Here is a 57671-nt window from a genome sequence, read left to right as displayed (position 1 = left end):
TATAGGTTCATTTGTCGTAACTATCTGCAGTTGAATATAACGAAAGGTGCGCCAGCTTCGACTTGTAAACAATTGATGCTGCTCACCGGAAGCTATAATACTATCTTTTCTACCTAAAATAACTTTATTTGCAATTTCATTTCGGTTGCCTTTTTGCAGTGTGGGTTTACCATTCGCATCTTTCTCAAATAAAGCTTCAGCATAGGTTAAAGTAAGCGTAGCATTATTACCACTGGAAAATAAAACATGAACAAAGGCATTGGTAAGTTGTGCATTATCTAATAACAAAGTTGCGGAACTGTGTGCAGGAATTTGTATAGGAGAATTGCCCAATAAAAAATTATTATTGGCTACTACACCAATGGTACTGCGTATGTTTTTAATTCTTGTATCAGTTAATTCCATTGGGGGTAAGCTGCCGGGTACCAACATCCATTCATTAATATCGCCAACACCTTTTGGTTTAGCCCCTGACCAACCAATATTTACTGCAGAAGACCATGAATCATCATTAAAATCAATTTCTTTCCAATGTAAAGGCATATAGTGCATATTCACAATTTCACCAGGACCTGCAACATAATATCCTGCATACCCAATACCCGCAAGCGGTTGATAAGCTTTACAAATAAAACTTTTCCAACTGCTATTGGTATTAACAGCACTTTCAGCCGCTGAATTACCTTGCATTAGCCAACCTGTACGATGCGATATTTGTGCTTCAGGTCTGTAACTGCTTTCATTCCACACCTCAGCAGCAATAATATTAAAGCCCGTTTTTAAAAAAGGTTTTAAATCAATGGTTGTATAATTCCAATAGTTCAAGTCACTTCGTGCCGGACCTAAGCTTACTAATTGGCCATTTACATAAAGTTTGTAACGATTATCTGCCGATACATGAACCCAATATTGTTGTGGTAATTGAACAATGTTGATTTGTTTTCTAAAAAAATAAACACCATAATCATTGGGTGCGGTGTTGGGAGCTTGTATCCAATGAGCGGACCAGGGTTGGTTTTGTAATGCCACATTTATTGGTTGGGCAACAATGAAATTGCCAATCAGAACGCTTAAAAAAAAGCCTATTACCTTTCGCATAAACAAAACATTTTAAACCCACTCATTTAAATTTCGGGTTGCCAACCCGGCTCATATGTTCTTCCCCATAATGCCATAGCTTCAGCATCATCAATAATATGTCCGTTAGCTGGATTGCAATACAAGGTACGGCCTACCCTTTGTGCTATATTAGCTAAATGACAAAGTAGTACACTCTTGCTACCTTCTGTTACGGGAGAAGTAATTTTCGTTTCCCCTTTTACAGCATCAATAAAATTGCTGAAATGATAAAAATCTAAATTACCATTGGCACTTACAGGGTTAGAAGGATCAGCTAACACTTCGCTTTTTACTGCTTTAACTAAGTGATTGTCTTTATCGTATATAGCATAATCGCCACCACCCTTATTTACCAAGGTGCCTTTATCACCATAAATAATAAATCCTCTACCGGCACCCTCTAAAGGATAAATATTACAACTTCTACTTTCCCAGGTAATGGCTTTTTTATCACCGAATTCAAATCCGGCCACTTGCGTATCAGGTGTTTGCCAATCATCTTTAAATGCGTAACGACCACCGGTTGACGTAACTTTACTTGGATAATCAACATTTAAAAACCAGCGGCAGCAATCAATTTCGTGTGTACCATTGTTGCAAGCTTCGCCGGTTCCCCAATGCCAAAACCAATGCCAGTTATAATGTATTAAATTATCCTGATAAGGTTTTCGTGGTGCAGGACCTTGCCATAACTCGTAATTTAATGTAGCAGGTACCGGTACCACCTTGCCGTAGCCAATACTAGTTCTATTGTTGGCATACCAGCCTTTTGCAAAATAAGTATTACCAATAATGCCATTTTGCACTAAATTAACCGCTTCAATTAAACTGGGAAATGAACGACGCTGATTACCCATTTGAATTAACTTGCCATATCGCTGCATTGCGGTTACAATCATTTCGCCCTCATGCGGATTTTGGCCGCAGGGCTTTTCAACATAAACATGTTTTCCGTTTTGCACACCTAATATTGCAGCAGGTGTATGCCAATGATCAGGTGCGGCAATTACTAAAGCATCAAAATCTTTTTGGGTAACCAATTTCCGAATATCAGATACAACAATGGGTTTCCGTTGGGCATCTTTCAATGCATCTAAACCATTTTTTATGGCCCCCTGCTCAACATCGCAAATGTAAGCCACTTCAACATTCGGCAACTGCGAAAAACTTTTAGCCAAATAAGCCCCTCGACTATTTACACCCATTACCGCAACAATTACTTTATTACTGGGTGCTAATTTTCCAAAAATCGGAAAATTTAAAATGGTTACACCGGCTGTGGCCAATGTAGCTTGTTGCAAAAATTTTCTTCTTTGCATAAACTATTTTTTTGTACTTAACATTATTGCTACTATGTAGCTTTTCTTGCGTCGCACACTTGTACTTCTAATACACTATTCGGCTATTGTAACGTTTTAATTTTAATGCTTCTAAAACTCACTTCATTGCCATGATCTTGTAGCAAAATATGTCCTTGCTTTGCCTCACCAAAATTTTTCCAAATTTTAAATTTACTAATGGCAACTAAAGCCCTGAATGCATCAGAACCACGATTGTATTCTAATACTTTTATGCCATTCAAATAATGTTCAACATGATTATTCGGATAGACCACAATTCTTCCGGTATTCCAACTACCAATAGGGTGTACAAAGCGTGATTCTTTTTTGGCAGGTATTAAATCATATAACGATGCAAGCGTTCTATCCCCATCTCTTCCCAGTTTAGCATCAGGGTGTAGTGCATCATCTAAAACTTGATATTCCAATCCAATAGCAGAACCTTCATTATGTTCCGTTAAGGTTACAAAATATTTCACACCACTATTAGCGCCGGGTGTTAATTTAAACTCAAACGACAAATCAAAAGCGCTGTATCGTTTATCAGTTACAACATCACCGCCATTGCCACCTTCTTTTCCTTGCGATGCCAGCACCGTGATCATTTCATCTTTTATTTGCCAATCGGTTTTAGGAAAATGATCTTTATAAGCACCACGCCATCCATCACTATTTTTGCCATTAAACAATAATTGCCAGCCCCATAGTTTTTCATAGGGGCACAAATAATTGGGAATGTTATTAACTACGTATATGGCTTTATGAAAAGGACTTGATTGAATATTTTTAGTTTGTATGCGAATATTTTTAAAATACACTTTTTCACCGGCTAATGCACTGTTATTTCCTATGCTATGTACTTGTAAAGCAATAAAACCCTCTTTATCCATACTATCTACAACATACGCTGCAGGAACACCATTAATCCATGTTTTTATTTCATTTCCTATGCATTCTACTTTTATGTGATTGAATTTAGCAGGCATATAGGCTTTTTGTGCATCGGGATTTAATGAAAGTGGATACAACCAATCGCGCCGAGCTTCATCATATAAGCCACCTGTCCATTTGCGGGAAGATGGGTCTAATTCATATTGATAACCATATACTCTACCTGCTTCATTTACATGACTGCGCAATTGCACACCGGAATTAGAGGTACTATCCGGCAGCATAGCATCTAATTCTAAAACAAAATTTCCGTAAGTGTTTTTCGTTCTTAAAAAACTGTTGGGTGAACCAGCAACCGTTTCACCCACAATCATTCCATTTTGTACACTATATTTAGCCATTCCTGCAGCTTGTTCCCAACCCGTTAAATCTTTCCCATTGAATAAGGATATCCAGTTTTGAGCAAGTAAGTTATTACTAATGGTTGCGCTACATATTATTACAACCAGTGCAAATAAACGTTTCATGTGGCAGCAATTAAGGTATTGAAAAATTACAACCTTCGCTTAAAACCAACAATTAAATTATACTTATTACAGACCAGTGTTTCCTACCAATGTGTATGAAAGTTTTCATGTTGTTTCATAAATCGATAACGAGTCTCTTGCTATATCATTATAAGCAATACTTACACAGCAAGGCTTTTCAAAAAATTGTACATCCGAAAATAATAGGAATAGCATTCGTTTTCTATATCATTTTGATATTTATCAAAAAAATGTAATTGAGCTATGATGCTAAAATGTTTCCATTCATTCTAAAACATAACAGCGAAGCCATTCACACAAAAAATTTATAAACCAAAAGCCAAATTCAGGGCCTACTATAGTAGGACAACTTAGAACAAACAACTAACTTTAAACACCTAAAACCTAACGATATGCTGAAAAGAAGAGATTTTTTAAAAACAACCGGAATGGCTGCATTAAGCGGCTTAGCTGTTTCCAAAGCGGTTGCCTCAGGCAGTTTTTGGGAAACAATGCCGCCTGCCGGAGTTCAGTTGTATACCTTTTTTAATGTAATTGATGCAGATGTACCGGGCACTTTGCAAAAAATTGCTGACATAGGTTATAAAAACATTGAATCGGCTTTTAGCAAAAAAGGCGGTTATTATGGCATGACCCCCAAAGCATTTGCAGCGTTGGTAAAGGATAAAGGACTTTCCTGGAAATCGCACCATGTATTAGGTGCGCCTTTTCAATTGCCACCCGGTCGCAAAATGCCTAATGGCCCTGATGGGAAACCCATTGTTATTCCGCCTATGAAAAATTTACGCGACAATATGCAGGAGTTAGTTGATGAAGCTGCTGAAGGCGGTATTCCTTATTTGGTTTGTGCCAGCATTCCACTCAATACAACAGAAGAAATAAAATCGGCGATGAACACTTTGAACAAAACGGATGAGGCTTGTAAAAAGGCCGGTATTCAGTTTGCTTACCATAATCATTACACCGAGTTTAAGCCGGTTGATGGAGTTTTGCCTTATGATATTATTTTAAAAGAAACACCTGTTGCATTGGAATTAGATTTGGCATGGGTTACCAAAGCCGGCGTAAATCCGGTTACGTTATTTGAACAAAACCCGGGGCGCTACAAATTATGGCATGTAAAAGATATTGACAAGGATTTAAAACAACCACAGCCGGTAGGTACTGGTGTAGTAAATTTTAAAAATATTTTTGAACATGCTAAAACCTCAGGTATGCAATATTATTTTGTTGAGCATGATAATCCTGCTGACCCATTTGCCAGCATTACCACCAGTATGCAAAATCTGAAAAAAATTTGGGGCAGCATTGCTTAAAAGTTGTTTAAAACAAAAGTTGGCGTAAACTAATTGCTTAGCATTATTGTTTGAACAAAAAACACATAACATGAGCAGTACAAAAATAGCTTTAGTAACCGGTGGCAACAGGGGATTAGGAAAAGACATGGCTTTACAATTAGCACACAAAGGCCATAACGTTATTATTACTTATCACCAAAATCGCGAGTTGGCCATACAAACAGTTGCAGAATTAGAGCAATTAAAAGTTAAATCCGTTGCCTTACATTTAAACCTTTCGGATGTTAAAAGTATTCCGTCATTCATTGTAGCTTTGAAAGATGCATTACACAGCAATTTTAATGCTACACATTTTGATTATTTAATTAACAATGCCGGCATGGGCGCAACTGTTCCGTTTGAAGAGGTTACAGAGGCATTGTTTGATGAATTTTTGAACGTGCATTTTAAATCTGTATATTTTTTAACACAACACTGCATACCCATCTTGAATAACGGAGGTTGTGTTATCAACATTTCTAGTGGCACTACACGTTATTGCAATCCGGGTTATTCCGTTTATTCTTCTATGAAAGGCGCAGTAGAAGTATTTACGCGTTATGTAGCCAAAGAATTGGGCCACAAAGGTATTAGAGCCAATGTTGTGGCACCCGGCCCAGTTGAAACAGATTTCAACCATGCCGCTATTCGCAATAATCCTTTAATGAAAGAACGCTTGGCATCACTTTCGCCTTTAGGTCGGGTTGGCGTTGCTGAGGATATAGGTAGTGTTGTAGCTTTTTTATGCAGCGAAGAAGCGCGTTGGATTAATGGCCAACGTATTGAAGTGAGTGGAGGTATTAATATCTAAATTATACAACAAACGCCATACCATCCTACTATAGCGTTTCTTATTTTGGGTTTATGCAATACTATAAGTATAATGTGCCGGTTGCCAGCAATGCTGTTTTTTGTAAGGCATTTTTTTCATACGGCGAAGGCAATTGAGGTGTTTGTTGCATTGGTTGTAAGGTGGTTATTTTTACTTGAACGGGTTGTTGCTTTTGTTGACTAATCGTCCATACCTCAATTTTTGCTTTCCATTGATTTGCTTTTTCATTGGGTAAAATTTTAAATGTGATTGTATTATTCATTCCTTTCATTATAACGGAATAGCTGCCCCAATGTCCATCTTGCTGTTGTTTACTAAAATTAACTGATTGACCATTTTGTAAAATTTGAATAGTAGGAAATGGCTTTCCTATATACACACTATCCGGCTGCATCATAACTACCACACGGGTTTGTTGAATATTTTCATTTGTATTCAACTTTACATTCAGGTGGTTTGATGAAAATTGTACTTCACCCTTAATAGCCTCATTAGCTTTAGGTTCATGAATAATTAGCTGATTGATGTTCTGCAACTCATTATTAATGGTAACAGATTTTACCATTTCGGGATTCAGAAGTTGTACTTTACCTGTGGTTGCTAAAACTGCACAATTCAGGGCTTCATGATTCGTATTTGCTTCCTGCATAATGACATTTGTTAGCAAGGGTTTTACCGCTTTTTGTAAAGGATAAACCCGATAAACAGCCACTTCAAAACCTTGTAATTCAGGCAATACAATAGTTGTGCCTGCTGCATATAAATTTGGCGATACCCAATGTGTTGGATAAACCCTTTCCAATACAAGTGAAGCGGCCGTATCAGCTATTCCATATTGTGTAGAAAGTTTTACAGTAAGCTGTTCAGACTGAATTTTTGGATTACGAACTGCAATGATACCTTCATTGTTTTTGAAATGCGCAAAGCCGTAAGCGTTACCATTGGCTGGATTGCCACCCACCATAAAGGTTTTATCCATTAAGGAAAAATGTTGTTTAGCCCAATTCAAGGAAAGGCTTAATACTTTCCATTCATCATCATTTAATAAATCGGGCGAAAGATATAATTCATACATGGTAACACCTCTGCTAAAATAAAAAACCACATCATCGGCAAACTTTGCTAACGGATCATCATTGCCGCCAACAGAAGCTAAATTCCCTTTAATAATTCCATGCGTCATCATATTACTCAAAGGAAACCATACATCTTGTCGATTAAAATCATCGTACAATACAATATCTTTATAAGTCATGGCTGCATCTCGGTCGTTAATCACCGGGGTGTTAGCATAACCATAATCAGCCCCTTGCATCCAAATTTGATTGGCGTATTGTAACCACCATGGGCTTAACCATGTGCCTGAAGTAATATTCAAATATTCTTTAGGGTTAATAGCGCGAACAGCTTTGCATTTATCAATAACACTTTCAACTGCAGCTCTGCGAGAATGGTAACCAATGGCGTGGCCATTACCGGATTCACTGGAAGAAAACTGAATGCCATCCCATTTAAAATATCCAACACCTTGTTTAGTAAAATCCGTTACGCGTTGTTCAAACAATTTACTGTAATTGGGCCCGGCAATGTCTAACATGGCATCATTAGGTGTTTTACCAACGGTTTCATAGCCATGCGCTTTCATCCAATTAATACGTTTCATTCTAAACGAATAGCCGCCGGTAGGTCCTAACCAAATACCTAACGTGGTACCCATTGGCTTTAATGCATTTACAATAGGCTGTAATCCATTGGGAAAAGTTGTTTTATTCAACATCCAGTTACTTTCATACACATCCCATCCATCATCTAACACAAAGGCATTTAAATGAATGCCGTATTTTTCTGTCATGTTTTTCTTAAACAAATCAATAATGTGCAATATGTTTTTTTCATTCATTACATGAGCGGGGGCAACTTTTGGATAAGAAGGTGAACGCAAATCGTACCAGCTATTGTATAATGCATAAGGTTCATCGGGCATTACTTTTATTTCATTAACGTAATTATAAAACCAATCCTGCACTGCCTTATTAGGCGATAATCCTTGTACTACCCAACTACTCTCTATCCATTTATCTTTTACAATAACGCCCATCAATTCCTTACATTTTAATTGTAAATCATTTTCATTAATACGCGTAAGCAACGAATTAGCTGCAGGATATTCCACCCCAAAAAACACACCGCCTTGTTGTAACTGTGCGGCACAAGGCTGACCAAAGTCGCCCTTTTTTAAAATAGTAAACGATTCTGTTTGGTTGTGTTGTTGTAACGCCACATATTGAGCAGTAGTACTGCTTTCTTCACGCATACTGTAACCATCATACTTTTCATTATTAAAATACACTTTCCCTTTTCTGGCATTAAAAGCTTCAACCCATTGTTTTTGCAAAGTAGTATCAATCAATGCAATTTTTCGTTTTGCATAAAATGCATTTTCTAAAAGTAAATAGGTAATTCTAAGGCGTAATGTATTTTCTTTGTCAATAGGTTGAAAGTATAACTGCAATGCCTTGCCATTAGGCAAATTTGTCCATTCGTATTGCTGAAAAACAAAATCTTTTTTGGATAAAGTAACTTGTAAGTCGCCATTAAAATCTTTTCCCGGGGCACTCCAATCTGTCCACATCAATTCTACTGAAAAATCGGCATCGGTATAAACTGAATAAGGCTTTGAATTTTGATATTGTTCTAACCAATTCGCATTAGCCGAAAGTACATCACTTTGAATTTGCTGATGCTGTACAACAATTTGCTCGCTAACTTTTGAGTTTGATAAAATAAATATTTGCTTATCACCATTTTGTTCAACATGCGATGCTACTTGTGCGGAAGCATTTGTTAAACCAACTAAAGCAAAAAAAATGGATGCAAGAATAGCAGTTATTGGGTTATTGTGCATAACTAAAATATTTTGAAAGAAATATGGCAATACCTCTTTCAAATATAAGCTATTCCGAACGTTTAATTTTTACACAAACGTTTGTGAAACTGCATGGGTGTTTAAAATGTTGTTGTGAATGCGACTTTATTTCAGTTGCTGTATTACTTTTTTCAATTTATTACTTACTTCTTCCGCCAATTCACCCAGTAAAGGATTCTGGATGGCTTGCATGGAAGCAATGGGATCAACCGCAGCAACTTCAACTTTTCCCGGTGCAATTTCCTGCACCACCACATTACAGGGCAGCATTGTACCAATTTTTTCTTCAGCCTGTAATGCCCGATAGGCAAATGGTGGATTGCAGGCACCTAAAATTGTATAAGGGGGAATATCTACATCTAATTTCTTCTTCATGGTTGCCCGCATATCAATTTCGGTAAGTACACCAAACCCTTCCGTTTTCAATGCATCGGTTACTTTTTGAATGGCATTGGCAAAATTATCATGCACAATGGTTGAGAAATAATAAGACATAACCGTTAATTTAAGATGAAAGAATATGTAAAATTATTTCTCAAAATCCACATTCATTGTGACAAAAGTCATACCTACTTCGATTTTTGAACGGGTGGAATTTCCCGAAGAAAATTGGGAAATTTTTCGGGCTCATCATAGTATAATAATAATTGTTGACGAGCATTGTATAAGAACATTGAGGGATACTTCCTTGGCGTAAACCGCTGAATAAATTCATTGTTTACATCGCGTAATAAGGTTACATTGGGTTTACCAATTAAGTTAGGGGCAAAACGCGTTAAAAAATTTGCCATTGCTGCTTCAGAATCTAATGATACTAAATACATGCCAACATTTTTAAAGGAAGCATAATGTGCGTTGATTTGTTGAAAGGCATGTTGACAGTGATCACAAGTAACATCAAAAAACACAATGAACAATAATTTATCTTTGGCCAATTGGCTGCGACCAAAAGGCTTGCCATTGAATTGATAAAATTGAAACTCAGGAATTTTCTTGGCGGGTGCAGGTGGTTGTGCTTGCAAACTAAAACTTACAAACAACGAAACAAATAAATAAATGCCTATTTTAAAAAAATGCTTCATGCGTATATATGGCTGTTAAAAGGTTGACTGTATAAAAATACTAAATTGAAAGTCATTCTTGCTTATAAATTTCCTATCAATTCGTCTTCCGCAATTTTTGAATAGGAAGCTACGCATCAATCCAGTCAATATTAAAAACCTTATTGCATTAAGCTTAGTAAAAAAATGATAACCATTGCCGTTAAACCCATCCATAATGTGGCAACGGTGTAAACGCGTAACATTGGTTTCATTTCTAAAGAAGAGAATTTTGTAACCACCCAAAAATAAGAATCATTCGGGTGTGAAACAATCAATGAACCTGCCCCCATAGCCAGCACCGCAAATGCTGGACCGTTACCGATTGACAAACCCAATACATTTAAAAAAGGCAAAACAATAGAAGCAGCCGTAATTACAGCCACCGTGGTTGATCCTTGTGCCGTTTTTAAAAGGACTGCAATTAAAAATGGAAAAAAGATTCCCAGTTGTTGCATGGGTAAAATTGTAGCATATTGATGAATATTGGCAGCTGCTAAAATTGCTCCAAAAGCTCCACCTGCGGCTGTAATTAAAATAATACCTGCGGCTTTTTCTACGGCTGTTTGTAAAATGACAGATATATTTCCTTTATTATTTTGTAAAGCCGAATACAGCGCTAACAGAATACCCACAAACAAAGCAACTTCCGGCGGTCCCAACCAAATAATGAAAGTGGGCAATTGTATATTTTTCCCATACGTAAGTAATATAGACCTTCCTGCAATTAATAGAATAGGCACAATGATGGGCAAAAATGCCATAAACGCAGAAGGGTAGGATTGTTTCATTTCAGTAGATAATGTATCAGGTACTTGTTGCTTTAAAGCCACATCATTCCATTTTTTTGCTGCATAGCGTCCCCAAAAGTAGGCTACGAACATGGTTGGAATAGCCACTAATATACCCATCCACAATAAATTACCTAAATCAACTTTTAGTGCAACAGCAGCAGCAGTAATACCCGGATGTGGCGGCACCAAAGCATGTACAGCTAGCAAGCCGGTTGAAAGGCATACAGCCAATACCAACATGGGCATACCTGTTTTTCGCGCTAATGATTGATTGATTCCACTTAATACAATGTAACCCGAATCGCAGAAAATGGGTAAGCCAACTAAAAATCCTGTTAAACTCATAGCCAAAGGTGCTCTACGCTCTCCTACCCATTTTAAGATAACATTTGCCATAACGGTAGTAGCTTGACTATGTTCAAGCAATCCACCCAATATTGTTCCTAACACAATTAATAAGCCTATTGATTGTACTGTATTACCCAAACCCGTTTTAATGGTAACAATCATGGTTTCGATGGGCATTTGCATGCCAATACCTACCACTACAGCAGCTAAACACAATACAATAAAAGGTGGCCATCGGTATTGAACAGTTAACAATACCAACAAGGCAATGGCAACAATAAAAACAATCATTAATTGTATCATAACATTTGCCCCTTTTATACAAAAAGTTAGTGAATAAATACCATCACTATATCCATAACATTGGTTTGAGTGGGGCCGGTTTTAATTAGTCCATTCACCTGCTCAAAAAAGTGGTAGGCATCATTATTGTTTAAAAATAAATCCGGCTTTAAACCCATTTGTTTGGCTAATTGCATTTGTTCGTGATTTGTAAACGCCCCGGCAGCATCCGTAGGGCCATCCGTTCCATCGGTACCAATAGCTAATACAAATGCATTTAAATGAGAAGGCAGGGCTAAGCCGGCGGCCAAAACCAGTTCCTGATTACGGCCACCCAGTCCATTTCCTTTTATAGCAACAGTTGTTTCTCCGCCCCACAACAAACAGGCGGGTTTAAAGCCCGTGTAATTTTCTGCATATTTCACAATGTCTTTGGCTACCTCTTTCGCCTCACCTTGCAATTGAGAAGAAACAATTTTGGCATAAAATCCCATTTTTTCAGCAGCCTTTTTTGCCGACTGCAATGCCATTCCGTTATTGGCTAATATAGCGAATGAAGTTTTATTGAAACAATTTTCACTAATTTTTGGTGTATCGGTAATTTCTCCATTCAGTCCTTTTTGTAAATGTTCATATATATCTGAAGGAACTTTAGACAATAAATGATACCGTTGAAGAATACCCCATGCATCTGCATAAGTAGTAGCATCAGGAACCGTTAGTCCGGAACCAATTACCGAAGGATCATCATTCAAAACATCAGAAATAGCTAAAGTTAATACCGTAGCCGGCATCAATAATTTAGCCAAATTTCCCCCTTTTAACGTGCTAATGTGTTTACGAACGGTATTCATTTCATGAATAGCAGCACCACAGTTTAATAAAAGTTGAAAAGTTTTTTGTACATCGGAAAGCGTAATGTTGTTAGGCAAGTCAGCTACTAAAGCCGATGCCCCACCGGACAGTAACACCAAAACACAATCATTGGCTGTTACCGATTTTGCAAACTGTATAATAGCCTCAGCCGCTCGTACACTTTGTTCGTCGGGTACAGGGTGACCTGACTCAATCACAGTAAAATGCCGCAAAGGCAAAGCATGCCCGTACTTGGTAACCACTAATCCTGCAGCAATCATATTCCCCAATTGTTCCTCTACGGATAAAGCCATTGCAGCTGCAGCTTTCCCAACAGCTAGTACATAAATATTTTTACACAGTACTGGTTTTATTAAAGGATTGTCAATATACAGCATACCGTTACTACAGCGCAGCTTATTTTTCAATAACTCAGAAGGCTGAACTGACGCAATAGCTTGATTAAGCAGAAAAATTAAATTGCCCGTTTCAATCATTCGTGGATGCTTAACGTGGAATATAAAGATACAGGTAAGTTACTAAGTGCAAAAAGTAGGTAATATCGCTCAAAATCGGTACGTTTTAATTTTATTATATTAAACAAAAAATTTGTTAATTGAAAACGCTTTCTTACATTTAGAAGACTGATTTGAGGCGATTGGACAATCGCATACCACAAGCAAACGGTAATGAAAAAAATTCATCCCAACAAAATTGAATGGCAAAAGATTTGGACGCCAAAACAATTGCTTTTAATATTTTCAGGAGTTGGGCTTGCTGTTTTAGCTATGCGTGGATTTATGATTCCCAACAAATATTTAGATGGTGGCATTACAGGAATATCTATTTTATTACACGAAATTTTCAATATCAACATTAGCCTTCTTGTTATTGTTTTAAACCTACCTTTTATTTATTTAGGATATAAAAAAATTGGCAAAACCTTTGCGGTTCAAACAATTATGGCTGTTATTTTATTAGCCATTGGTTTATTTTTCATTCATATTAAACCCATTACCAGCGATAAATTATTAATTGCCATTTTTGGTGGAATACTGATTGGTTCGGGTGTTGGCTTAGTAATAAGAAGTGGCGGAGTAATTGATGGAGCAGAAGTAATTGCTGTATTTACCAGAAGAAGAACCGGCTTTTCAAATAGCGAAATCATTATGCTATTCAATACCATATTATTTGCTATAGCGGCATTTGCATTTGGAATTGAAACGGCCATGTATTCGCTCATTACCTATTTTACGGCTACACGTGCAACACATTATGTAGTGGATGGCATAGAAGAATACACTGCCATGAATATTGTTTCCACAAAAGAGGAAGAAGTAAAAAGTTTTTGGTAAACGAATTAAAGAAGGGAATTACAGTATATAAAGGCGAAAGAGGTTTTTTACCCGGAAGTTTTGATGTTAAAACTGATTGCGAAATAATTGTAACCATTGTTACAAGATTAGAAATTATGCAAATTCAGGATGCTATTATAAAAATTGATCCGAAGGCCTTCATTTAAATTCAAAGCATTAAAGAAGCTGCCGGAGGTATATTAAAAGAAAAATCGCATGCCCAATAATGAAAACATAAGAAACTTTATTGTGCAACTCCTGAATAAGCATATTCCGGAAACCTACTATTATCACAATTTATCGCACACTTTATATGTTGAACAACAATGTTTAGAAATTGGTAAACATGAACATTGCACAAAAGAAGAATTAAAGCTTTTAAGTATAGCAGCCCTTTGGCATGATACGGGTTATATAAATACCTACCAAAAACATGAAGAAGAAAGTTGCAAATTAGCACAACACTATTTACCAAATTTTGGAATTACACCTACAGAAATAGATATTATATGCGGCATGATAATGGCTACTAAAATCCCACAAAAACCTAAAACGAAACTGGAAGAAATAATTGCCGATGCCGACCTGGAATACTTAAGCACAGCAATGGCACCCACATTAGCTAAGCATTTGTTTAAAGAAATAAACACCCTTAATCCCAATATTACTCCCCAGCCATGGAATGAAACCGAAATTAAATTTATATCTGAACATCACTATTTCACTAAATATTGCCAGGAAAATAAAGAAGTACTTAAGCAAGGATATTTAAAAAGTTTAAGGGAACAAAGGTTTTAAACGCTGATCCGCTATTTTATAGAAAACCACTTCTGGAAGAAATACGCAAATTTTCTATAAAATAATCATATGTAATATATAAAATATATCTATACTGTTGTTACGAAAAAAAATGCCACAATACCACAGTATGTTGCTTATAATTTAAACTTCCATAAAAACAATTCAACCTTTTTTGCAAAACAAAATTAACATTTACCATATAGTAAAATCACATTAAGTATTTGAATAGTAATTAATATAACACTGGTTTTAACAAAAAGAACACTGGTACAAAAAAATAACAACTCAATGAATCAGGAGCTTTATAAATTCAGTATACACCTGAAGTTTCTATTGGCATAAATGGCGGTGAAATGATTTCGGGTAACATTGGCTCTGCTAGTTTATGAAGAATAGATTATACTGTTATTGGTGATTCTGTAAATATTGCACAACGTTTACAGTCTGTGGCCGGTCATGGTCAAATTATTATTAGTGAATATTCCTATGAAAAAATAAAAGAATCATTCAACTGCAAAAGAGTAGGGGAAGTTGTTTTGAAAAACAAATCAAAGCCTTTGGTTATATATGAAGTAATTGATTAGTTTTTAAAACTGTTTACACCACTTTACTCTATCTTAATTCTTCAAAGCCGCATATATCATGTCCTGAATTTTTTGGGTAATGTCGCCATGGCTATTAGGTGTTTGTTGGGTAAAAATAATACCCACCAAATGCGCCTTCGGATCTACCCAGTAAGTAGTTCCCCAAAATCCACCCCAAGCAAAACTTCCTTTATTGCGAGGCCCGTGTGCAGCCCCCATTTCACTTACTATTTCAAATCCTAAACCAAAATCATTTTCACCATTAAATTTAAAATTCAGTTGATTACTTATCATCATTTCAACACTACGCGGCGACAGCAAGGTATGCCCGTTATAAGTTCCTCCATTTAACAGCATTTGTAAAAAAGTGGCATAATCCATTGCTGTGGAAGTTAAATCGGCACCACCGGAAAAATAGGTTTTCTTTTCTATAGGATAATTGGGATCAACTCCCATCATGGTTTTTTTCCAAGGAATAATGTGGTGAAGCGAATCTTCGGTATAGGCAACCACCAAGCGGTTGGCTTCATTTGCGGGCACATTAAAAAAAGTATGCTGCATACCAATAGGTTCAAAAATATGTTTCTGAAAATAAGTGCTTAACGACTCACCGCTAATTACTTCTACCAAACAACCTAATAAATCATAATTTAATCCATAAGTCCATCTTTCGCCGGGCTGATGTGCTAATGGTAATTTAGCCAATGCATTCATGGCAGATAATAAAGTTTCACCTTGCTTTGCCAAACCAAATCCGGGAACAATACCCGCTTTAGCATATATGGCTTTCATGGAAGCACTTCCAATACCGGGATAATCTAATCCGGATGTGTGGGTTAATAAATCGCGAATAGTAATAGGGCGTTTTGCAGGCTCGGTAGTATAAGTGGTATCTTTTTCATTAAAAGATTTTAGTACCGTCATACTTTTATAAGCCGGAATAAAATCACTTACCGGTTCATCTAACAACAACTTACCTGCTTCATACAATTGCATAATGGCAACAGCAGTAACGGCTTTGGTTTGTGAAGCAATTCTAAACAAATCTGTACGCTGCATTAATTGCTTTGTTGCTTCATTAGCATAACCATAGGCTTTATATTGTACTACCTGATTATCTTTCACCACCAGTGTAACTGCACCATTCAGCCAATGTTGCTGAATATATTGTTGCACCAGTCCATCAATTTTAGCCATTCGATCCTCATTCACTGAAGCATTTTTCCCGCTTGTTTGAATGGTTTGCGCAAAAAGGGAAAAGGGGAGAACAAGTAAAAAAACGAAAGCGTATTTTATTAAATTTTGTAGTTGTTTCATAAACAAGTTATTTCAATTACCTTCAATTTACTTTTTTTATGGCAAGTTTTTGAGATTTTAAGCAATAATTTTTTGATTTCGAATTTTAAAAAAATAGTTGCGCATGTTTAATAAATTAATACTAACCGCATACAGGCTTTTGGGGATAATTGTATTGTGTTTGTATTTAAAGCCTGCAGTTTCGCAAACCATTCGCCATACTATAATGGTAGATGGAAGAGAAAGAAATTTTCTTGTGTACATTCCCGAACAATACGCTAATGCACAAAACTTAAAAGCAATTATTGCCTTACATGGAGGTGGGGGTACCGCCGAAAATACTGAGCAATTTTATCGATTAAATCCTGAAGCAGATAGATTTGGTTACATGGTTGTTTATCCCAATGCTATTAATAAAGCCTGGAATTTTCCGGGCACAGCCAGCAGAGTGAAAAAACTGGATACAATGGTGAATGATGTGCACTTTATGAACGTATTAATTGACACCTTAATAGCACGTTACCACATTAATAAAGAGCATGTGTTTTTTACCGGTATGTCGCGTGGCGCCATGTTTTCACTGTATTTAGCAGCTGCATTAAACCATAAAATTGCGGGCATTGCAGCTGTGTGTGGAAGTATATCCGAAGAAAATGCTGCCGATTATCACTTTGACAGACCTATTCCGGCCTTAATAATCAATGGTACAGCCGACCCATTAGTTCCTTACAATGGGGGATATGGTAAATGGAATAGAAATAATTTCAGTGAATCGGCCAATTTTATTGCCACTCCCAAACTCATTCAATTACTTCTACAACAAAACCATTGTGCAAATGAAAGTGGCGTAACTGTTCAAATACCCAATAAAGATCCATTAGATGGATGTACGGCCAATGAAACTAAATACAAATGTTCTTCTGCCCCTGTTGAAAGCATCACCATACAAAATGGTGGGCACACTTGGCCGGGCAGTTCACAATACTTACCAAAAATTTTAGTAGGAAGGGTATGTAAAGACTTTAAAGCCACAGAAAAAATTGTAACTTTTTTTAATGCAATACCTTAATAAAGGTTTTGAAATACACATTTCAAATATTTCTACTAAAATTATTGATGATTTGCAGATAACATTCCGGGAAATGATGTTGTACTGCAGCATCAATTAAAATTTTTAGATAGGCATTTGTTGGTAAAGCTTGCTTTGTTTTATTAACAACCGCATAAGTGAATGCTTCAAATGATTGAAATGTGCCCATCCATTCATCATTCCAATAGCTTTGCAGTAAAACAGAAACGTTTATTTTTTTATAAAAATTAGGAGCACCCTCAAAATTATCTAACGAACTTATATCAGTTTCGGTAAGGGTATATAGTATTCCCCATACTTCACTTTCTAACTTTTCAACCACATCTGCTACGGCTGATTGTCTTTTTTTAGAATATGCGGTAAATGCCAAAGCATAATTTTTTAATACCGCAACACCAATTGGTTTTGAAGATGGGCAACGTTGCAACATTTGCGTTTTATTCATATTTGAGCCGTAAGCAAAATAGTAATGCATTTTAGTTTTAAATTTTAAAGTCGAGTGCAGCTTTCCAACAAAATTTATTGTATAGGTGTAGCCTGTTTTACGTCAATAGTTTTTAGCCATTTTACATGGCGACGTCCTGTAATAAAATCAATGGGTGTAAGCACTAAAATTCCATCATTCATTTTTTGAAGTGATTCGGAATTTTTTGTTGTAATAATATATGTATGTTCTCCAACAGGACCGTTCAACAATTCATTCCAAGAATACACAACCGAATAACCATCTGCAGCTGTAAGTACATAATAAAATGTGCTAAATAATTTTGGATTGGCTTCGCTCAACTCAGCCTTTTTTAGAATATCTTTCAATAATATTCCCTTTAAATGAGTTAGCTTTCCACGTGCTTCGCCTAAATAATTGGTGATAACAACATCTGGTATATTTACTGTTGAATATTTTTCTAAATCGGTTAATGTAAAAATAATGGGTTGTTTAACCTTACCCTGAATTGTAAATTGCTGTGTAGGTGTAACAGCTTTTTGAGCAGATACTTGCAAAGAAGCCATTACTGTTAAGAATAATAATAGGTATTTCATACGTAAAGTTTTAACTCAAGCATTTATTGGTTGAAATTTTATAGAATCAGCAAAAATACACAAATGCAGTAACGTTATGGTGTAACATCATGTAAGCCCTTTCCGGCTAAAATGCAAGGAAGATATTTTTGAATACGCTTTAAACGTGTAGCAGATTGTTTTGCATGGGCAAAATACAACAAATATGCCCTTTGCCTGCCGGGTGTTAATGCATGAAATGCTTTTTTCAATTTATTATTTTGTTTCAAAATTTCATCAAATTCAACAGGAATAGCGAATGCATTAGTGGGTTTAGGTGCTAAAGTTAAACCAGCCTGCTCTACTTGAATAGCTTCTTTAATATGTTTGGTTATCTGTTTTTTCAGTTGAATTATTTCACTCAAATTGGTAAAACGAATCTGGCGTGATGCCTGCACATTAGGGGTTTGTTGAATCAATAATCCATCTGCATTATTTAAAAGTGCTCCTTTAAAAAATAATAATGCACAATAATGTTTAAAGCCATGCATTAACACCACATTTTTTTCATGCAGCATATAACAAGGCCAACCCCATTTTATAGTTTCTTGTAGTTGAAATGGTTGTAAAATATTTCGTAAGGCAACAAATTCATCATGCCATTTCTGTGGTTTCAAAAAAAATGAATCAGCATTTGTAATGATTGATTTCATGTAACCGAGAATTGATAAAGCAGTCAAATTAAACAATATTTTCAAATGCCCCAAACACTTAATTACTATTACCAAGTGCCACCCTTTGATTGTACCATTACAAATAATCCACGATCATTTATATATCCTTTTTGTAATTGTATTGTGCCATACCTATCTCGGCCAATTATGGCTTCGGCATAAGCCAATCCACTAACAGGATCAAAATCATCTATTTTATAAAAAGCAGGTAACACTACTGTTTTTGATTTGGTATTCACAAATCCAATTAACGAAATATTTTTAAACATTCCTTCTTTTCCAATTGGACCACTAATAAACAGCTTTGGATCATTTTCACCTTCAACACCTTCTAAACGACTATCAATTGGCCACATAGTTGGTGGAAGACCCATAGCAGCCATTAGCTCTTGGCTTTTCATTATTTGCAATTGGCTGTTTAATACATAATGACCGGAATATGCAAATCCAAATGTATTAAAATGCTGAAAGGTTCCATATTGTTGTTGCTGGGCATACGTTTGTTTGAATACTATTTCCCCTTGTTGATTAATGTATGCATATTCAAAATCTGATTTGTTTTTTGGAAATACTTTAGCATAACCCCCATTAAAATGTCCGGGCTTCAAAGTAAATTGCAGAGGTACAACCAACTTCCCTTCGGCATTTATGTATCCATATTTCATTTGTCCAAACGCATCAATTTTCCCCACCAATGCCATTCCGTTAGAAAAAGGCTCCACTTCATCAAAAGGTTCTTTATTAATTTGTTTCCCCTCTATTGTAATATAATGTCCAGAAGTAAGCGTAAAAACATCTTCACTTAACTGCTTAACTTCTGCATTAAATACATACTTTCTACCCTCATTATTCATATAAGTATATTGTTTAGTATATACTTCTGTTCCATTTGGTTGGCGTGTTCGCCATTGCTTTAAAAAATAAATCATTTGGCGATTGGGAGTATAAGTATATAGTTGTTCCGATGTTGAGGTAGCTAATAACTTGCCTTTTGAATTTAAAAAAGCACCAGGATTTTGCATATATGCTAAATACTGAAATATGCCATTATGAACAATTTGTTTTTTAAAATTAGGATGCTTTTCTGTCCCTGCTACAAAAGTGTATTTTCCAAATGGAACAATAAAATTAGCTGCTGTATCAATTAAAGCAGTTGCATTGCCTTTTCGTATCATAGCTGTTCCTTGATTAAAAGGAAGCAGCATATCAACATCTAGAAGTTTTGCATTCGATGCCATTTGTCCTGGCGTAACTGTATAATGAACATATTCACTCTTATTTGTTGGTCCATATCTGGTCTCAACAGTTTTAATACTATCTGTATTGGTTTTCTTTTGAAATAAATCCTGGAATACTTTTTTTGTTTCTTGCGCCGACTTTGAAAGTGTTGATTTTTTTTGTTGTGCGGTTGCATTTAAAAAGCCAAATGGCAATGCCCATACCAATAATGCACTAATTAATAATTGCATATGTTAGTTTTTAGGTGAATAAATAACATTCATGCATACGCTGTAAAGCGATGGTGCATAATGGTTTATTGGCATTTCAATGTAGGAAGGGGAAAAAAGTGCAGGTTTTTCTAAATGTTGTGATATCAGCGAAAGTACAATTTCAAAATTAAGGAAAAAACAATGCGTTAACTGTTAAATAAATGTCATCACCTTTTTATTCCTCTTTGCGTTTCACCAATAAGTACCAATTATTTTCAAGTGGCAAGTAACCATAATCGTAGCAAAAAAAATAAGTATCGCCCTTTTTATTGGTGTAGATATGTGTATGGTATGAAAATGAAAAACCCTTTTGCTCTAATTTACTTTGGGGTATTTTCAACATACCCAGCTCTGCAGGCAATAACTCTTCCAGTATTTTTCTATTTTTTATTAAAGCATTATTAATGTTGCGAACATAGCTGCTATAATGGCTTTTGGCCTTTAGTTCATTGTTGTAGGTATTACGACAGGCATCATCGCAAAATTTTTTGTCGGCACGGCCTTTCACAGGCTTACCACAACACAAACAGGTTTTTACGGGAGTGGATAATGACATCAGCAAAGGGTTTTAAGCTACAATATAGTAAATATTTATCTATGTGCAAACGTTTAAACACATTTATATACGATTAGAAATAATTAAAAACCGACTCCAGTTTTTGAGCCATTGCAATTTTGTGTTGTTGAAGCGGGAATGACGTCGGCCCGGCTTTAATTGAAATAAACAAAATTCATCACCGCTGTTCAAACCAATACAGCACAAATTGTAAAACTATGTACGCTTTAAAAAACAAAGTTCAGTTAATCGGAAACTTAGGTAATGCTCCAGAAATTAAAAATTTAGATGGTGGCAAAAAAATGGCTCGTTTTAGTGTAGCCACTAATGAAACTTACCGTAACCAAAAAGGCGAAAAAATTGCTGAAACGCAATGGCACAATATTGTTGCCTGGGGTAAGGTGGCCGAAATTGCCGAGAAATATTTACAAAAAGGGAGTGAGGTGGCATTGGAAGGCAAATTGGTTTCCCGTTCTTATAACGACAAAGCGGGTAATAAAAAATACATTACCGAAGTGCAGGTAAACGAAATATTAATGTTGGGGGAAAAGCAGGGGGTTAAGGCTTAATGCAAACATCGGGTATGCAATATAAGCAGGGAAGGGCGATAGAATTTACCTTCCCTGTTCTTGCCCGGTTAAACAACAGAGTATATGTTCAGCAAATCCTTACAACCATTGTTTTGTTTACTTTACGCTAATGGTTTGCTATGGTTAGTATAACATAATTCGGATTTTTATGCAATTAAACTAAAGCGGATTGCAAAGGAGGATAATTGCTTTTAATTGTGCAGTACTAAGTATTGTATGGTATTATTTTTAAAAAGTTTGGCCAAAAAAACAAACAAAAAAAATATTTTATGTAAATTTACTTACATGGTTTTACGCTAAGAAAGTATGAATTCCGGTTTAAAAATAACATATTGCTTCAGAATCAAAAACAAAAAATGGAAATTGATCGCTGGCCACATAGGGGGGTGGATACTATATGTACTTTTTGTTTTTGTTACATCTATCCTAGTCAGGCCTGAAATAAATCTATTGAGTGTACTTTTTCACATAACCCCTTTTGTCATTACATTTTATCTGAGTTTGTTTTTTCTTAACCTCTATAAACAAAAAGGGGCATGGTGGAGCATTGCTTCCTCCGTCATAGTATTTGTAATCATGGCGTCTGCCAGATATCTTTATGTATATACAATTTTACCGTCGTTTGGAATGGTATTTTACAAGTCGGAAGACTTCCATGTTTTTCTCGTGGAAGCCATAGTTGGCTTCGTGCGGATATTTTCTTTCGCTCTCATCTATTTCTACCTGAAACAACTCTTTGAAAAAGAATATACACTGAGAAAGCTACAGGAAGAGAAAGCTGCAAGAGAGCTGGAAAATGCTTATCTAAGGCAACAGGAACTGAAAGCTCAAAAGGAAAAGCTGCAATATGAACAAGCCCTACTTCGTGCCCAAATCAATCATCATTTTCTCCATAATACATTGAATACTTTATTCTCTCAGGCACTGGATTATAGCCCGGAACTCGCTGACAACATCCTGAAGCTTTCTGACCTCATTAGGTACTCCATCGAATCCCTTGATTTTGAAAGCCGAATGGTAAGGGTGCGGCGAGAAATAAGTCAACTACAAACATTTATAGAAATCCATAATCTTCGCTTTAAAAATAACAGAATAATCAATCTGGAAATCACTGGGGAAATGAACGGGCAAAGTGTGCCGCCGCTTTCTTTTATCACATTAGTTGAAAATGCCTTTAAGTATGGAGACATGAGCGACCCACAAAACCCTTTAATTATTAAAATTAATCTATTCGAAAATACTGTACACTTTTACTGTAAGAATAAGATCAGACAAGACAGTAGCTGTGCTACATCCTATAATATCGGTTTGAAAAACCTGAAAAGGCGTCTGGATATAACGTTCGAAGGATGCTACAATTTGTTTCTGTCGAAATGCGATGGATTTTTTATTTCACAACTTACTATTAAAACGCCTGTGAATGCTGAGATGCTTAGTTATTGACGATGAACAACCTGCCATTGATGTACTGGAGAAATATATCCATAAGGTAGGCGTACTGAACCTAGTTGGAAGCACAACCGACCCAGTAGATGGAATCAGAATGATTGCTGAAAAGTGCATTGAAGTAGCCTTTGTAGATATTGAGATGCCGGGGTTATCGGGTATACATGTGAAAAAGATGATTGACCCCAAAGTTCAGGTGATTTTTTGCACAGCTCATTCAGAGTTTGCAGTAGAAAGCTATGATCTGAATATTGTTGATTACCTGTTGAAACCTGTTTCGTTCGACAGGTTTGAAAAAGCTGTGAGCCGATTAGGTTTTTCAAGTAAAGCTGGCAGGGAAGTAAAGAACGACTACATATTTGTGGCAACGGATCATAAGCGAAAACTGGTGCGCATTAATATTGAGGATATTGATTTCATAGAAGCTAGGGGGAATTATGTTGCAATCTTTACGCTGAACCGTCCTTTGTTGGTATATTCATCTCTGAAAGACATGGAAGTTTACCTGTATGACTCAAATTTTATCCGGGTGCATAAATCTTATTTGGTTTCCGAATCTAAAATTCAAATCATTGAACCAGCTACAATTTTGCTAAATGGTTGTGATCGGAAAATTCCCATCGGTAAAGAATACAAGGAACAACTGTTAGAGAGGTTAAAAAAGAAAATGTTTTCTAAGTAGCTAAGTAACCTTTCGCATTTGCGTTTTTTAACTCCGGTCAATAGAGTTAAGGCTGAAAATAGAACTGTCCAAAATTGTTATTACAAAAATGGGATGGGTTGAAAATCCATTGTAACGGAACTGCTACCAAACTCCCCTCACAATAATCTTTTGGTAAAGAAAAATGATGTCAAAATAATATTTCACAACGGCAAATCGTCTGTTCATATAATTGATTTTTTTGCCGCATGCCAGTTATTAATTTTAAAAATAATGAAATCCAAAAACCTATATATCATTTATTTCTTGCATTACAGCGATGATTTATCCCACATCAGTTATTTTGTCGGGTTTGTTTAATTTTATATAATAAATTTTGGTATTGTATTTTTTTATTTTTTCAACATTAAAATTTTATATAATGAAAAAGCTATTTATTTTTAACCTAACTGGTCTAACCATGTTGGCTATTATTACCTTATCATCATTTACAAGTCCCCAGGAGTTGTCAAATAATACACTTCCTCAAAAGCAGGGTATCTCTGCACAAGAAGCAGGCAAATGTACTGAGTATTATAAAACTTGGAGTAGTTTTTCAGAGTGTTACAAGACAGTCGTTAAGGCACAACAAATATCAGATAGCCAATTGGCAGTACTAGAAAAGTTTTAAGTCTCATCCTTCCCTTCCTACAGGGGGGGAAGGATTTTTAAACGTTTGACTATGAAGTTTAAAAAAATACTATTTTTTTTTCATTTTAGTTTAGTTACCGTTATTGCTATTGGCGCAATGAGTCAAATTTTTCAAAATAAATTGTACAACTCCATCTCAAATATTTTGTATAAAGTAACTAACTTAGAACCTTTAAGGACTTACTCGTTTTTTAGCGGAATCAATACAGGTTACGGATTCTACGGCTACCAAGTTGCAACGCCGAAGTATTTTTCTGTTGTTATCAGACTGCCGAATGATAGTTTGATAGAATTATCTAACATGCATTTTTCATTTAGAGCTAACCAAGAGAGGGTGAATGGGCTTGCCCAGGCGATATCTAATAAAATCGCCGACCGTAAAGAAGAAAAGGATTCTTCTGTGTTTACACAGATGTTTATAAATAAGTATATGAAATATACCGGTAAATATTTAATAAAAATCAATAATATAAAAGATAGTGGAATTATATTTAAAACAAGAATAAACCAACTTATAACCCATGAAATCTGGAATAAAAAGGAAAGAAATGCTACCGGATTTATTGAGACGGAATACTATTTTGAATAAAGAGGCAGAAATAGAAATATTTTTCGTCAAAATTATTTCTTTCATAGCACTGTTAGACTTTACAATTCTAATTGCTGACTTCAAAGCATTTTGGGGAGAAAATTCTATTATCCCCTTTGAGTTAGGATTAGTGAATAGTTTAAGTTTCGCATATCTGCACTGGATTAGCTATTACTTTTCGGGTAACATGCTTACATATTTCTTTTATGGTGTTGGCTTCATTTATATCATATTGCTTTTCATCCAAATATTCCGCACAAAGCTTCTGCTTTCTTTCCCAATTATCTGTTTTCAATTGATTTTATATAGATCCATTGTGCATTTTAATTATGGGTATGATCAGTTTATAACAATATCATTTTTTTATGCATTTTGCCTTGGGTTGTGTCGTTTATTTAAAAATGACTCGAAACCACATACTTCAACTAGTATAACTTCACTTGCTCTGATACTTAGAATTCATCTTTGTATTGTGTATTTTTTTAGCGGTATTGCAAAAGCTGCAGGTGTTGGATGGTGGAATGGCAATTCTTTATACCGGGCCTTATCATCGTTCAAAACTGAATTAATTTTTCCTCCTTCCATTCTCGCCATAGCCGGGATAGGTATAATATTTTTAGAAACATTATATCCAATTCTTATTTATACTAAATTTAGGAAATGGACAGTACTTGCCATAATCTGCATGCATACATTAATTGGCATTTTTATGAAGCTACCATTTTTTGCGTTGATAATGATAACCTGGAATGTATTTGCCCATCCAGATCTATTTATATCTTATTTTAATAAGAAATATTTCTTTCTTCTTATGAAAGACAGAAAAAAACTGTCAGACAATACTGAGATGGTATATGAATAATATTCTAAACTTAACAAACCTTTTAAAATTTTGAACATGAAACATGTGCAATTATTTACATTGAGTCTACTGATTTTATTCACGAAACACGCTCAGGCTCAAAAATCTCCGATTCTCATAGCTGATTACACAATGACCCAGTATAGTTCCTTAAATAAAGATAGTATGCCGGGTGCTCCGCTTGAGTTGGTGGAAGGTTTCAGGAAATTTAGTAAAGAAACAGGAGGTCACTATCAATTGCTCTACAATACCGAAACAAAGACTTACATTTTCAAGTTAAAAGACAACTTCTTTTCCGATATGGATGGGGCCAATCTTCAGTTCAATGCCAGAAGCAATCTGAAATACAGTGTTTATTTCCAAAACAAAACTTACATAAAAGATGATATACTTAATTCAAATATCATTTACTCATCTGTTTCTCCAGATACCATGAAGAAATATTGGACAATTACGAATGAGCATAAAAGGATATCAGGCCTCGATTGTACAAAAGCTATTTTTAGATGTGCTGGGGATAGAGCCATCGCTTGGTTTGCTAATGACATACCAATAATGTTCTCTCCCGATTTGTATGTTGGGCTGCCCGGATTAGTTGTTCAGTTAGAAGATGCTGAAAGGACTTTCGTTTTAGATAAGTTGCAATATTCTGATGCAGTTAAGGAATTTCAATCTGAGTATTCAAAAGCAGTTGCTGAAATAAAAAAAGCTAAACCAGCATGGATAAAAAGTGCCAAGGCAATTTTTGAACAACGTAAAAAGTCTTTGAAAACTGAAAACTTATAATAAATAAAATTATTTTAATATAATACTTTATCCTGATGCATTACTTATTGCTTAGTTCTGTATTAATTCTTACGTCCATTTGTTACAGTTCTTATGGCCAAATAACCATTCGTGGAAAGGTAATAGACAGTACTTCAAGGTTGCCCATAAATGGTTGTATTGTTAGAATGGTTGTTGATTCTGTTAGTAATAACGAAAGTTATGATTTCACAGATACTTTGGGCAATTTTAAAGTTGAAGTAAATAGGCCGGTGCATCAAATTGTCGTAAGTTCGTTGGGATACCGGAAAAAGGTAATACAACTAAAAGGTAATTCGCACAATAATCTATTAATAGAACTTACTGTTGCACCCATAGAATTACGGGAAGTTGTCATAAACTCCTTCATTCCACAAGATACTGTCAAGCTCCGGTTCGACAGCAGTATTTATAATAAGAATGCCACGCTTTATGATATACTAAAGGACAATGACCAAGTGAGTGTAGATGAAAATGGATCCATCATTTATAGAGGAAGAAAAATAAACAAGATACTGGTAAATAAAAAAGAGGTTTTTGTAAATCAAAACTCAATAGCACTGCAAAACATTACTAACGAGATGATAAAAAAATTGGACATTATTACCAACTACCGCGATAAATATGACGTTAATTTCAACAATTTCAAAGAGGTAGTCATCAATGTTGATACCAAAGATCACTTTAAGGGTAAGGTGGTTAATTCCTTGCAAATTGGCGGTGGGTACAATAATAAATATGAACTATTACACAGGCTATTTTATTTCTCCCAGGGTTTAAATGTATTTGCAGTAAACTTTTCTAACAATATGGGACTTCGGCAACAGTTAGAAAATATTTTTTTTAATAAATATCAATATGGGGGGAGATCAGACTTTTTTACTGCTTATTTACAAAAAATACTTGCCACTAATAAAAACAGTACCAAAGATATTGCCCACTCTACTTTAGGGGGAATTAAAAAAGAAAATACAAAAACAAAATACAACCTTAATTATATTGCCCAATTATCTAAAGTAACTCGTCAATCAGAATTAAAAACTTATTTTTATCAAAAAGACACCACAGATCAACAGCAAGAAATAATAGGTTCAGGTATTTTTTTTTATATAACTCTTGATGCCACAACACTATTAAAAAATAATATATCCCTAACCAATGCACTTTCAGCTAATTTCAGTTTTTATTCTGATGATGAGGCTTACCAAAATCAAGGCTCCTTATTAAACTATCAGCTACGCAACAAGAATTCATTATTAGAGTATTCTAGTGAATTAAATTGGCGCGTAAGCAAGAAATATTTTTGGAGTACCCGACTATCTTTGCTTTCAGAAAGCAACAATGAAAAATATAATTGGAATCAAGTTGCCGGATTTTTTCCTTCTGTTAAAGACAAATTGTTAAACCAGACGTTATATGTAGAAAGTTTTATCAATCGGCGGTTTACAAATTTATTAAATTTAAAATTTCAAACAAATTTTCAGCTGAAAAAATATAATATTCCTGACTTAAATTATAATGCAGATTATGACTACCTTTCATTAGGGTTCTCTGGTAATGGCCAAAACCGTCGATTGAACTATTTTCTGACAGTTTTAGCAGATCGATATCAGGCTAAACAGGGTATATCAAAAATTAGTGCAAATATCCAAAGTGAGGCTCAATTTCTTATTGTTAGAAACACAACTTTATCATCCAATTTTAACTTTAAAAATTTACCAAACATATTTTCGCCCTATGTACAGAATTTTCAGTTTAATGCTAACTATTATGAAGTTCAAATTCCTTCAGTTTTTTCTTTTTATCAATTAACAGATGGCTCCATCCAAGCAAGTTATCAAAACATATTTAAAGGCATCTTTACCGGCGTTGGCTATTCACGATCTGAAAACAGAGATTATTTTTTAATACAGCCTCAATTTTTATCCAATCAATATTTTTTTACACCGGAAAAGCTCAATGCTTTCGGAAATTCAAAAGTTGATGCTTATTTTAAAAAAAGTTTTAAGGTCGGTAAAAATACGCTTTTAAAAACCGGTTTGTCTTATTCGCACAACAACTATAAAGCAGATTTTGTTAATCCGGGCTTAGGTAATCTTTTACAGATAGGCAACAATTTCGGCTTCAACATGTCTGAAGAAATAAAGCAGGGAGTAATTAAAAAAATTTCGCTTCAGTACATTATTTCACGAAGTAAGTATAATGTTACTGCTGGAACGAGTACTTCGAGCTCCGAATTTTTTTTATATCATAAGAATGGCATTATTTTTAACCTAAACGGAGCATATCAGCAGTTTGAGTTTTCAGCTTCCTATGCTTTAAATAAAGAAAAAACAAATCAATTAAATGTTACAAATACTAATCTTAGCATGGAGTTGTTTTACAATACAAAAAAGAAGTGGTCTGTTTATTTTAAAGCCAATAATGTAGTGAGTCTATTTAATGATAGAAATTATGTCTTAACAACTTATTATAATGCCAGTGGATTTATAGAGATGAAGGAATTCAGATTATTAGGATATGCGATTGTTGGCACTCAAGTAAGATTTTAAATAATTGAAAAAACTGATTCTTAAAATAAGGCACACAAATGCAATTAAGCGAAAAAGTAATTTTGTTTGATGGAAGTTGTAACCTGTGCAACAAAAGTGTTCAGTTTATTCTGAAAAAAGATACTAATAAAACATTTTTGTTTGCTTCATTACAGTCTGCATACGGGCAGTCAATTTTAAAAAAATTTAAGTTACCTGCAACCGAATTCAAGACATTCATTCTTTATCAAGACGGGAATATTTATCTCCGATCCGATGGGGCACTTAAAGTGTTCATTCAACTAAAGGGATACCTCTGGTTAAAAATTTTTTATATCATCCCAACATTTGTCAGAGATTTTTTTTATGATAGAATTGCAAATAATCGATATCGGTGGTTCGGAAAAAGTAATGAATGCCTTATTATGTCTTCTGAATTGCAAAACAGATTTTTAAGCTGAAAGTTTTGTTTAACGCAATCTCAAAATCATGTTTTTTTTGTTCATTGATAAACTGCCGGAAAAGATTTTGCAACCATCTGTTTTTGAAAACAAATTGTATCCAATTATCTTTATTACTTTATGGTAACAGATACTTCCAACAAAGCCTTTCAATTAGCAAGTGATTTTATTCAATATACCCAACGTTCTGTTTTTTTAACCGGGAAAGCAGGTACGGGTAAAACCACTTTTTTAAAATATATAAAAGAACAATCGCTTAAACAATTAGCCATTGTTGCACCCACGGGTGTTGCTGCCATAAATGCCGGCGGCGTTACCATCCATTCTTTTTTTCAATTGCCATTCAGTCCCTTTATCCCGGAAACCAATACAAAAAATTATTTTCAATTAAATGTCAAAAACGCATCGCCCGAAATGATGGACCGGCATTATTTATTGGGCCGAATAAAAATAAATACAGAAAGAAGAAGAATTTTTAATGAGCTGGAACTACTGATTATTGATGAGATTAGTATGGTTCGGGCTGATGTGCTGGATGCTATAGATACTGTGTTGCGCCATTTTAGAAAACGTCATTACGAGCCTTTTGGCGGTGTTCAGGTTTTGTTGATTGGTGATATGTATCAACTGCCGCCTGTTGCCAAACAGGAAGAGTGGCAAATTTTATCGGAATACTATGATAGCCCTTATTTTTTCAGCAGCCGGGTCATACAGGCAGCACCACCAGCTTATATTGAATTAGATAAAATATACCGGCAAAAAGATGCTGATTTTATTGAGATATTGAATCAAATTCGCAACAATTGCTTAAGCGATAACGGTTATAGCTTGTTGCACCAACATTATCGGCCCGATTTTCAGAGTGCAGATGCAGACGGGTACATCATGTTAACCACCCACAACGAAAAAGCAGACCATATTAATGCGCAACAATTAAAAAAGCTAATCAAACCCTTACATACCTTTCATGCCAGCATTGAACAGGATTTTCCGGAAAAAAATTATCCTGCCGATGTTGCATTGCAATTAAAGGCAGGGGCACAGGTAATGTTTATTAAAAACGATGCGGATAAAGCCAAACGTTATTTCAACGGTAAAATTGGGATAATTGATAAAATGGAAGAAGATAAAATATTTGTTCGTTGTGCCAACGAACCCGATTTAATTGAAGTGAAAAAATACCGTTGGGAACATGTTCGATATGCATACAATGCACAAAAACAACAAATTGAAGAAGAGGTAGTGGGCGCATTTACACAGTATCCGCTGCGTTTGGCCTGGGCCATCACTATTCATAAAAGTCAGGGCCTTACTTTTGAAAAAGCCATTATTGATGCCGGCGCTGCTTTCGCACCCGGACAGGTATATGTAGCACTAAGCCGATGTACCGGTTTGCAGGGAGTAGTACTTCATAGCAAGATTTCAGCACAGAGTTTACATACCGATCAACGCATTGTAAATTTTGCAGCAGGTTGCAAAACAGAAGCTTTGCCTTACACTTTACAGCAATCAAAAAAGTTATTTCAACAAAAAACAATTATTGCATTATTTAATTTTGAAACTGTTACTAACCTGTGTGCTGCTTTAAAAACACTTATTACAGAACAACAAACTGCCTTTAATGATACTGCAACAGACTTTGTACAAAAAATTTCAGAAAAAATTGATGCACTAATTGAAGTAGGAAAAAAATTTAATCCGCAATTAATTCAATTGTTTCAGGAAGATGAGCTGCCAGAGGCAATACCAGCCTTACAACTAAGAATACAGCAGGCCGCTCTTTATTTTGATAAAGAAATACAAACCCTGTTAGAATTTTTAAAAACCTCACCAGTAAGTACCGACAGTAAATTGCAGGCTTTACATTACAATGATTTAATCAAGGAATTGTATACACAATTAGCAAAACAACAATACCAATTGCAATTATGCAACAATGGTTTTTATGTGGATGCTTTTTTTCAGAAGAAAAAAGCGTATACAATGCCCTTCTTTTCCGTAAATGCATATGCAACCGCAATACAAACCACCAATAAACCGGTTCCGAATGCAGCATTGTTCAAATTATTAAAAGCACAACGCGATAGCCTTTGCGAAAGCAAAAATCTGCCCATTTATATGGTTGCAGGCAGCAATAGTTTGTATGAAATGGCGCAATACCTTCCACAAACATTGAACGATTTAAAAAAAATAAGCGGGTTTGGTACCGTTAAAACCGCTCAGTATGGCATGATTTTTTTAGATATTATTCAACGCTATTGCAATGAACATGATTTGCCTTCGTTGATGGATCAAATAAAAGTGAAAAAAGAAAGAAAAGAAAAATCAGACAAAGTAGTAAAGCCTGACACAAAACTCATCAGTTTCCAACTATACCAATCCGGCAAAAGTATAGCCGCCATTGCTGAAGAGCGGCAATTAACGGTACAAACCATCCAAAATCATTTATCGCACTATGTTGCAGAAGGAAAATTAAAGGTTACAGATTTTCTTCCCGAAAAAAAACTCAATTCCATATTGCCTCTGTTAACAAATGATACTATGGCAAAAGGCATAACATTCATAAAGCAGAATGTTGTTGCTGACATTAGTTATGCCGATATTAGAATGGCCTTTGCCTGGAAAACTTTTTTAGAAAAACAAAACACAACTATTACAAAATAATGCAACCGGGAAAATGTGTTCGGGTTCCTTCCGCTAATTTATTATATTACTTTCATTCGCTTTGCTGCGTAACATTTACCTTTCTTACCACTAAATAAGAAATACCAAAACTAAGTATGCCAATACCTGAAAGTGATGCATATCCCAAATAGTGTTGCAAAGGCGCACTTACAAAGCTTCCCAAAACAGAAGCAATGGCCAAAATTGCATTGAATAAGCCCATGGTAGCGCCTTTATTATAGGGAGAAAGTTTTACTACCAAATCAGTACCTGAAATACTAATGAGTGGCCAGGTTATTACCAACAAAATAAACCCGGGAATTGCCACACATTCTTTTCCAAAAGGAAGAAAAAAAGCGCCAAACAACATCATAAAACCTGCAAAACGCAATAACAAAGCTGCCTGGTAAACTTTATTGCTGCCCCATTTTGCAGAAAGCTTTCCGCCATAAGTATATAACACAATTGCTACTGCGGCAAACAAGCCATAAATAAAAGAGGTTAATGAAGGAGATACCGCATACGCATTTTTTAAGGTTACAGGCAAATAAGCAAAGAAGGAAGAAATACCGAAACACAATAAAAACCAGGAAACCATAAAGCGACCAAAGGGAGTGGTTGTTTTGCTTTTTATTGAGCCCACCGTTTCGTAAATTTTTATAAAAGAAAAATGCAACGTGTTGCTATACATTTCTATTCTGGCAAAAGATCCGAGAAAATGTATATCCGTTATTTTCAGTAATTTCTCTTTCAATCCAGTTAATGCAATATGCGGCATTTGTTGTTTTGGAATACTTTTTCTAACAATCAGCAATGCCGGTATTAATATGACGGCAGCAGCAATAAACCCAACCTGTATATTCACTACAAACGCACTGGCCATTAACAGGCCGGTTACCTGACCTATCCCATAAAATGTTTGCAACCAGGCAATACGCGGCTCCCATTCTTTCTGTGGATTAAACTCAACCACAAAAAGAGTAGCAACCGTAGTGGTGGCAGCAACAGAGGCGCCTGCCAAAAATGCCAACAGCATCCATATCCACAATGCATTAAAATAAGTAATACAAAAACCTACCAGCATTAACACCGCTATTCCCGAAAAAAACAGCAATCGGTGCATTTGATATTTATCGGCCAGTCGGCCCCAAATAAACGAACACAATAACCCCAAATTATAAGCACCCAAAACAATTCCCACCCAACTTAACTGATGCGATAAATCGGCCACCATTAATGGCAATAAAATAGGCATTAATCCGGCAGCTATAATTCCAACCAATGCATACCCATAATACCATTGCACAACCCATCGCCGTGGTTCCTGTAAATACATGAAAACACGCTCTATTCTTAATTCCAGCCTTTTCTTTATTAAAATTTCTTTATTCAAAAACATGCTTGCAACATTTAATACAATTCAACAAATGCTAACACAAGACAGTGATACAGCAATAAAATGTTATCGTAACGCGGGGTTTTTGGGCATGTTCACAATATAATAAAAAATGATGGGTTTTGCATGTTCTGAATAAACAAAAAGCTAAAAATCAGATGAAATTTCTGCAAAAATGCATGAGGGCGACAAAAGAAATGTTAGACTTGTTTACTTGTTTTGTACTATTTTGAATATTACCTCTTGTAAAGCATTGGGCGGCAGGGTTAAATGGTTGCGTTGCTGCGGCTGCACCCATATATCTGGCAAAACTCCCTTGCCATTTTTAGGCCTTGCACTATCTAATACTACCCGATACATGGGCAATGTAATGCGCAGTTTAGAATTGGGTAATTTGAGATGAGGTAAAAACAGTGCATTGTTGCCATAATAGGCGCCTCCCGAAGGTGTTCCAGCAATTTGTACATTCGGATGCCCCTTTAAACTGCCGGTAAACATAGCGGCTGCAGAAAATGTGTAACCATCTTGCAACAAAAAGATATGACCGTTAAAATGTTTTTTTAATTTAGGACGATAAATATGGGTTTCAATCCTTTTTGCATGAAACAACCTGTCTGCCCCTTTTACTGAACCCCATTGCATGGGAAACCAATACAACCACCAAGGAACGATGTACGATTTATCCCACATGGTTCTATGTACAGATGCAGCAGTGTCGGCTACTTTAAAGGGTTTCTGAATTAAATATTTGGTCAACAAAACTGATTTACTCACATTTCCACCCCCATTGCCTCTAACATCAATAATTAAATTGGGAATATTCATTTTATGCAGTTCCCTAAACGATCTTCGAAAAAAACCACGTAATCTTCCACCACTAAAACTACCTACATGCATATAAGCAAATCGACGTAAGGAGTCAATACTTAAGGAGCGTTTTTGCTGCAAAGCGCTTAGTTTTTTAGGGGGTAACGGATATGCCTTACTACTACGAATTATTTTTGCTTTTTGTTGTGTTGTATCTTCTTTAGGCGAGTAGTTTTTGATTCGAATACTCCGTTGAACACCCATCGTATCAATGTATTGAATTTGATACGCTGTATCTAATCCAAAAATCATTTTATACCAAGCAGGAAAATTATTGCTGATTACTTGCGCTTTAAACCAATGGTTATTGGCGTCTGCACTAATATATTGGTATAAAGAATCAATAATTTGTTGAGCAGAAATATTGTTGATTGCTGACACTTCTAATCCTCTGATTAAATTAGGGTCTTTTGAATGCATGTTTTTTAATACATACAAATGATTTTCCCAATTGTACAAATACAAGGGAAACATGGGGTATCGGTTTTCAATTAAATAACTAATATATTGCTTTGAAAACCGAACAGCAGTATGGCCACATTGAATAGTAGCCAACATTCGCGCAATGTTATTATGAAAACTCAATTGCGTAAGTGAGTCTTTTGCAGACTCTTCCAGAGCATTAAATGCATTATCAATACTTGCCTTAGTGGCATACCAATATAAGCCGGGATGATTTTGTTGTAAAGTTTTTTGTAGAACAGCTACATCATTTTGTAACTGTTTTGGTGGAATTTTTTGTTCAGGCGCATATTTACTAACGGCACAGCCTTGCAGTAGGGCTATTAAACAAAGCGTTGGTACAATAAGCCTACGAGCCGGTTGTTTCTGAGCTATATTTATATTATCCCTGAAATGCATTCCATCCCTGAGCTGTAATATCATATAAATTGCCGCCGCGGCTAATCATTTTTTTCCCTTCTTCTACATCGGTCATATAACCTACTACTGCAATTTCTTCATTTAAAGTTATGGCATCATAATCTTCTTGCTTCAAAGTAAACACCAATTCGTAATCTTCTCCACCATTTAAAGCACAAACAGTAGGGTCTAGTCCAAATTTAAAAGCAGCAGCTCTCGACCTTTCATGAATCGGTAATTTATCTTCATACAAGCGACAACCAAGATTACTTTGCTTGCACAAATGCAATACCTCACTACTTAAGCCATCACTAATATCCATCATGGCAGTAGGCATAATATTGTTTTGTTCAAAAAATGCTATGATATCTCGTCGAGCTTCAGGTTTTAATAAACGACCAACAATATAATCTTCGCCCTCTAAGTTGGGCTGTATATTAGGGTTTTCTAAAAAAATTCTTTTTTCGCGTTCCATTAAAGTAAGGCCTAAAAATGCACCACCAAGATCGCCGGTTACACAAATTAAATCGCCTTTTCGGGCAGTACTTCTTTTTACAAACTTATCCGGCGCAACTTCTCCAATAGCCGTAACTGAAATAACCATGCCTTTTTTTGAGGTAGAAGTATCACCACCAATTAAATCAACACCATACTTTTCGCAGGCAGCATAAATACCTTCATACAATTCGGATAATGCTTCTACACTAAATCTGTTACTAATTCCAATGCTAACCGTAACATGAGTGGGTTGCGCATTCATGGCATATACATCACTTAAATTGGCAATAATACTTTTATAGCCCAAATGCTTTAATGGGGTATACATTAAATCGAAATGAACGCCCTCTAACAACAAATCGGTAGTAATTACGGTTTGTTTGCCAAAATGGTCAATTACTGCAGCATCATCACCCACACTAACAATGGTTGAGGCATTTTGTATTTCAAAATTTTTGGTTAACTGTTCTATTAAACCAAATTCTCCTAGTGTAGCAATTTCAGTTCTATTTTCCATACTTTATTCTTTTAAAGTGTACCGCCATTTACAACCTGTAACAAACTATTGTGAATAATTCCATTGGTAGCTATAATGTGTGGTTGGTATGGGCTGTATGCATTTCCTGCAAAATCAGTAACCTTACCTCCGGCTTCATGTACCATTAAAAACCCGGCAGCGCTGTCCCAAGCATTTAATTTATGTTCATAAAACCCATCGAACCTGCCCGCTGCCACCCAGCATAAATCAATGGCAGCACTTCCTAATCTTCTAACGGGAACACCCTTGCGTATCAATTTATCAAACACCACTAGCGGGCCGTTTGGTGCATCAATATAACTATAAGGAAATCCGGTTACCAAGCAGCTATTCAATAAAACAGCCTTACTACTTACACCAATGGTTTTTCCATTTAACGTAGCCCCCTTTCCTTTCTCAGCTAAAAAAAACTCGTTCATAAACGGATTGAGTACTGCTCCTAAAACCATTTCCCCGTTTTTCTCAACAGCAATACTCACACAACAAATAGGAATGCCGTTGGTGTAATTAATGGTACCGTCAATTGGATCAATAATCCATTTATATTCTGAATCTTGTTTCAATTCACCTACTTCTTCGCTTAAAATGGCATGATGAGGAAATGCTTTTTTAATTACTTCAATAATTGCAGCTTCGCTTTTCGTATCTACTTCCGTTACCAAATTATTCATTCCCTCGTTTTTGAATGCAATGGAAAAATGCTGATCGAAGTAAGATTTCATAATATTGGCGCCAGCCTCTGTTGCCTGTATTAATGTTTCTTTTAACATGCAACAAAGATAGTTTTCCCTGCCTACATTTTTATGTTATATTCTGCCAATATGTATTGAAACCCTATTTTTACAACCTAAAATCATTATTGGCATTGGGTACTATGCAGCTTTCTGTTATTATAGTTAGTTATAATGTACAACATTTTTTAGCACAATGCCTGCTATCGGTACAAAATGCGCTGAAAGCAATGCCGGCTGAAATTATTGTGGTTGACAATGCATCTACCGATGAAACCGTTTCAACATTGCAGCCTTTGTTTCCTAACGTGCAATGGATTTGCAACACAACCAATGAAGGATTTTCAAAAGCCTGTAATCAGGCAGCAGCTTTAGCAAAAGGTGAATATTTTCTTTTTTTGAATCCAGATACATTAGTGCCCACTTCATTTTTTAACACTTTGCTAAATTTTGCAAATGAATGTACCAATTGTGGGGCTGTTGGTGTAAAAATGATAGATGGTGCCGGTTATTTTCTACCAGAAAGTAAACGTAGTTTCCCAACTCCATTAGCTGCCTTTTTTAAACTTTGTGGTTTAGCCGCATTATTTCCGCATTCTGCTTATTTCAATCAATACGCTTTAGGACAGTTACATGAAAATGCCATCCATACCGTTGCTGTGCTGAGTGGTGCATGCATGCTGGTTCCACAAAAAGTTTTTAAGTCCATTCAGGGTTTTGATGAAGCATTTTTTATGTATGGGGAAGATATTGACTTAAGCTACCGAATTCAACAAGCAGGTTATAACATTTATTATTTGGGCACATGTTGCCTTATTCATTTTAAAGGAGAAAGTAAGCCAACAGCACATTTGCAACATGTACAACAATTTTATGGAGCCATGCGCATTTTTGTGCAAAAACATTACAAAGGAACAAAAGCCTTTTTCATGCGTATTATACTACAATTCGCCATTTTTTTTGCTGCTGTAACCTCGTCGCTTTTAAAGCCTATTCGTAAACATTATTTAATGTTAATTGATGGTGTAGTTATAATAGTAGCCAATGTTTTTGCAATATTGGGTTGGAAGTATCTGGCACATAACGGCCTACCCTTTAACACTTATTTTGTTACGCCGGCTCCCATGGTGTATACCGGTATTTTCATTTTTGTTTTGTGGATGGGTGGACTTTACGATGGAAAATATAAACTTTCACAAACCATTATTTCAGGTTTATTGGCACTAATAATATTATTGGCTTTTTATGCACTATTACCAGAAAGTATTCGATTTTCTCGCGGAGTGGTAATTCTTTCCGGAATATTGGCTTTAGTCGGCATTGTATTGTTAAGAGCAATTTTTAAACCTTATCAAAATAGCTTGTCATTAATTGATAACAGTTCTCTTGTTATTGGCAATCAACAAGCGCAAGTTGCCCTGAAAAATTTATTGCCGCTAGCTAATGATGCTTCCAATATTATTCAAGAAATGAATACTAATGATTTTTTAAAAAACAGTAAATCCTTAGCATCATTACAGTTAGGACTACCTTTAATTTTTTGTTGGGATGAACAGGTAACATTAGATTGGATTATTGAGCAAATGCAAATTCACAAAAGCAAGTACGTTTATCGTTTTTTTAATAGCACAACCCAATCTATTATTAGCAGCAACAACAAATGGCAAAAAGGAAATGTTGTTTCCCCGCTCAATAAATATGCTATTGCCCGTCCAGAACAAAAAAGAATGAAACGTTTATTGGATGTAATATTTGCTTTGTTTTGGTTGGCAATGTTTGAAATAATAATTTGGCAAAAACAAGGACGTAAGCTTCTAAATAACGCCTTTTTAGTTTTGCTAGGCAAAAAAACATGGATTGGTTACGCAGGCAATAATCCCAATTTACCCAATTTGTTGCCCTGTATTTTAAATACTATTGGCAATAATAGTAGCCAACCCCTAACTTTGCCACCAACCCTTATACAAAAACAAGATGAATGGTATGCCCTGCAGTATGAATGGCCAAATGATATTATCTTTATGTATCAACACCTGAATGCACTTTTTAAAAATGTTTAATTTTCAGCATAGAATGCACTAATTACATCGGTATATGTAACTTTTTTTAATTCATTGAATTTAAAATACGCTCATCAATGGCTATCATTGAAATACACTTGCCAAAATCTGTTGCAAAAGCTTTACGATTGCCCGCCAATAATCCCGAACGACAACAAATTCGCGTATTAAAAAAATTATTGCGTAAAGCACGATTTACTGAATTTGGCCAACATTACCGTTTCGATGAAATTTTATTGTGTAAAAATCTGGCCAAAAAATTCAAAATGAATGTGCCCACTTTTAGTTACAGTTCTATTTACAAAGAATGGTGGCACAAAACTTTAGATGGTGTACCTGATGTATGCTGGCCCGGTAAAATTAAATATTATGCGCTTTCTTCCGGAACATCGGAAGCTGCCAGTAAATACATTCCTATTACCAACGATTTATTGGCAGGCAATAAAATGGTAATGATTAAACAATTACTTACCCTGCGCAATTACGAAAACATTCCCTACAGTTCTATTGGTAAAGGGTGGTTAACCTTGGGTGGAAGTACAGACTTACAAAAAAACCTGGGTTACTATGCCGGCGATTTAAGTGGTATAACCACTAAAAAAATGCCTTTATGGTTTCAACCTTTTTATAAACCGGGTAAAAAAATTGCTAAAGAACGTGACTGGAATAAAAAATTAGAAGAAATTGTTGAAAAAGCTCCGGAATGGGATATTGGTTTTGTAGTAGGTGTTCCTGCATGGATTCAAATGTGTATGGAAATGATTATTAAGAAATATAACTTAAATAACATACACGAAATGTGGCCCAATTTGGCGTTTTTTGTACATGGCGGTGTTAGCTTTGAGCCCTATAAAAAAGGATTTGAAAAACTATTAGGAAAACCTATTACTTATATTGAAACCTATTTAGCCAGTGAAGGCTTTATTGCTTATCAAGACCATCAAAACGCAAAGGGAATGCGGTTGGTAACCAACGAGCATATCTTTCTTGAGTTTGTCCCTTTTAATGATAACAACTTTGATAGCAATGGCGATATGATTGAAAACCCCGAAACCTTTATGGTGCATGAGGTTGAAGAAGGAAAAGAATATGCATTACTCATTAGTACCAATGCGGGTACCTGGCGTTATTTAATTGGAGACACGATTAAGTTTGTTGATAAAAGCCGTTGTGAAATTATTATTACCGGTCGCACCAAACATTTTTTAAGTTTAGTAGGTGAGCACCTAAGTGTTGACAACATGAACAAAGCCATTCAACTAACCAGTGAACAACTCAATATTTGTATTCCGGAATTTACTGTTGCCGGTATTCCTTACAACAACTTCTTTGCACACCATTGGTACATTGCTTGCAATGAACAAATTGACCCCGAATTGTTAAAACAACACATTGACGAAAACTTGAAAATTTTAAACGACGACTATGCCGTAGAACGTAAAAGTGCCTTAAAAGAAGTGTTTATTGATGTGTTGAGTGAACAACAATTCCTTGATTTTATGCAATTAAAAGGAAAATTGGGTGGTCAGCACAAATTTCCAAGGGTATTAAAAGGTAATATGTTAAAAGATTGGCAGGAATATTTGCACCAACAGCCTGCCCACAGCAAATAACATTTATCTTAGTAGCCTGTTTTTAGGCTATGATAGCACCATTTTTAAAAGGTTTGGCTTTGGGGGTAATGCTTGCCATTTCGGTTGGCCCTGTTATATTTTCCATTATTAAACAAAGTATCAATAATGGCCATAAAGGTGGCTTTACATTTGTTGCCGGCGTAAGTGCAAGCGATATAACATTGGTTGTTGTTAGCCAGCTATTTACCGAATTATTTCGCTACTTACTCGACTTTAAAAAGGAAATTGGCATTGGTGGCAGCATTTTATTAATTGGCATTGGCATTTTTGTTTTCTTTTTCAAAAAAGTAAAAATTAATGAAGACGGCAGCCAGGCTCTTGCCATGAGTACCGGCGATTACATTAAAACATTTTTCTCCGGCTATTTCATGAATACGCTGAACCCCGGAGTAATTGGTTTTTGGTTGGTTATTGCCACTTCGGTAGTTGAATTTTCGCGTAGTTACCGCATTGTTATGTTCAGCACCTGTCTACTTTTTGTTTTATGCACTGATGTTGCTAAAGTGCTATTAGCCGGAAAACTTAGACAAAAACTTACCCCACAAAACATTCATCGCATTAACAAAATTTCGGGATTAATACTTATTGGTTTTGGCCTTGCCTTAATTTGGGGCACTTTAGAGTTTAGCAGCCGCTTTTAACCTAATTTTAGTTGTATAACAATTATAGCTAACGTAACTTTCCCTTAATGAAATATATCTTACTGCTGCTGCTTTGCATCAATACACTACCGTTATTGGCTCAAAACGACTTCGTACTATTAAAAAAAAATGGTTACACCATCGATCGTTTTTTTAATGGTAAACCCATTACCGTTTATACAAAAGACAAGAACACCTATTCGGGGTTTGTGTTTTTTTGTCGCGATGACAGCATCATTATTCATTTAGGATATATGGGTTTAAAACCCACCGCTTTTGGTAGCACTATTGATAGTATTTTTATGGGTTTTGTAACCATTGCCGTAAAAGATATTGCCATTATTCCGGCCAAAAGAATGACCAGCGCCGACGTAGGTAACCTTCTATTTAAAGCCGGGGTAATTATTGGTGGTATTGCTATTGTCAATCAATTTAACTTAACCGTTCCCAGTATTTATTTAGCTCAATTTGGTTCGGCTGTAGCATTAAACTTCATTACCAACTACCTTCAGCCTTTTAAAAACAAACAACCGCCCGGTTATAAAATAGGAAAAAAATTTACGCTGGAATATATTCATCTGCCACCGGCAAAATAGTATATTGCCAACATGGCTGCCAATAATTTTTTTTCAAAATGCTGGAAATGGACCAAACGAGTGGTACTGTTTCTTTTTCTTTCTTCCTTATTGTATGTTATTGTTTGTAAATGGATAATGCCACCAATAACCCTTACCCAAATTAGCAACGCCTTCAGCTATGGTTTAAAGCGAGATTATGTTTCATGGAATAATATTTCCTACAATGCTAAGTTAGCTGCCATAGCCAGTGAAGACCAATCATTCCCTGATCATAATGGATTTGATTGGGATGCCATTCAAAAAAGTCTGCATCCCAAAAAAAACAAAAAAAGCCGTATTCCTTTGGGTGGTGCCGCCAGCACCATATCTCAACAAACAGCTAAAAATGTTTTTTTATGGCAGGGTAGTGGTCTCACAAAATACCTGCGCAAAGGGCTTGAGTTTTATTTTACTTTCTTAATTGAAAAAATTTGGGGTAAGCAACGCATTTTAGATGTGTATTTAAATACCATTGAAATGGGGCCCGGCATTTTTGGTATTGAAGCGGCAGCTCAGCAATATTTTCATAAACCGGCAAAAAATCTATCACGTGCTGAGGCCGCCATGATCATTGCCTGCTTGCCTAATCCCAAAAAGTTTACCGTAGTACCCATGAGCGGACGTGTTGCCTGGCGTTACCCGCAAATTGTACAACAAATGCGAAATATAGAAGATGATGAAGATATTCAGAAAATTATTGGCAATAACCACTAACGGTTAGTCAATTGTGTAAGTTTATTTTTTTAACAGCTCCTCTACTGCTTTAATGGCAATGGCTGTACGTTGGTCATAATTGCCCGATATCAATTGCCAGGGTGTAGTTTGATTAGCCAATACATCGGTATAAATAGCCATTAACTCTTTTCTGGGCGTTTCATCGGGATATTCTCTTAATGCATCTCTAACCCATTCCACATCAATATTGCATAACAAGTATAAGTCATACTTTCTTGCTACAATATTTTCCAAAATAAATTGACTGCACTTGCCAAATACATATTCACTCCACACTTTCATTACATACATATCTGTATCAATGAATAAACAACAAGGTTTCGGATTTAAATTTTCAACTTCCTGTGCAGTCTTATCTTCTAACGCCAATTGGCCGGCAGCAATTTTTTCCAAATCATCATAATTATATTTTGGCCCCTTTGTTTCTAAATACTCTCTGGCATATTCCGGTACCCATAAGGTATTAAAATGTTGCGCTAAGTTTTTACATAGGGTGGTTTTGCCTGTGCTTTCAGGACCTAAAACCACTATTTTTTTAATGTTTGTATGCTCCAAGCCGGTTTTGTTTTCAGAACTTTATTAAATATGTTACAATCTTTATCGTGTGCGCCAGGCAAATAGCCAATACTCATTAAAAACTCATTCACAATTTCTCCGCCGGTAAATTTAAAATGCTGCTTAAATAACAACACCCATGCTTGTTTTGTTTTGGGATGGTGTATATCGAGCCAATTTTTAAATGAGCCGTATTGTTTTTGTAACTGCATAATAACATTTGCATTGTGAATGGCAGCATTAACTTTTAAACGATTACGAATAATGCCGGCATCATTCAACAATCTATCAATATCTTTTTGTTGATAGGCAGCAACCTTTTGAATATTAAAATTGTGATAGGCATTTCTAAATGCCGCTTCTTTCTTCAAAATGGTTGTCCAACTTAAACCCGCCTGGTTAATTTCTAACACTAATCTTGCAAACAATTCATTATCATCAGTAATCGGAAACCCATACAGGTTATCATGATAATGCTTATGTAACGTATATCCGTTGGCGTTATTGTCTTCTTTAGCAATAAATGAGCAATAGGATAACATAATTTCAATTCATTTAGGCATGAGATTCTTTGGCTTTTTTCATCCAGCTAATTAAACCCATTATAGCTAAAATTAATAAAACCAAATACTGGAAACTGGTAAATACCAAACCTTTATAAAAATTAAGCGGTATTGAGGCAATATTGGTCAATATCCACCACCACCAGTTTTCTACTTTCTTTTTGTTCATTAAATACATTCCCGTAAATGCTGCAGCTGAAGTAAAGGCATCGGCTTGTGGTACGGTACTGTCTGTAAAATGATGCAACACTAAATAAAGAATTACCCAGCATACTGCAAAGAAACCAATACTTAGCCATTGTTGTGATTTTGTATTATAGCTGATATGCAATACTACTTCATGATTTTTCTTTCTGCTCCACATAATCCAGCCGATAATACTCATTACCGTGTAATAAAAATTAACCGAAGCATCGGCATACAAACCATGCACCACATATAAATAAATATAAATACTGGTGCTAACCATGCCCACCGGATACACCAAAATGTTTTCCCTTCGGGAGAAGAAAACGCTGGCAATACCACAAATGGTGCCAATAAATTCTAATAAAGAAGTTTCCTGAATACCCTGAATAAGTTGGTGCCAGATTTCCGATACATTCACGAAATAGGGAATTATTAATGGCATCAAAGATAGATGGTATTACATTTAGTAACTTGCTTACTCAAAAATTTACAAATATGATTAGAACAGCAACCGCCGTTTGGAATGGCTCCGGTAAAGAAGGCAATGGCCATCTAACCACTCAAAGCACAGTATTAAATCAACATCAGTATTCTTACCACTCACGTTTTGAAAATGGAGTAGGTACCAATCCGGAAGAATTAATTGCTGCTGCGCATGCCGGTTGTTTTACCATGAAGCTTAGCTTTGTTTTAGGTGCCATGGGCTTTACACCCGAAACCTTAGAAACACAATGTGCCATTACATTAGATAACGGCGTAATTTCTCAATCACATTTAACCGTAAAAGGTAAAGTGCCGGGTATTTCTAAAGAACAATTTGATGCAGCCGTAAAAGATGCAGAAACCAACTGTCCGGTTTCAAAAGCATTAAACATGGCCATTAGTTCCGAAGCTACTTTATTGTAATAAAGCATACACCGCAAAACTTGCCAACCAATGTTCGCCGCCATAACTGCCTGATGCAATATGCGGTAAACTTGCATTCATATGTGCTATTGCCGAGCGTTGCAACATTTTTTTGCGAGGATCGTTGTTGGGCAATAATTTGGCTATGCCTTGCATACACCAGCTTCGGCTCAATGCCAACCCGTCTAAATGCACAATGGTTAAATCATTTCTGTCCGATACTACCGGCAGTACGGTTAAATGTTGTAAACCGGCCGGAGTGTAAAATTGATTAAACCATTGTAAAAACTGTGTTTTATTTAAAACACGGCGCATTAAATCGGCTTCTTCTAATGAAGGCGATAAAAAGTCGGTGCCATCGGGCTCCCATAATGCCGGTATTTTTTTGTCGTTTAAAAATAATTTTTTAGCTGCATTAATAAGTGCTTGTTCAAATACGGTATTATGTGCTGCACGGGCATAATCTAATGCCAATACCATTCCAAATGCAGTATTGGGATGCACGCCGGTTCTATTAGGATAAGTTTGTTTGGGCAAAAAACGCATCCAAAGGTTTACCACCGTATCACACAATGGCTCAAGTGTTTTTCTCCAATGAATGGCATCAGGATTATTCCACCCTAATAATTCTTTTTGCAACTGCAATAACCAAGCCCACCCATAAGTTCGTTCAAAACTACTGTTCAATGGTGTATTGAAGTATGCCGCTTCACGAGCAATATTTTCGGGAGTAATGTTTTCATTTAATTTTCTACGAATGATTGTTGCTTCGGGTAAATGCGGAAATTTTTTTAATAATGCCACCAGCATCCAATGGCCATGAACTGTACTGTGCCAATCGAAACAACCGTAAAATGCCGGATGCAATTGTTTAGGCGTTAATAACTGACTACTGTCGCTAATGGCAACATGATTTACTTTGTTTGGATATTCCTGCTGAATACAACGCAAGGGCAATGCTGCCAAATATTTTGCTCCTGTATCGGTAAGTACAAATTGACTGCTATCGGAATTTAAATAGTAAAACTTATGTGCTTGTGCCAACAAGTTTTGTAGCCCTGTAATTCCCAATAATGCCATTAAAACAAACATTCTTTTCATGGTTTGTATTGAATTTGAATACAAGTTAAACGAAGTGGTTGAATTTGTAATTTTATGCAGAAAGGTAATGCTTAAATGGCTATAGTTGGCTTTGTTTATTATTTTTACGTTCATCAACAAATTTTTCCTATTGAAAACATCGCTTACATTTTTACAAAAACTGGCTTATGCATTAATCAGTGTTTGCCTCATTATTCTTTTGCTGTATTATGCACAATCGTTTTTTATTCCATTGGCATTTGCAGCATTGTTTACTTTACTACTGATTAGTGTAGCCAATGTTTTTGAGAAATGGGGTATTTCGCGGGGTATTAGTGCACTTATTGCCGTATTGCTGGCTATATTAGTGGTACTATTTGTATTTTATTTCATCTCATCTCAAATCATTAGTTTTCGCAATGATGTTCCCAAGGTTGCCCAACAGTTGTATATTGCTGTAACCGATTTGGAAAACTGGGCTCAACAGCGCTTTCACATCAGCGACCAACATTTAAAAAAGTTTATTGATTCCATTACTGCTCAATCTATGAGCAGTACATCGGCCATAGTGGGCAGCACCGTTTCAACCTTATCAAATGTTCTGGTGTATTTGGTGCTCATTCCCATTTATACATTTTTGTTTTTATTGTATCGACATATTATTATTGATTTCTTTGTAAAAAGCTTCGGCAATACCCATGCGTTAACCGTTATTAATGTTTTGCACCGTATTCGGTTAATGATTAAAGATTATATTTTTGGTTTATTAATTGAATTGTTAATCGTTGCCATTTTAAATTACATAGGCTTATTGATTGTTGGTGTTCAATATGCTATTTTACTGGCAGTAGTTGCCGCCATCTTAAATTTAATTCCTTATTTGGGTATATATACCGCCACGTTATTTGGCATGTTGGTTACTTACACCAACAATACTCCGTCAGCCGTACTAGGTGTAGCTATTGTAATGATTATTGTACATTTAATAGATAGTAATTTTTTATTACCTAAAGTTGTGGGCTCTAAAGTAAAAATAAATGCTTTGGCAACTATTTTAGGAGTTGTTGTTGGCAGTTTGCTTTGGGGTATTCCGGGCATGTTTTTGGCGTTGCCCATACTAGCGATTTTAAAAATTATATTCGACTCTGTGGAAAGCCTTGAACCTTGGGGCTATTTACTAGGCGATGATAGCGAAACAAAATCTACTAAGTCCGCTAAACGCAAAAATATTTTCAACAAGTTACTTAATAGAAAAAAATAATACAAAAAACAACTCCTCCATATTTTATTTTTCGGTTTTAAACGTTCCTCAGAAAAGCAGGTCTTTATAACAAAATTTATCAGTAACCCTTACAATATGCGGCATTTAAAAATTTTCGTTATTAGCATTGGTATGCTATTTACGTGGTTAACGCAACCCCTGTTTGCACAACAAAAATCAGATAGTACCCACACCCAATCGTATTTCAAAGCTTCATTAGATTACTTAAGCAATGCTGTATATAATGGCCGAAAAGACTCTACGGTGTTGCCTTATATAACACCCACTTTTGGTTATTACAACAAATCAGGTTGGTATGTTAGTGCCAGCGCAGCTTATGCTGCTGCCGCTAATGAAAATAGAATTGATTACTTTTCATTGGATGCCGGCTATAATTTTTCTATTAATAACTTCAGTGGCGATGTGCGAGCCAACAAAACCTTTTATAATGCTCAAAGTACCGCCATTAAAAGCGATATAAAAGGAGGTTTCGGTACGGACTTAAGCTATGACTTTAATTTTTTACAACTGGGAGCCAGTGCCGATGTTATTTTCGATAACAAAACCGACGTAGCTTTCAATACAAATATTGCGCATGCTTTTACCTGGGGACCCGACAAACAACAATGGAACTTAACACCAACCCTGGCGGCGAATTTCAGCAGTTTATATTTTTATGAGGGATACACCAACAGAAGAGTAGGAAAGGCCATTAAGAAAAATAATCCTAATGTAGTATCTGTGAAAGCTGCTACCATTGTTCCTAATCCGGGAGTAACATTATTAGACTATGAAGCATCCATGCCTTTAACTTATGATGCCAAAAAATGGGGCTTTGCCATTACACCCACTTATGCCATTCCCGTAAATAAAATTGAAACAACAACCACCGCAACTTATACTTTAAAAAACCGATCAACCATTACTACTACAAATAATACCACACCCGCATCAGAAAAGAACTTGTCAAACTCCTTTTATTTGGAATGTAGCGTTTACCTAAAGTTTTAAAACAAAAACCCTTCTTCAGTATCAGCCGAAGAAGGGAAAAACTATAAAAAATGAAAAACTATTCAGCTTCTGCTACTACTTCTTTTACTTCCGGAATCATGCGTTTCATCATACCTTCTATGCCCGCCTTTAAGGTAATCATTGAAGAGGGGCAACCACTGCAACTTCCTTGCAACATTAAATTAACCACCCCTTCTTTATAGCTGCGGAATTGAATGGCACCTCCATCCATTTCAACAGCAGGTTTCACATAATTCTCCAATAATTCTTTAATGCGTTTTACCACATCATCATCATCAGCCGCAACAACATTGCCGGCTTCTTGCTTAATTTGGGCAACTTCTTCCTCATTTACAATAGGACCCCCGTTTTCCAAATAATCTTTTAAAAATTGTTTTATGGTTGGAATTACGTCTTGCCAATCACCTGTTTCCGCTGTTTTGGTTAAGGTTACAAAATTGCTGGCAATAAATACACTTTTAATAAAAGGAAAACTAAACAACTCCTTCGCTAATGGCGAAGGGCCGGCACTGCGCTCGTCCTGAAAATCAATGCTTTTTCCGGGATATAATAATTTATTGGCCACAAACTTCATGGTTTCCGGATTGGGCGTCATTTCAGTATAAATACTAACAATGGTATTGCCGGTTTTTATCATAACACTTCAATTTATAAATTCAAGTACAAAATTACTAAAATATTGCGGATGCAGCATGCTAAAATAGAAATACCCCTGGTTTTTTCGGCTATCGAAAATGCTTAGATACTACTTTTCAAAAATTGAACTTACTTTTAATACACGGGATTGCTTTGTACCTAACGATTATGATTTTGAACAAGTTTTCTAAAGCATTTCAGGCAACCCATATTTCTATTTTGGCTGAGCCTAATGCATTTCTAACAAAATTTTTCCCTTTTGGTTGCCGCTTTCATAGGCTTGAATAGCTTCCATAAACTGCGTAAAAGGAAATTTTTCTGACACCGGCAATTGAAATCCGGGCTGCTGTAAGTTTTCTATTAAATAAGTTTGCATTTCCTTTTGCTCATTTTCCAATAAGGTTTGCAACCAGGCATCTACTCCAAAGCCCATGAGAGATAAATTTTTAAAAACAATGGTAGCATTATACAATTGCGCGGGCTGATTATCTAACAACCCATATATCAATACCTTACCAAATGGCGCAACAGTAGGTAATAATTGTGTTAGCAGGTTGCCGCCTACTGCATCGAACAATGCATTAACACCTTTATTTTGAGTGATGGATAAAATTGTATTGGTCAGCTGCGGATTTGTTGATAATACCACTTCTGTAGCACCTAATGCTTTTAATACTGCTATTTCTTCTTCTTTCCGAACTACCGCAATGGTTGAATATTTTTTTTGTGCAGCTAATTGAATGACAATTTTTGAAAGGGCTGAATTTGCAGCTGTTAACAACAACCAATTTCCCTGTTGTAAGCTCGCTTGCGATAATAGCCCGTATGCAGTAATTGGATTGAGGGAGAACTGGGCAGCTTTTTCTATCGGAAAACCGGGGGGCAATGGAATTACCTTTTTTTCTGGTACCACCACATATTCCGCCCAAACATTTTTATGACGAAAAGCCACTAATGTTTGAGTGGGTGTTAGGGTGTTTTTTCCTTGCTGCATTACTACACCCACACCCTCTAACCCGGCAATTTGCGGTAGGTTGGGCTGCATTCTGTATTTACCGGCAATGAATAATATGTCTGCAGGATTAATGGTAGATGCCAATACTTTAATTGACAACTCTCCTTCCAAAGGCTGCGGCTGAGGCACCTCATGCAATGTTAGTACCGATGTTGCTTTTCCGCTTTGTTCAAATACAATGGCTTTCATTTTCTATTTTTTACGAATTGTAAAAGCCCATTACTGCTGCACAATTCTAATTTTTGCATAATTCAACATAATCTTCTTTTCACCATTGTGCTGAAAGTGAATGGTAGCAATGGGATTATGGGCGCCACCTTCAATTTTTACAATTTTGCCAAAACCAAACTTTTGATGTTCAACAGTTTGACCGGCTTCCATATCGTGTGGATCACTGGGTTCAAAATTGGCAGAAGGTATATGCTCCACCACCTTGGGCGGAGGAGGTGAAGTCGGCATGTATGAGGGTTTGCTGCTTGCTTTTTTGGCAGGGGGTGGGCCGTATTTTTTTTCAGCAGCATCTGCATCGCTATAACCCATGCCCCTTTGCATACGAGCAAAGGCACTACCGTTATTAAAGCCGTTGCCTGCATTATTTCGAGCACCGCCACCCGCATAGGTTTTATCTAATAAACTTTCGGGCATTTCTTCCAAAAAGCGGCTGGGATCATTTTGCACCAAACTGCCAAATCGGTAGCGGGCATTGGCATAACTTAACCAAAGTTTTTCTTTAGCACGTGTTACGGCAACATAAAATAACCGACGTTCTTCTTCCAATTCTTCTCTTGAGTTTATACTCATAGCATTCGGAAATAAGGTTTCTTCAATGCCACCCACAAACACACATTTAAATTCCAACCCTTTGGCCGCATGTATGGTCATTAGTTTTACGGAATCCGCATCGGGATCATTGTCTTTATCTGCATCGGTTAATAAAGTAATTTGCTGCAAATAGCTGCCCAACGATTTATCAACCATTTCGCCATCTTCATTATCGGGCATTTCGGTCCATTCTTTAATACTATTCAGCAATTCCTGTACGTTTTCATAACGGGCCAGGCCTTCTGTGGTTTTATCGTTGAACAATTCTTTTACCAAATTGGTGTGTTTTCCCACCTGTACAGCAACATCGTATGCATTTTTGCTTGCCATAAGGGTTTGAAAATACCGAATCATGGTTACGAAGTTTTGCATGGCTTCTAAAGTTGCTCCTTTAAAACCATTGGCGGCAGCCAATTGCAATACTTCAAACAAAGTAGTATTTTGTTCATTGGCAATAATTACGGCTTTTTCGAGTGATGTTTTTCCAATGCCACGAACAGGGTAATTGATGATACGCTTTAAAGCTTCTTCATCTTTTGTGTTTACAATTAAACGCAAATAAGCAATGTAGTCTTTAATTTCCTTTCTTTGATAGAAGCTTAATCCGCCATAAATTTTATAGGGAATACCCATGCGTCGCAAGCTTTCTTCAAACGAACGGCTTTGAGCATTGGTACGGTACAAAACAGCAAAATCTTTGTTTTCATAATGATTGCGCAATTTCTGTTCCTGAATGGTGTCAGCCACAAATTTGCCTTCATCATTATCCGTCATAGTGCGTACCAGTTTAATTTTTTCACCGGTGGCATTTTCTGTCCATAACAGTTTAGGAATTTGCCCTTTATTATTTTTAATTACCTCATTGGCCACTTTAATAATGGTATCGGTGCTTCGGTAGTTTTGCTCCAGCTTCACCAATTTTACATCATCATAATCTTTTTGAAACTGTAAAATATTTTCAATGGTGGCGCCTCTAAAGCTATAAATACTTTGAGCATCATCGCCCACCACGCAAATATTTTCATGCATTGCGGCCAATAACTTGGTAATTTGATACTGAACAGGATTGGTATCCTGATACTCATCAATCAGTATATACTTAAACTTAGTTTGGTATTTATGTAGGGCATCATGATGCGTTTTTAATAATTCATACATTTTCAACAAAAGGTCATCAAAATCCATTGCCCCATTTTTAAAACAACGAGCCGCATATGCTGCATAAATTTGAGCAATAGCCGGCCTGTTGGCCCGCATATCTTCTTGTTGAATGTAATAATCTGTAGCATATTCAGCCGGGCCCACCAACGCATTTTTAGCGGATGAAATACGGTTGTGTACAATATTGGGCTTATAGTGTTTATCGTCTAAATTCAATTCATTGATCACAGTTTTTAATACAGAGCGACTATCATCCGTATCATAAATAGTGAAGTTAGCCGGGTAGCCTAATTTATGCGCTTCACCGCGTAAAATGCGGGCAAATACACTATGAAAAGTGCCTATGTACAAATTGCGGGCATCATTATTACCTAAAATTTTTTCAACCCGCTCCTTCATTTCTTGTGCCGCTTTATTGGTAAACGTTAAAGCCAAAATATTAAAAGCATCAACGCCATTGGCCATTAAATGGGCAATACGAGTGGTTAATACTTTTGTTTTTCCACTACCGGCACCGGCAATAATTAACAATGGTCCATTGAGGGTAGTAACCGCTTCGCGTTGAGGTTCGTTCAATCCTTTTAAATAATGTGGTTCTGTCATTTGGTTCGTGTTCGGCTTTTTGAAATTGAAGCTTGCAAAAATGGCTTATTGTGCAATTAAGTTTATTCACAAAAGAAGGGTATACTTTCTCCATTTCCGGGCTGCAATATAAAGGCAATGCCGCGTAAAAAGGTAGTATGTGCATATTCTTCTTTTAAAAAATTCAACAACTCATTGGCATTTTTAAAACTATGTTTGTTGTAACTTGCCGTTTATTATGAAACCCCAGTTATTTCTTCCGATTGCTTTTCAGCATTTAGCATCTGCCCCCGATAATATTATAGTTTTAGCCGGCGATATTGGTGGAACCAAAGCAAATATGGCTTTATTTAAAGTAAATGGCAATGGCTTTACTAGCCTAAAAGAACAACGATACTTTAGTAAACATTACCATTCATTTCAGGAGATTTTGAACGATTTTTTAGCCGGACAACCAACCCCTCAAAGGGTATGTTTATCGGTTGCCGGACCCATCATTGAAGGCTCGGTTAAGTTTACCAACTTAAGTTGGGAAATTAATGCAAGAGAAATCAGCAGTTTAATCAACAATTGCCCCGTAGCTATCTTGAACGATTTAGAAGCCACCGCTTACGGATTAGCAGCATTAAAACCGAACGAGGTGCATATTTTACACAAAGGAAAAGATGAAACTCCCGGTAACATTGGTATTTTAGCTGCAGGTACCGGACTGGGTGAGGCCGGAATGTACTTTGATGGGCATGCTTATCACCCTTTTGCAACTGAAGGCGGCCATTGCGACTTTGCGCCCAGAACGCTACAGGATATTGAACTCATGCATTTTTTGTTGGAAAAATATCCTAAACATGTAAGCTGGGAACGTTTATTAAGCGGTTTGGGCATTGAAAATATATGGGACTTTTTAATACAAAAAGAAAAGAAAAATTGTCCTGCTGAAGTAGAAGCAACCATTGTTTCAGCTACAGATAAAGCGGCTGCCATTAGCCATGCTGCAGCTCAGGGAACTTGCCCGGTTTGTATAGAAGCCTTGGCCTTATTCAATCGCTATCTTTCCATTGAAGCAGCCAATTTAATTTTAAAATTCAAGGCTACAGGCGGCTTATACCTGGCCGGTGGCATTGCCCCGAAAGTGCTTCCTTTATTGAAGCCCGAAGTTTGGGATGATACTTTTCAAAACAGTGGGCGTATGCGCCAACTATTAGCTGAGGTTAGCGTTTATATAGTGTTAAACCAACAAGCGCCTTTATTAGGGGCCGGTTATTATGCTTGGTTGGGCATGCAATAATGTATTGTATTTGATATGTTAATGAAAGGTTAATAAAATTACCTATTGGCACTACTTTTTCATGATTTGGATTAGTTTGCAGCCTACAAGAATTTAAAAAGTGCGGTTCGATGATGAAGTTTTGCAAACAATCTATCCAATTTATCCTATTTGCTGTAAACATGTTTACCCTATTCAGCTTTGCGCCGGGTAAAGCATATGGTCCTACTGCCCCTTCTAATAAAAGCAGCGTTACCAAAAGCTCATTCAGCATATACCAAAAATTGGATTTAGCCGCAAAAGGGCTTTCCTACCAAGCATTTGAAGTAGCCTATACCGGTATGCAAGCATTATATGAGGCAGGCAAAATTCAAAATAATCAACTGCTTACCATTGTTGATTTTAGTTTGCCCTCTACCCAAAAAAGATTATTTGTAATTGATGTAATAAAGGGTGCTTTATTGTTCAATACCTATGTAGCACATGGTAAAAATTCAGGTAAGTTAATGGCTACTCGGTTTTCAAATCGCCCCAATAGCTATGAAAGTAGTTTGGGCTTTTATGCAACAGCAAATACTTACAGAGGCAAACATGGTTTTGCGCTTCGATTAAACGGTTTAGAGCCTGACATTAATGATAATGCTTTGAACAGAGGCATTGTAATGCACGCAGCCAATTACGTTAACGAACAATTTATTCGCATGCAAGGCTATTTAGGAAGAAGTGAAGGATGCCCCGCTTTGCCCCCAAAAGTTACTTCAGCTATTATTAGCACAATAAAAGAGGGAAGCTGTTTGTTTATTTATAGTAGTAATCAACAGTATTTGGCACAATCAACCCTTGCACAACCATTGCCGGATAGCCTTGTTCAAAACCCGGAAGTGAATGATGCCAATAGCTTTTAAAGTAGGCGCTTACTCCACTTTTCTATTATCATAAGTACAGCGCATCATACCGCAGGCTTATTAAGGCCTATCGTAACTTAAAACAACTGCAATTCATTCCATACAAACATATTTTTCCACAATTTGTGCAATAAATTTATTCCCCTATTTTTGCCATCCTTATAAAAATTTCTTACTAACAATTATATATTATGTCTGTTATTCAACGCATACGCGACAAAGGTGCCTGGTTTATTTTCGGCATTATTGCATTAGCATTATTGGCGTTTATTTTACAAGATGGTTCTTTTCGCCGGGGCAATTTCTTTTCCAACACAACAGTTATTGGTAAAGTAAATGGCCAAAAAATTGAACGTGCCGATTTTGAAGAGAAGGTGAGCATGTATGGTGGTCGTGGTGCGAATCGCGAACAAGTGATTGCGCAACTTTGGAATAATGAGGTGGCCGGCATTATCATGGAGCAGCAATACAAAAAATTGGGATTAACCGTTACACCGAAAGAAGTGAGCGACATTTTATTTAATCCAGCAACCTCTCCTTTAAAACGTGAATTTACCGACCCAAAAACCGGTATGTTTATGGTGGATGAAGCCAAGGCCGCTTTCGATAGATTAAAAAAATCGAGAAATACTCAGGAGATGGCACAAGTTGAAGAAGCCTATATTAAACCTGCTATTCAACAAGCCTTGCAAGCTAAATACCAGGCTTTATTACAACAAGCCATGTACGTTCCTAAATGGTTAGTGAATAAAACGGAAGAAGATAATAACCTGCTATCGAATGTTTCATACGTTTATGCACCTTATAGCGCCATCCCAGATTCCAGCATCAAAGTGAGCGATGACGAAATCATGGCCTATGCCAACAAACATAAAGACGAATATAAACGCGATGAGGAAACCCGCAATATTGCATTCGTTACTTTTAATGCCGATCCTAGTGCTGCCGACTCTTTGGCTGCTTTCAATGCGGTTTTAGCTAAAAAAGCAGAATTAGCTTCCAATACCAATATCAATACTTTTTTTGCACAAAACACATCCGATTTACCTTACTACGACGGCTATATTTCTAAAAATCAAATACACCAAAAAAGTATTGATTCTATTGCAAAATTACCCGTTAATGGTGTGTTTGGTCCTTATTTAGATGGCAATGAATATGTAATAGCAAAACTAATTGCGGTTAAACAATTACCCGACTCAGCCAAAGTGCGCCATATTTTAGTGGCTACCCATCAGCAAGACCCGCAAACAGGTGTTTTACAGAGAGTAAGAGATGATAGCACAGCTCGTAAAATTATGGACACCGTTGAAATGCAATTAAAAGCCGGTGTACCTTTCGATTCAGTGGCAATGAAATATTCTGACGATGGCAATAAAAATGCCGGCGGTGTTTACGATTATTTTACTACCGGTAGAATGGTGCCTAGTTTTAACGATTTCAGCTTTTTAAACCCAGTTGGTACCAAAGGTGTTATTTCAACAGAGTATGGTTTACACTATGTTGAGGTATTGGGTCAAAAAGGTTCATCGCCTGCTTATAAAATAGCTTATTATGCTAAGCCCATCACCATTAGCAATGAAACCGACGCGGCTGCTGTAAATGCTGCAGCACAATTTGTTTCGCTTAGCAAAAACAAAAAAGATTTTGAAGCTACCGCTGCGAAAATGAATAAAACCATTGCAACAGCTGAAGATATTAAAGAAAACGATTACTCTATTCCTAATTTAGGCGATAGCCGTCAACTAGTTCGTTGGATATACGAGCATAATGTTGGTGACATAGATCAAGAGCCCGTTCGTATTGGTAACAATTATGTGGTTCCTTTAATTACTGCCGATATTAAACCCGGTTTGCCTCCGGCTTCAATTCTTAGACCAATGATTGAACCCATTGTTCGCAATGAAAAGAAAGCCAAAATGTTATTAGATACTAAGTTTAAATCCGGGAGCGACTTAAATGCTTATGCTTCTGCAACAGGCACTCAGGTTCAAAAAGCAGATAGCATTTCTTTCAGTGCACCGTTTATTACCGGCATAGGCAATGATGCTAAGTTTACCGGTGCATCATTTAATAAAGCCTATTTGAATAAAGTTACTCCTCCCATTGCTGGTACTAACGGTGTATTTGTCATTCAAATTAATGCCATTAGCAGCAAAACGGCTACCCCAGATGAGGCTCAGGGCGTTAAACAAACTTTATTGCAATCTCTGCGCATGGCTATTTATCGCGGTATGGATGCATTACGTAAAACTGCCGTTGTTAAAGATTACCGTAGTCAATTCTATTAATCGCTTCAACAAAATCATAGGCAAAGGCCTCCGGATGTATTCCAGAGGCCTTTTTTAACGTATATAGTAAAGCCCTACCGGCAGAATTGGGTATCTTTGCATCATGAATAGTTTGCATATGGACACAGCACCTATTATTAATAAAGTAGCAGAAAGTGGTTTAATTACCTTAGACCCGGCAGATTTTGCGCCGAAACAATCGGTATTGTCATTCGATTTAAAAGACTATTTATTCATGGGGCTTATTTTAAAAGAA

At 36.2% G+C, this 57671-nt stretch carries 54 protein-coding genes (1 of these 54 running past the window's edge); 29 read left to right on the top strand and 25 right to left on the bottom strand.

Features of this window, described 5'->3' with window-relative positions; all coding sequences use genetic code 11:
• The 3 genes from ACP5P5_RS11505 to ACP5P5_RS11495 form a co-directional block, all read right to left on the bottom strand.
• A protein-coding gene (locus ACP5P5_RS11505; RefSeq protein WP_428286257.1) for an alpha-L-rhamnosidase C-terminal domain-containing protein crosses the window boundary here: on the bottom strand, positions 1-1098 show its 5' end (the start). Its footprint begins 1293 nt before the window's first position; only the first 1098 of its 2391 coding nucleotides appear in the window; it begins with the start codon at positions 1096-1098; its stop codon lies off the left edge, out of view.
• Positions 1099-1124: 26 nt separating this feature from the next.
• Positions 1125-2438, bottom strand: coding sequence for a Gfo/Idh/MocA family protein (locus tag ACP5P5_RS11500; protein WP_428286256.1), 1314 nt, complete (start codon positions 2436-2438; stop codon positions 1125-1127).
• 83 nt (positions 2439-2521) lie between these two features.
• A complete protein-coding gene (locus tag ACP5P5_RS11495) occupies positions 2522-3877 on the bottom strand; it encodes a 3-keto-disaccharide hydrolase (RefSeq protein WP_428286255.1) in 1356 nt (451 codons plus the stop codon).
• A 413-nt stretch (positions 3878-4290) separates the two neighbouring features.
• Between ACP5P5_RS11495 and ACP5P5_RS11490 the strand changes: the two genes are divergently transcribed.
• A complete protein-coding gene (locus ACP5P5_RS11490) occupies positions 4291-5214 on the top strand; it encodes a sugar phosphate isomerase/epimerase family protein (RefSeq protein WP_428286254.1) in 924 nt (307 codons plus the stop codon).
• 70 nt (positions 5215-5284) lie between these two features.
• The gene (locus tag ACP5P5_RS11485; protein ID WP_428286253.1) at positions 5285-6046 is read left to right on the top strand and encodes an SDR family NAD(P)-dependent oxidoreductase; all 762 of its coding nucleotides are present in this window, start codon (positions 5285-5287) and stop codon (positions 6044-6046) included.
• 61 nt (positions 6047-6107) lie between these two features.
• On the opposite strand, the gene ACP5P5_RS11480 is transcribed toward ACP5P5_RS11485, so the two are convergent.
• The 5 genes from ACP5P5_RS11480 to ACP5P5_RS11460 all read right to left on the bottom strand — a co-directional run bounded on the left by ACP5P5_RS11480 (position 6108) and on the right by ACP5P5_RS11460 (position 12869).
• Positions 6108-8972, bottom strand: coding sequence for an alpha-galactosidase (locus ACP5P5_RS11480; protein WP_428286252.1), 2865 nt, complete (start codon positions 8970-8972; stop codon positions 6108-6110).
• A gap of 126 nt (positions 8973-9098) precedes the next feature.
• Complete coding sequence (locus tag ACP5P5_RS11475) at positions 9099-9488, bottom strand: DUF302 domain-containing protein (protein ID WP_111295048.1); 390 nt, start codon at positions 9486-9488, stop codon at positions 9099-9101.
• 74 nt (positions 9489-9562) lie between these two features.
• The gene (locus ACP5P5_RS11470) at positions 9563-10075 is read right to left on the bottom strand and encodes a peroxiredoxin family protein (RefSeq protein ID WP_428286251.1); all 513 of its coding nucleotides are present in this window, start codon (positions 10073-10075) and stop codon (positions 9563-9565) included.
• 140 nt (positions 10076-10215) lie between these two features.
• Positions 10216-11538 (bottom strand): GntP family permease, encoded by a 1323-nt coding sequence (locus ACP5P5_RS11465; RefSeq protein WP_428286250.1) that lies wholly within the window; start codon positions 11536-11538, stop codon positions 10216-10218.
• Positions 11539-11564: 26 nt separating this feature from the next.
• The gene (locus ACP5P5_RS11460) at positions 11565-12869 is read right to left on the bottom strand and encodes a glycerate kinase type-2 family protein (RefSeq protein WP_428286249.1); all 1305 of its coding nucleotides are present in this window, start codon (positions 12867-12869) and stop codon (positions 11565-11567) included.
• Positions 12870-13061: 192 nt separating this feature from the next.
• Between ACP5P5_RS11460 and ACP5P5_RS11455 the strand changes: the two genes are divergently transcribed.
• From ACP5P5_RS11455 to ACP5P5_RS11440, 4 genes are all read left to right on the top strand, one after another.
• On the top strand, positions 13062-13727 hold the full coding sequence (locus ACP5P5_RS11455; RefSeq protein ID WP_428286248.1) for a YitT family protein: 666 nt from the start codon (positions 13062-13064) through the stop codon (positions 13725-13727).
• Entirely contained in the window at positions 13721-13894 is a 174-nt protein-coding gene (locus ACP5P5_RS11450) for a DUF2179 domain-containing protein (RefSeq protein WP_428286247.1), read from the top strand. Before ACP5P5_RS11455 ends, ACP5P5_RS11450 begins: the two co-directional genes overlap by 7 nt.
• A 49-nt stretch (positions 13895-13943) precedes the next feature.
• Entirely contained in the window at positions 13944-14525 is a 582-nt protein-coding gene (locus ACP5P5_RS11445) for an HD domain-containing protein (RefSeq protein ID WP_428286246.1), read from the top strand.
• A 395-nt stretch (positions 14526-14920) separates the two neighbouring features.
• The gene (locus tag ACP5P5_RS11440) at positions 14921-15112 is read left to right on the top strand and encodes an adenylate/guanylate cyclase domain-containing protein (RefSeq protein ID WP_428286262.1); all 192 of its coding nucleotides are present in this window, start codon (positions 14921-14923) and stop codon (positions 15110-15112) included.
• A 33-nt stretch (positions 15113-15145) separates the two neighbouring features.
• Here the strand turns inward: ACP5P5_RS11440 and ACP5P5_RS11435 are convergent, their stop codons facing one another.
• Complete coding sequence (locus tag ACP5P5_RS11435; protein ID WP_428286245.1) at positions 15146-16429, bottom strand: serine hydrolase domain-containing protein; 1284 nt, start codon at positions 16427-16429, stop codon at positions 15146-15148.
• 103 nt (positions 16430-16532) lie between these two features.
• On the opposite strand from ACP5P5_RS11435, the gene ACP5P5_RS11430 reads away from it, so the two are divergent.
• Entirely contained in the window at positions 16533-17477 is a 945-nt protein-coding gene (locus tag ACP5P5_RS11430; protein WP_428286244.1) for an alpha/beta hydrolase family esterase, read from the top strand.
• 22 nt (positions 17478-17499) lie between these two features.
• Here ACP5P5_RS11430 and ACP5P5_RS11425 read toward each other — a convergent pair whose 3' ends face one another.
• From ACP5P5_RS11425 to ACP5P5_RS11405, 5 genes are all read right to left on the bottom strand, one after another.
• A complete protein-coding gene (locus ACP5P5_RS11425; protein ID WP_428286243.1) occupies positions 17500-17973 on the bottom strand; it encodes a gamma-glutamylcyclotransferase family protein in 474 nt (157 codons plus the stop codon).
• Positions 17974-18017: 44 nt separating this feature from the next.
• Positions 18018-18539, bottom strand: a complete 522-nt coding sequence (locus tag ACP5P5_RS11420; RefSeq protein WP_428286242.1) for a molybdopterin-dependent oxidoreductase — start codon at positions 18537-18539, stop codon at positions 18018-18020.
• 74 nt (positions 18540-18613) lie between these two features.
• On the bottom strand, positions 18614-19210 hold the full coding sequence (locus tag ACP5P5_RS11415) for a YdeI/OmpD-associated family protein (RefSeq protein WP_428286241.1): 597 nt from the start codon (positions 19208-19210) through the stop codon (positions 18614-18616).
• Between the two features lie 68 nt (positions 19211-19278).
• Entirely contained in the window at positions 19279-20700 is a 1422-nt protein-coding gene (locus ACP5P5_RS11410; RefSeq protein ID WP_428286240.1) for a WG repeat-containing protein, read from the bottom strand.
• 196 nt (positions 20701-20896) lie between these two features.
• Complete coding sequence (locus tag ACP5P5_RS11405) at positions 20897-21277, bottom strand: hypothetical protein (protein ID WP_428286239.1); 381 nt, start codon at positions 21275-21277, stop codon at positions 20897-20899.
• A 218-nt stretch (positions 21278-21495) separates the two neighbouring features.
• On the opposite strand from ACP5P5_RS11405, the gene ACP5P5_RS11400 reads away from it, so the two are divergent.
• The 10 genes from ACP5P5_RS11400 to ACP5P5_RS11355 all read left to right on the top strand — a co-directional run bounded on the left by ACP5P5_RS11400 (position 21496) and on the right by ACP5P5_RS11355 (position 32575).
• A complete protein-coding gene (locus ACP5P5_RS11400; RefSeq protein WP_428286238.1) occupies positions 21496-21846 on the top strand; it encodes a single-stranded DNA-binding protein in 351 nt (116 codons plus the stop codon).
• A 597-nt stretch (positions 21847-22443) separates the two neighbouring features.
• Positions 22444-23310, top strand: a complete 867-nt coding sequence (locus ACP5P5_RS11395) for a sensor histidine kinase (RefSeq protein ID WP_428286237.1) — start codon at positions 22444-22446, stop codon at positions 23308-23310.
• Positions 23288-23995, top strand: coding sequence for a LytR/AlgR family response regulator transcription factor (locus tag ACP5P5_RS11390; RefSeq protein WP_428286236.1), 708 nt, complete (start codon positions 23288-23290; stop codon positions 23993-23995). Before ACP5P5_RS11395 ends, ACP5P5_RS11390 begins: the two co-directional genes overlap by 23 nt.
• A gap of 400 nt (positions 23996-24395) precedes the next feature.
• Positions 24396-24644: a hypothetical protein gene (locus ACP5P5_RS11385; protein WP_428286235.1), complete on the top strand. Its 249-nt coding sequence runs from the start codon at positions 24396-24398 to the stop codon at positions 24642-24644.
• Between the two features lie 51 nt (positions 24645-24695).
• Positions 24696-25253 carry a hypothetical protein gene (locus ACP5P5_RS11380; RefSeq protein WP_428286234.1) on the top strand — a complete coding sequence of 186 codons (558 nt, stop codon included), beginning with the start codon at positions 24696-24698 and terminating at the stop codon, positions 25251-25253.
• Positions 25186-26115: a hypothetical protein gene (locus tag ACP5P5_RS11375; RefSeq protein ID WP_428286233.1), complete on the top strand. Its 930-nt coding sequence runs from the start codon at positions 25186-25188 to the stop codon at positions 26113-26115. Before ACP5P5_RS11380 ends, ACP5P5_RS11375 begins: the two co-directional genes overlap by 68 nt.
• A 36-nt stretch (positions 26116-26151) precedes the next feature.
• On the top strand, positions 26152-26901 hold the full coding sequence (locus ACP5P5_RS11370) for a GLPGLI family protein (RefSeq protein ID WP_428286232.1): 750 nt from the start codon (positions 26152-26154) through the stop codon (positions 26899-26901).
• A gap of 476 nt (positions 26902-27377) precedes the next feature.
• Positions 27378-29471 carry a hypothetical protein gene (locus tag ACP5P5_RS11365; RefSeq protein WP_428286231.1) on the top strand — a complete coding sequence of 698 codons (2094 nt, stop codon included), beginning with the start codon at positions 27378-27380 and terminating at the stop codon, positions 29469-29471.
• Between the two features lie 38 nt (positions 29472-29509).
• Positions 29510-29911 carry a thiol-disulfide oxidoreductase DCC family protein gene (locus ACP5P5_RS11360; protein ID WP_428286230.1) on the top strand — a complete coding sequence of 134 codons (402 nt, stop codon included), beginning with the start codon at positions 29510-29512 and terminating at the stop codon, positions 29909-29911.
• 120 nt (positions 29912-30031) lie between these two features.
• Entirely contained in the window at positions 30032-32575 is a 2544-nt protein-coding gene (locus ACP5P5_RS11355) for a helix-turn-helix domain-containing protein (protein ID WP_428286229.1), read from the top strand.
• Positions 32576-32627: 52 nt separating this feature from the next.
• On the opposite strand, the gene ACP5P5_RS11350 is transcribed toward ACP5P5_RS11355, so the two are convergent.
• The 4 genes from ACP5P5_RS11350 to ACP5P5_RS11335 all read right to left on the bottom strand — a co-directional run bounded on the left by ACP5P5_RS11350 (position 32628) and on the right by ACP5P5_RS11335 (position 37505).
• Complete coding sequence (locus ACP5P5_RS11350; protein WP_428286228.1) at positions 32628-33974, bottom strand: MFS transporter; 1347 nt, start codon at positions 33972-33974, stop codon at positions 32628-32630.
• Between the two features lie 207 nt (positions 33975-34181).
• A complete protein-coding gene (locus ACP5P5_RS11345) occupies positions 34182-35723 on the bottom strand; it encodes a S41 family peptidase (protein ID WP_428286227.1) in 1542 nt (513 codons plus the stop codon).
• Positions 35683-36714 (bottom strand): thiamine-phosphate kinase, encoded by a 1032-nt coding sequence (thiL, locus tag ACP5P5_RS11340; RefSeq protein WP_428286226.1) that lies wholly within the window; start codon positions 36712-36714, stop codon positions 35683-35685. Before thiL ends, ACP5P5_RS11345 begins: the two co-directional genes overlap by 41 nt.
• An 11-nt stretch (positions 36715-36725) precedes the next feature.
• Positions 36726-37505, bottom strand: coding sequence for an inositol monophosphatase family protein (locus tag ACP5P5_RS11335; RefSeq protein ID WP_428286225.1), 780 nt, complete (start codon positions 37503-37505; stop codon positions 36726-36728).
• Positions 37506-37561: 56 nt separating this feature from the next.
• Between ACP5P5_RS11335 and ACP5P5_RS11330 the strand changes: the two genes are divergently transcribed.
• The 5 genes from ACP5P5_RS11330 (at position 37562) to mtgA (ending at position 43132) form a co-directional block, all read left to right on the top strand.
• A complete protein-coding gene (locus ACP5P5_RS11330; protein ID WP_428286224.1) occupies positions 37562-39526 on the top strand; it encodes a glycosyltransferase family 2 protein in 1965 nt (654 codons plus the stop codon).
• 77 nt (positions 39527-39603) lie between these two features.
• The gene (locus ACP5P5_RS11325; RefSeq protein ID WP_428286223.1) at positions 39604-41139 is read left to right on the top strand and encodes a GH3 family domain-containing protein; all 1536 of its coding nucleotides are present in this window, start codon (positions 39604-39606) and stop codon (positions 41137-41139) included.
• A 29-nt stretch (positions 41140-41168) separates the two neighbouring features.
• The gene (locus ACP5P5_RS11320) at positions 41169-41801 is read left to right on the top strand and encodes a LysE family translocator (protein WP_428286222.1); all 633 of its coding nucleotides are present in this window, start codon (positions 41169-41171) and stop codon (positions 41799-41801) included.
• Positions 41802-41848: 47 nt separating this feature from the next.
• Positions 41849-42397 carry a hypothetical protein gene (locus ACP5P5_RS11315; RefSeq protein ID WP_428286221.1) on the top strand — a complete coding sequence of 183 codons (549 nt, stop codon included), beginning with the start codon at positions 41849-41851 and terminating at the stop codon, positions 42395-42397.
• Positions 42398-42409: 12 nt separating this feature from the next.
• The gene (gene mtgA, locus ACP5P5_RS11310) at positions 42410-43132 is read left to right on the top strand and encodes a monofunctional biosynthetic peptidoglycan transglycosylase (protein ID WP_428286220.1); all 723 of its coding nucleotides are present in this window, start codon (positions 42410-42412) and stop codon (positions 43130-43132) included.
• Positions 43133-43153: 21 nt separating this feature from the next.
• Here mtgA and ACP5P5_RS11305 read toward each other — a convergent pair whose 3' ends face one another.
• From ACP5P5_RS11305 to pnuC, 3 genes are read right to left on the bottom strand one after another with little or no spacing between them, the layout of a single operon-like run.
• Positions 43154-43708, bottom strand: a complete 555-nt coding sequence (locus ACP5P5_RS11305) for an AAA family ATPase (RefSeq protein WP_428286219.1) — start codon at positions 43706-43708, stop codon at positions 43154-43156.
• Positions 43681-44250 carry a DNA-3-methyladenine glycosylase I gene (locus ACP5P5_RS11300; RefSeq protein ID WP_428286218.1) on the bottom strand — a complete coding sequence of 190 codons (570 nt, stop codon included), beginning with the start codon at positions 44248-44250 and terminating at the stop codon, positions 43681-43683. The genes ACP5P5_RS11305 and ACP5P5_RS11300 overlap by 28 nt, the downstream gene beginning before the upstream one ends.
• 13 nt (positions 44251-44263) lie before the next feature.
• On the bottom strand, positions 44264-44878 hold the full coding sequence (pnuC, locus tag ACP5P5_RS11295) for a nicotinamide riboside transporter PnuC (protein ID WP_428286217.1): 615 nt from the start codon (positions 44876-44878) through the stop codon (positions 44264-44266).
• A gap of 77 nt (positions 44879-44955) precedes the next feature.
• Here pnuC and ACP5P5_RS11290 point away from each other — a divergent pair, with 77 nt between their 5' ends.
• A complete protein-coding gene (locus ACP5P5_RS11290; RefSeq protein ID WP_111295192.1) occupies positions 44956-45366 on the top strand; it encodes an OsmC family protein in 411 nt (136 codons plus the stop codon).
• Here ACP5P5_RS11290 and ACP5P5_RS11285 read toward each other — a convergent pair.
• The gene (locus ACP5P5_RS11285; protein ID WP_428286216.1) at positions 45358-46467 is read right to left on the bottom strand and encodes a DUF2891 domain-containing protein; all 1110 of its coding nucleotides are present in this window, start codon (positions 46465-46467) and stop codon (positions 45358-45360) included. The two genes, ACP5P5_RS11290 and ACP5P5_RS11285, sit on opposite strands and share 9 nt — an antisense overlap.
• Positions 46468-46597: 130 nt before the next feature.
• Here ACP5P5_RS11285 and ACP5P5_RS11280 point away from each other — a divergent pair, with 130 nt between their 5' ends.
• Both ACP5P5_RS11280 and ACP5P5_RS11275 read left to right on the top strand, forming a co-directional pair.
• Positions 46598-47707: an AI-2E family transporter gene (locus ACP5P5_RS11280; RefSeq protein WP_428286215.1), complete on the top strand. Its 1110-nt coding sequence runs from the start codon at positions 46598-46600 to the stop codon at positions 47705-47707.
• A 96-nt stretch (positions 47708-47803) separates the two neighbouring features.
• On the top strand, positions 47804-48718 hold the full coding sequence (locus tag ACP5P5_RS11275; RefSeq protein WP_428286214.1) for a hypothetical protein: 915 nt from the start codon (positions 47804-47806) through the stop codon (positions 48716-48718).
• Between the two features lie 58 nt (positions 48719-48776).
• Here the strand turns inward: ACP5P5_RS11275 and ACP5P5_RS11270 are convergent, their stop codons facing one another.
• The 3 genes from ACP5P5_RS11270 to ACP5P5_RS11260 form a co-directional block, all read right to left on the bottom strand.
• Positions 48777-49376, bottom strand: coding sequence for a NifU family protein (locus ACP5P5_RS11270; RefSeq protein ID WP_428286213.1), 600 nt, complete (start codon positions 49374-49376; stop codon positions 48777-48779).
• A gap of 228 nt (positions 49377-49604) precedes the next feature.
• Entirely contained in the window at positions 49605-50579 is a 975-nt protein-coding gene (locus tag ACP5P5_RS11265; RefSeq protein WP_428286212.1) for a zinc-dependent alcohol dehydrogenase family protein, read from the bottom strand.
• A 30-nt stretch (positions 50580-50609) separates the two neighbouring features.
• The gene (locus ACP5P5_RS11260; RefSeq protein ID WP_428286211.1) at positions 50610-52976 is read right to left on the bottom strand and encodes an ATP-dependent helicase; all 2367 of its coding nucleotides are present in this window, start codon (positions 52974-52976) and stop codon (positions 50610-50612) included.
• A gap of 217 nt (positions 52977-53193) precedes the next feature.
• On the opposite strand from ACP5P5_RS11260, the gene glk reads away from it, so the two are divergent.
• From glk to ACP5P5_RS11240, 4 genes are all read left to right on the top strand, one after another.
• The gene (gene glk / locus ACP5P5_RS11255; protein ID WP_428286210.1) at positions 53194-54240 is read left to right on the top strand and encodes a glucokinase; all 1047 of its coding nucleotides are present in this window, start codon (positions 53194-53196) and stop codon (positions 54238-54240) included.
• Positions 54241-54401: 161 nt separating this feature from the next.
• Positions 54402-55124: a murein L,D-transpeptidase catalytic domain family protein gene (locus ACP5P5_RS11250; RefSeq protein ID WP_428286209.1), complete on the top strand. Its 723-nt coding sequence runs from the start codon at positions 54402-54404 to the stop codon at positions 55122-55124.
• Positions 55125-55315: 191 nt separating this feature from the next.
• The gene (locus ACP5P5_RS11245) at positions 55316-57415 is read left to right on the top strand and encodes a peptidylprolyl isomerase (protein ID WP_428286208.1); all 2100 of its coding nucleotides are present in this window, start codon (positions 55316-55318) and stop codon (positions 57413-57415) included.
• A gap of 103 nt (positions 57416-57518) precedes the next feature.
• Positions 57519-57671 (top strand): DUF2480 family protein (locus ACP5P5_RS11240; RefSeq protein ID WP_428286261.1); only part of this gene is annotated, 153 nt, incomplete at its 3' end.

The sequence above is a fragment of the Hydrotalea sp. genome, from assembly GCF_049968455.1.
In the GTDB taxonomy this organism is placed as follows: Bacteria; Bacteroidota; Bacteroidia; order Chitinophagales; family Chitinophagaceae; genus Hydrotalea.
This window is presented reverse-complemented; position numbering and strand designations above follow the sequence as displayed.

Bases quoted from the DNA above. Each gene is read 5' to 3' on its own strand.
- ACP5P5_RS11500 (WP_428286256.1), bottom strand. From the start codon at position 2,438: ATGCAAAGAAGAAAATTTTTGCAACAAGCTACATTGGCCACAGCCGGT.
- ACP5P5_RS11495 (WP_428286255.1), bottom strand. From the start codon at position 3,877: ATGAAACGTTTATTTGCACTGGTTGTAATAATATGTAGCGCAACCATT.
- ACP5P5_RS11490 (WP_428286254.1), top strand. From the start codon at position 4,291: ATGCTGAAAAGAAGAGATTTTTTAAAAACAACCGGAATGGCTGCATTA.
- ACP5P5_RS11485 (WP_428286253.1), top strand. From the start codon at position 5,285: ATGAGCAGTACAAAAATAGCTTTAGTAACCGGTGGCAACAGGGGATTA.
- ACP5P5_RS11480 (WP_428286252.1), bottom strand. From the start codon at position 8,972: ATGCACAATAACCCAATAACTGCTATTCTTGCATCCATTTTTTTTGCT.
- ACP5P5_RS11475 (WP_111295048.1), bottom strand. From the start codon at position 9,488: ATGTCTTATTATTTCTCAACCATTGTGCATGATAATTTTGCCAATGCC.
- ACP5P5_RS11470 (WP_428286251.1), bottom strand. From the start codon at position 10,075: ATGAAGCATTTTTTTAAAATAGGCATTTATTTATTTGTTTCGTTGTTT.
- ACP5P5_RS11465 (WP_428286250.1), bottom strand. From the start codon at position 11,538: ATGATACAATTAATGATTGTTTTTATTGTTGCCATTGCCTTGTTGGTA.
- ACP5P5_RS11460 (WP_428286249.1), bottom strand. From the start codon at position 12,869: ATGATTGAAACGGGCAATTTAATTTTTCTGCTTAATCAAGCTATTGCG.
- ACP5P5_RS11455 (WP_428286248.1), top strand. From the start codon at position 13,062: ATGAAAAAAATTCATCCCAACAAAATTGAATGGCAAAAGATTTGGACG.
- ACP5P5_RS11445 (WP_428286246.1), top strand. From the start codon at position 13,944: ATGCCCAATAATGAAAACATAAGAAACTTTATTGTGCAACTCCTGAAT.
- ACP5P5_RS11435 (WP_428286245.1), bottom strand. From the start codon at position 16,429: ATGAAACAACTACAAAATTTAATAAAATACGCTTTCGTTTTTTTACTT.
- ACP5P5_RS11430 (WP_428286244.1), top strand. From the start codon at position 16,533: ATGTTTAATAAATTAATACTAACCGCATACAGGCTTTTGGGGATAATT.
- ACP5P5_RS11425 (WP_428286243.1), bottom strand. From the start codon at position 17,973: ATGCATTACTATTTTGCTTACGGCTCAAATATGAATAAAACGCAAATG.
- ACP5P5_RS11420 (WP_428286242.1), bottom strand. From the start codon at position 18,539: ATGAAATACCTATTATTATTCTTAACAGTAATGGCTTCTTTGCAAGTA.
- ACP5P5_RS11415 (WP_428286241.1), bottom strand. From the start codon at position 19,210: ATGAAATCAATCATTACAAATGCTGATTCATTTTTTTTGAAACCACAG.
- ACP5P5_RS11410 (WP_428286240.1), bottom strand. From the start codon at position 20,700: ATGCAATTATTAATTAGTGCATTATTGGTATGGGCATTGCCATTTGGC.
- ACP5P5_RS11405 (WP_428286239.1), bottom strand. From the start codon at position 21,277: ATGTCATTATCCACTCCCGTAAAAACCTGTTTGTGTTGTGGTAAGCCT.
- ACP5P5_RS11400 (WP_428286238.1), top strand. From the start codon at position 21,496: ATGTACGCTTTAAAAAACAAAGTTCAGTTAATCGGAAACTTAGGTAAT.
- ACP5P5_RS11395 (WP_428286237.1), top strand. From the start codon at position 22,444: ATGGCGTCTGCCAGATATCTTTATGTATATACAATTTTACCGTCGTTT.
- ACP5P5_RS11390 (WP_428286236.1), top strand. From the start codon at position 23,288: ATGCTGAGATGCTTAGTTATTGACGATGAACAACCTGCCATTGATGTA.
- ACP5P5_RS11385 (WP_428286235.1), top strand. From the start codon at position 24,396: ATGAAAAAGCTATTTATTTTTAACCTAACTGGTCTAACCATGTTGGCT.
- ACP5P5_RS11380 (WP_428286234.1), top strand. From the start codon at position 24,696: ATGAAGTTTAAAAAAATACTATTTTTTTTTCATTTTAGTTTAGTTACC.
- ACP5P5_RS11375 (WP_428286233.1), top strand. From the start codon at position 25,186: ATGAAATCTGGAATAAAAAGGAAAGAAATGCTACCGGATTTATTGAGA.
- ACP5P5_RS11370 (WP_428286232.1), top strand. From the start codon at position 26,152: ATGAAACATGTGCAATTATTTACATTGAGTCTACTGATTTTATTCACG.
- ACP5P5_RS11360 (WP_428286230.1), top strand. From the start codon at position 29,510: ATGCAATTAAGCGAAAAAGTAATTTTGTTTGATGGAAGTTGTAACCTG.
- ACP5P5_RS11355 (WP_428286229.1), top strand. From the start codon at position 30,032: ATGGTAACAGATACTTCCAACAAAGCCTTTCAATTAGCAAGTGATTTT.
- ACP5P5_RS11350 (WP_428286228.1), bottom strand. From the start codon at position 33,974: ATGTTTTTGAATAAAGAAATTTTAATAAAGAAAAGGCTGGAATTAAGA.
- ACP5P5_RS11345 (WP_428286227.1), bottom strand. From the start codon at position 35,723: ATGATATTACAGCTCAGGGATGGAATGCATTTCAGGGATAATATAAAT.
- thiL (WP_428286226.1), bottom strand. From the start codon at position 36,714: ATGGAAAATAGAACTGAAATTGCTACACTAGGAGAATTTGGTTTAATA.
- ACP5P5_RS11335 (WP_428286225.1), bottom strand. From the start codon at position 37,505: ATGTTAAAAGAAACATTAATACAGGCAACAGAGGCTGGCGCCAATATT.
- ACP5P5_RS11325 (WP_428286223.1), top strand. From the start codon at position 39,604: ATGGCTATCATTGAAATACACTTGCCAAAATCTGTTGCAAAAGCTTTA.
- ACP5P5_RS11320 (WP_428286222.1), top strand. From the start codon at position 41,169: ATGATAGCACCATTTTTAAAAGGTTTGGCTTTGGGGGTAATGCTTGCC.
- ACP5P5_RS11315 (WP_428286221.1), top strand. From the start codon at position 41,849: ATGAAATATATCTTACTGCTGCTGCTTTGCATCAATACACTACCGTTA.
- mtgA (WP_428286220.1), top strand. From the start codon at position 42,410: ATGGCTGCCAATAATTTTTTTTCAAAATGCTGGAAATGGACCAAACGA.
- ACP5P5_RS11300 (WP_428286218.1), bottom strand. From the start codon at position 44,250: ATGTTATCCTATTGCTCATTTATTGCTAAAGAAGACAATAACGCCAAC.
- ACP5P5_RS11290 (WP_111295192.1), top strand. From the start codon at position 44,956: ATGATTAGAACAGCAACCGCCGTTTGGAATGGCTCCGGTAAAGAAGGC.
- ACP5P5_RS11285 (WP_428286216.1), bottom strand. From the start codon at position 46,467: ATGAAAAGAATGTTTGTTTTAATGGCATTATTGGGAATTACAGGGCTA.
- ACP5P5_RS11275 (WP_428286214.1), top strand. From the start codon at position 47,804: ATGCGGCATTTAAAAATTTTCGTTATTAGCATTGGTATGCTATTTACG.
- ACP5P5_RS11270 (WP_428286213.1), bottom strand. From the start codon at position 49,376: ATGATAAAAACCGGCAATACCATTGTTAGTATTTATACTGAAATGACG.
- ACP5P5_RS11265 (WP_428286212.1), bottom strand. From the start codon at position 50,579: ATGAAAGCCATTGTATTTGAACAAAGCGGAAAAGCAACATCGGTACTA.
- ACP5P5_RS11260 (WP_428286211.1), bottom strand. From the start codon at position 52,976: ATGACAGAACCACATTATTTAAAAGGATTGAACGAACCTCAACGCGAA.
- glk (WP_428286210.1), top strand. From the start codon at position 53,194: ATGAAACCCCAGTTATTTCTTCCGATTGCTTTTCAGCATTTAGCATCT.
- ACP5P5_RS11250 (WP_428286209.1), top strand. From the start codon at position 54,402: ATGTTTACCCTATTCAGCTTTGCGCCGGGTAAAGCATATGGTCCTACT.
- ACP5P5_RS11245 (WP_428286208.1), top strand. From the start codon at position 55,316: ATGTCTGTTATTCAACGCATACGCGACAAAGGTGCCTGGTTTATTTTC.